Source organism: Corynebacterium ulcerans (genome assembly GCF_000767685.1).
In the GTDB taxonomy this organism is placed as follows: Bacteria; Actinomycetota; Actinomycetes; order Mycobacteriales; family Mycobacteriaceae; genus Corynebacterium; species Corynebacterium ulcerans.
On record NZ_CP009622.1, the window covers coordinates 1,208,608 to 1,266,278 of the forward strand.

Genomic DNA, 57,671 nt, shown 5'->3' on the forward strand with positions numbered 1-57,671 from the left:
AAACCAGCTTCTGGATACTTGGTTACAGGCAACTGGTAGCGGCGTTCATTAACGCTGAGCTCGTCCCAGAGCCGGAGTGTGTTGTTCATTGCCGCGGCCATGGGTTCCGTCGCAGCTTCCGGCTCACCACGCGTTTCTTTACGATTCTCAAATGTGCACATGCTGACAACGCCGGCAAGTTCTGCGGGGTCGAGTCCATCCCAGATTCCGCGTTTGAGGCATTGTGCTACCAACAAATCCGATTCATTGTGGATTTTGGCAAGGTTTTCTCCTTCTTCCGTTACCTGTGGAATGCCATCGATAAACTCCACGTAGTCGAGTTCTCCGAGTAACCCCAGGATTCGGTCAAACGTCTTCCCCAGGGTGTCAGTGGCGGTTTCTACCGTGGTACGTAGCCGAGATGTCTCTTTCTGCGCGCGCGCGAGTTTTTCTCCGATCCGTGCAAGGTCTTCCCTGTTATCCCACTGATGAGCTGGGTGGGAACGTATGCGCGCGCGAAGCTCAGTGATCTTTTCCGTTGGCCGATTACGCTGCTGAGCCTTAAGACGCTTAGGCCGAGAGTATGTGAGTTTTTCAAACTGTTTGACCACATACTTAGAGTTTTTCCGAGGCTGGGCGATCGTGGCGCGAGAGAGCTTCATATGGCCTACCACCACAGGTGGCATCGGGAAAGCAGCGGTATCCACTCTCCCCGACCAACCAGATTCCATAGTCACCCAAGGCTTAGGGTCGGAGGAATTATTGGAAGGCTGCACAACCACGGCTAATAGCGGGCGTTTTTTGCCCGGCATAGCAATCACATCTCCGAGATTAAGGCTGGCTAGGACCCTGCTAACCTCTATCTCTCGTTGTTCCAATGAGTGCCGTTTTGCCCGGCGTTCCTCATCAGTAAGCTCACGTCTGAGGTCAATGTATTCTACAAACTTCTCAATATCTTCTTCGGGGATATGAGCGCTGAGCTGTGTTTCAAGTTTTTTAACCCGGGCTTCGGAGCGCTCTATGTTCCGTACAACGTCCACCACGCTGCCATCTGCTTGGAACTGCGCAAACGACTTTTCTAAGAGCCGGTGCGCCGGGGTAAACCCGATGGTTTTTAGCAGGTTAACCGACATGTTGTAGCCGGGTGAGAAGGTCGATATGAGCGGATAGGTTCGCGTTGATGCAAGTCCTGCCACGGAACGCGGATCCATTGCTGGCGCCCACTGGACCACAGCGTTTCCGATGATATCGATGCCGCGGCGGCCTGCGCGGCCAGTGAGCTGCGTGTATTGACCAGGAGTGAGATCTACGTGAGCTTCACCATTGTATTTGACGAGTTTTTCTAGGACGACTGTCCGGGCTGGCATATTAATGCCAAGCGCGAGAGTCTCCGTAGCAAAAACAGCGCGCACCAGGCCTTTAGTAAAAAGCTCTTCAACTATGTGCCTAAAAGCAGGCAACATTCCAGCGTGATGGGCAGCAAAACCACGCATCAATGCAGATCGCCACTTGCGGAAATCAAGAACTTTCAGGTCCTCTTCTGGGATACCGGCGACTCCGGCGTCGACGATTCGGGCGATTTCTTCTGCCTCTTGTTGATCCGTAAGTACGATGCTGGAACGCATACACTGATATAACGCGCCTTCGCATCCAGCACGGGAAAAGATAAAGGTGATTGCTGGAAGCATCTCTTGGCTTTGTAGAACATCAAGAACCTCCGGACGCCCAAGAGGGCGGTACCGGTCTTGTCTCGGACGGCCTGAACGTGAACTATGAGAGTCTCCTACGGACGAACGCGCACGGAAGCCTCCAGCTTTGAACTGAGCACGCCCTCGGTCGATTGTTTCCTTTCCTTCCAACCGATCAATGTGATCTTCAAGTCGGGCGTTGACCTCACCGCCTGAATCTGGCTCAAATAACGGATGGATACGGCGTCCCACCATCATCCACTGGTTAAGGGGAACCGGTCTGTGTTCAGAAACAATAACTTCAGTGTCTCCTCGGACTGTTTCAAGCCAGCGGCCAAATTCCTCCGAGTTGCTGACAGTGGCAGATAAGCCAACCACGCTGACAGATTCGTCAAGACCGAGAATCGCTTCCTCCCATACCGCGCCGCGAGATTTATCGGACAGAAAATGGATCTCATCCATGACCACGTGGGTAAGCCTGCTTAAAGCCTCTGATCGCGCGTAGATCATATTTCGGAGAACTTCAGTGGTCATCACCAGGACGTCGGCATCGTGGTTGATGGACACATCTCCGGTGAGTAAGCCAATAGCTTCTTCTCCATGGGCCTCAACCAAATCATGGAACTTCTGGTTGCTGAGCGCCTTGATCGGCGTGGTGTAAAAGCATTTGGTGCCACGGGAAAGCGCCAAAGAGACTGCAAACTCTCCGACTATAGTTTTGCCGGCCCCTGTCGGCGCACATACCAAAACTCCGCGGTCATCTTCAATGGCTTGGCATCCCTGAAGCTGGAAATCATCAAGGGGAAACTTTTGCCGAGAGATGAACTCGCGGAGATGAGAGTCAGAGGCTGGCGTAATCGTCATGCCTTAAGGCTACTGTGCCTAGAGAACGTCGTCGAAGTTGGTACCAGAATCTAAGGGTTTTGTTTGTTTAAGCGGAGCAGGCCGCGTAATAGGCCGAGCATTAATGTCGCTGCTTGACTCGAAAGTAGAGGACGCAGATACAGGACCTGAAGCCGTAACAGGGTTGGGCGAATCGACTCCTCCTGCGTGAAGATCGAGTGGTGACGCTGACTCATCATCAAGATCCATCCAGCTGGGCCGCGAAACATTTCTGCGTTTGTCGTTTATCCGTGCAAATTGCATGGCGACCTCGACCAGTAAGGTGAGCGACACTCCGAGGGCAAGCATTGAGAAGGGGTCTTGGCCGGGAGTCATAAAAGCCGCAAAAATGAACAAAACAACGGTAATGATTCGCCGTTTATCTTTAATGACCTCGTACGGTAGAACCCCCACGATATTGAGCATCGCGATAATCAGTGGAACTTCAAAGCTCACTCCAAACATGGCAAGAAGCGCCAGTATGAAGCTGAAATAACGGTCACCAGATAGCGCAGCGGTTTGAACATCGTCGCCTATGCCTAGGAGGAATTCAAGACCATAGTCAAGAACAAAGTAGGCAAGAACCGCGCCAAAGATAAACAGCAGCACAGCAATGCTGACAAAAGAAAATGTCCAGCGTCGTTCGTTCTTCATCAGCCCAGGGGTGATAAACGCCCAAATCTGATACAGCCAGATCGGCGACGCAAAGACCAGACCAGCCAATGCGCCTACTTTAAGGCGCAGCATGAACATCTCAAACGGCGCAGTTGCTATCAGCCTGCAGGTGCCATCATGCGTAAGATCTGCGCGCTTTTGTGGGGGAAGGTCGCAATAGGGACCACGGAGAATATCGCCCAGAGACGGGATAGAAAACCAGTAGAGGTTAACGGCATGCTGGTACCAGATAAAACCGATGATCGTTGTGACTATCACGGCAAAAACAGAAATGATCACTCTGCGTCGTAGCTCTTGAAGGTGCTCGACCAGGGACATTTCGCTATGGTTTTGTTTCTTTGCCCGCGTAAACACTTTCTTAAGCCCACGGCGTGGGACAACGCCACCTTGCGGGGAAGCTTCAACCGAGCTCATTAAGATTCCTGCCTACTGCCTTAACGTAAAAATAGTGACCTTGTGGTTTCCGCAGATTACTAGGAACCACAAGGTTTTATTCAGAACACGGTAGCTAAATAAAACGCTTATCCGTGCTGGGGATTCTGCTGTTGCTGCTGGGTTGGGTATTCAACCGGAGCCTGAGTCTGCGGAGGAACGATGCCATTTTGCGGCTGAACATAAGGCTGCTGCATCAGCTGCGCCTGCTGCTGCTCGGCACGCTGGTCATCATTGCTCATTTCCTTGACTTCAGACTTGAAAATACGCATAGAACGGCCAAGCGAACGGGCGGCGTCTGGAAGCTTCTTGGCACCAAAAAGCAGAATAACAATGAATAGAATGATGATGATTTCGGTAGGACCAAGGTTCATGGCGTACCCCTCACTGTGTCATAGGACCAAAACAGCGTTTATTTGCTGCTTGTTACTCGTTTTGGATCATACACGCTCAATGCAAGCTTGGCGCGATCTTGCACTGCTTGAGCAAGGTCACGTGGAGCTATCACGCGTACTCGATCAAGATTGCTTAAGGCAAATTGTATAACCCATTCTTTAGAGACCAGCGGAAGCACCACCTCGTACCAGCCTTTCTCATTGACCTGTTCGACTTCTAACGGGATGGTATCTGCGAGCCAGAGTGCTTCTGCGGAGAGCTCGAGCTTGGCAAATTCCGAGGTGGCAGAGAAGTTGAAGGGGTCTGACTCGTCAAAGGTAGCCCGTTCCAATCGCGGGGTAGCTCGGAGCTCGGTGAGCGCGATAGAGCTCATGGCTGAGACCCGAAATGTCCGGTGGGACTCACTGGCGTCTTCCCAAGCTGTGAGGTATGTCTCTCCTTCGTTGGTGAAGATGCGACTTGCGCTCACCACACGGTGGGATAATTCGTCGCGATTACGGTTGTAATAATCGAATTCAATTTGAGTGCGAGTGTTCATCGATTCCCGGATCCTTTCTAGATCCGGCTCGGGTGCAAGGTCATTCCCCAAAGCTGTGGAGTCAAAGATTCCATGGGTCTCTTTCCCCATGGTTTTCCGTAATTTCTCGGCTGCTGATAGTACAGCTGAACGTTTTACGAGTCCTGGGACCTGCTCTAGCGTTTCCAACGCAAGCAAAAGAGCGCCCGCTTCGGTGTGAGTGAGCCGTAGAGGAGCATCCATCCCCTGATTATTGATCACGGTGACTGAACGCAGCTCCGCGTCTAGATCGACAAGCTCGTCAGGAAAAGTTCCTGGACCACAGCAGAATAGCCGACTGAGGTCTTCTTGAACCTGACTAGGAGAAAGTCCAAGATCTGTAGCCGCCTCCATCATTGAGCGACCTGGGTGCGCTTCAAAATATGGCAGGAGGTTAAGCAAGCGGACAAGATCTGTCAAACGCCTATTTTTGCTTTTCGACGTAGCCATTAGGGCTCCTCTGCTGCAGAAGAAAGTAAAGAAACTATGTCTGAAATGACGTCCTGGGGTTCAACGACTATTGCTGAAGGCGCGAGGGCTACTGCAGTTCGCACCAGCCAATCCCGGTCAACGTCGATAAGCGAATAGCTCCCGTCGTGATTACGGGTACCGCGTGAGCTGAACTCAAACCCGTGACCTTCTTTAACTTTTACCGTCGCATTGACCAGCACTTGGCCTTGCCTTAACTGTTCTTCTACTAGCTCTTGCAAGTTTGTCCCTGGTTCCGGCGAATGGAACATATCCTCGGACGCAATGGGCTCTGGCTTTGTCACAGAAACGATCCGGGTAATGCGGAAAACTCGTTTTTCTTGGCGCTCGATGTCAAAGCCGACTAAATACAGGCGATCTCGGTGGGAAACAATCCCCCAGGGATCCATGGTTCGCCATTGTGGCGCAGATGCTTTATTGCGGAGGTATTCAAAACGAAGCCGCTTGTTGCTCCGACAGGCTTCTAATATTGAGTCAAAGTGAGAAGTTGAAAGTGAATTCCAGTCGTTTACGGGATGGAAACGAGGTGTTGCGGTTAACTCACGATCAATGCCTGAGGCCGCGATCTTAGTCCAACCGGAACGAGAAAAAGTTGCTAGTTCATCGCCTAGACCCATCTGCCCGGCAAGTGCGAGAACCGTTGCTTCTTCGGCAGTAAAATTCACTTTTTTCAGTGGGTATTCTTCCGCCTGGAGTCGGTACGCAGTCTGTGCATTAGTGGCTACTGTCTCAATGGGAACACCAGCGCGTAGTAATGCCGTGCGGTCCCGTTTGAACAATTGATGCGCTGCCTCATAGGAGCGGATCTCCCCTGTCTCTGGGTTTTTCTTATATCCCTCAACATGTTCGATAATCCATTCCGCTGTGAGATAGCGGTGTCCGCGGCTTTCAGCGTTAAGGAATGCAAAAGTAACGTTGACGATCCGCTCCATGACCGTGTCTTTTTTCACTCCTGAACACCTTCCTGGGCATAAGACTCTGCATGCTGTTCCATGTAAGCGATAAGTTCTTCCACGCGCTCGTCAACCGCAGAGAAGGGGTCTGAGAGCTCTACGATCTGAGGCTCCGGACGGTTGATTTTGAGCCTTAACCAATCCGTGGAGATAGGGGCTCCTAGAAGCGAGGCTGCGTGTAGGAATCGCCCGCGTAGTGCCGCCCGCGTGGTATCAGGGGCGTTGTCTACTGCATAATGGATGTCCTGGTCAGTGATCCACCGATTAACTAATCCTTTAGCTTCTAAGACGCGAAAAAGGCCACGACCTGGACGAATATCGTGATAGGCCAGATCTACTTGAGCCAGTTTGGGGTGCTGGAAATCATGTGGGGCCAATCCCAGTCGTGCTTGGTATTTTTGCAGCATACTGAGCTTTATTACCCAATCGATATCGCGTTCCAGTGCGCTTACATCACCCGATTCGATTGCTGTTGTCACCTTGAGCCAGAGATTTACTATGTCTGCCATCGCAGCGTTGCTAGTCCCGCCGGTTTCTTCCCTGACGTCGAGCCACCGTTGTGCAGCTTCTGCATAACTGCGCTGGATGGATATGGCTTGTTGCTGCGACCCATTCTTGAGCTGGATAAGAGTCTTGCCCGTTGTATCCCGAGAGACATCCCTAATAGCTGCAATCTCATTATCGAGTTCTAGATCTGCAAGATCGAAGCCTGCCTCGATCATTTCTAAAACTAATTGGGTGGAGCCGATTTTAAGGGCGCAGGTTACCTCAGACATGGAGGAATCCCCAACGATAACGTGTAGCCGCCGGAATCGGTGGGAATCCGCGTGCGGCTCATCCCGCGTATTGATGATTGGCCGAGAGCGCGTGGTCGCGCTCGACACGCCTTCCCACACGTGATCAGCACGTTGGGAAATCTGAAACTCTCCATTTTGAATGGATCCAGATCCACAGATGAGCTGGCGAGTAATCAAAAAAGGCAAGAGTTGTTTGCCCAAGGTTTTCAGGACTACGTCTCTGCCTACCAGGTAGTTTTCATGGCAACCATAAGAGTTGCCAAAAGAATCAAGATTGTTTTTAAAAAGATAAACGCTGCCGCCGATGCCCTCAGCTTCTAAGCTCTTTTCCGCAGTAACAGCAAGTTCATTAACGATGACGTCTCCGGCGCGATCGTAGGCAACGAGTTGCGCTAGAGAATCGCATTCTGCGGAAGCGTACTCCGGGTGCGAACCTACGTCGAGGTAAAGGCGAGAACCATTAGGCACAAAGACGTTCGAGCTAGACCAGCGCTCTACTACTGGTCGGAACATATACCGAGCAATCTCGTCGGCGTTTAAGCGACGACTGCCTCCCTCGGACACACACGTTATCCCGTACTCGGTTTCAACTCCAGTGATTCGCCTGGTAAAAGCCGCGTGGGGTGCTACTGCGTGGGAATGCGGCGATAACACGGTATTACTGCCCGCCCTTCTGCACGTAAGAACGAACAAACTCCTCGGCGTTATTTTCTAAAAGGCCGTCTATTTCATCCAAGAGATCATCGACGCCGGTTGTTGAAATCTGTGCTTGAGCTGCGCCGAGTGTAGGGTCCGGGAAGTCGTCGTTAGAGTTGGAACCGCCAGCATTCATATTTTTTTGTTGGGAGCTCATGAGTTAAAGAAATCTCCTTGATCCTGGGTCTTGGTGGACTGCGTTCATTACAACTTAGGCTAACGTAACGTGATCTTACGCGTGTGTAAAAGAGGTGCGGTTTATTCTGATTGAGGCAGCAATCTTTCTACTGGCGCAAGGTGCTCGATCCGTTGGATGAGGCTGTCAACATTGCCGTTGAGGTCTGCAAAAGCTTCTTTGGAAGAAGAACAGCAGAGGGTATCAAGTTGTGGGAGAGCGATTTTCACATGGGAGGGGCCATCGGCGATGATGATGCTTTCCCAGTTAGCGGCCACTATTTTGCCTGGCAATGATTCGATCACATGCCCTCGGAAATAGGCGCGAGAGTCTAAAGGACTCTTCCATGCGGCATGAGTGATCTCTTCGGGCGTGGCTAGGGTGCGCATTCTTCCTTTGCGTACCAAGGCATGAAAGAGGCTCTTGGCGGGGTCGATATCAGAATATTGCAGATCGATGAGCTTTATCTTGGCGTCTGCGATGGAGACTCCCCGGGCTTCGTATGATCGGATGAGCGCAAGTTTGGCGCACCAATCGAGTAGATGCGCAGCATGCTGTGGACCTTTGCTCAGTGCCTCTACGGCTTCATCCCACGTAGTGATTACGCGTTTTTCCACGTCAGTAGTGGCGTTGAGCCTTTCGCGATATTGTGCGAGTAACTCAAGGGCAGTGAGTTTTCGGCCATCAGATAGCGTCAAACGATGCGATAGCTCTAGGTCGCGGGACACTGCGCTTACCTCGGCCACAGCGTTACTGAGTTTCAAGTCACTGAAGTCAACCCCTTTTTCTATCGCATCAATGACCAGCGCTGTCATCCCTAGTTTGAGGAAAATCGAGGTGTGGGACATATTGGCATCCCCGATGATCACATGGAGCCTGCCGTAGCGTTCTGCAGCGGCGTGGGGTTCATCACGAGTATTAATGATCCCTCGGTTGAGTGTTGTCTCAAGGGAAATCTCTTGCTCGATATAATCTGCACGTTGCGAGATCTGGAAGCCAGCTTTTTCTCCCAGTTGACCGAGGCCCACGCGTCCTGCCCCTACAACGACTTGCCGGGCTACGAAAAACGGAATAAGCGATTGCGCTAGTCGATCAAAATTAGTGTCGCGATGGTACAAGTAGTTTTCATGGCTGCCGTAGCTTGCGCCTTTTCCATCAACATTATTTTTATAAATTTTAAGGGGTGGGCAGGGATCATGATGCTCAAGTATGGATTCCCCCGCCGCGGTTTGTTCTGCGACGAGTTCAGCTGCACGGTTGAGTATCACGTCGCCGGCGACGTCGTAAAGCATGGCGTCGTATGCGTTTGTAGTCTCGGGAGATGAGTACTCGGGGTGTGCATGATCCACATAGAATCGTCCGCCGTTGGTTAGCACGGCATTGGCTACGCCGATAGCGTTGGGATCTATGATCGGGACGCTATGGTACCTTTTCAGGTCAAAACCGCGGGAGTCTCTTAAAGGATGCTCGGCTGCAAAATTCCAGCGTGCGCCGCTAGCGCAGCGTTCTTTCATGCTGAAGGAGACAACCGCATGGGTGGACGTCACTATGGGGCTTAACGTGATATCCGAGGGAGTTGCGATGCCATATTCGGTTTCCGTTCCGATGAATCTCACCGGTGTCCTCCTAAAACTCTAGCGTGGGCTACCCGGATGCCTTGTCTACCGGTGATCCGGCTCCATTCATCTGGATTGGCGGTGTTAGGCAGATCCTCGCTTTCTCGGTTCTCTGCGTCTACTGCGGCGAGTAGATGCGCGGCAGCGATTCCTCGTCCATGCCCGGCAATGTGTTCTTTGATCGCGTATTTTTTCGCACGGTCGACGATATTGGCAATCATGGCGCCGGAGACGAAATCACGGTAATGCAGGATCTCCGTGGTGCCGTCGATAAGCGTTAGTTCCACATAAGGCTTATCCGCAAAAAGATAGTTCACTGTGGTGTGGATAAGGTCGGCGACTGGTTCTGTGACCGGAATATCTTTTGTGAGATGCCTAAAGAATATATCCTGAGCTGCTTTTTTACCGGGCCTTTGGACTCGGATCTTCACGTCTAATCGACCGGGACGCAAGATAGCGGGATCAATGAGCTCTTCGCGGTTAGTGGCACCGATAACGATGACATTGCTTAGGCTTTCCACGCCGTCGAGCTCTGTGAGCAGCTGAGGAACAACGGTTGTCTCCATGTCTGAGCTCACCCCTGAGCCACGAGTCCTAAAGATAGACTCCATCTCATCAAAGAAAATGATGACGGGGCGCCCTTCTTCTGCTAATTCGCGGGCGCGCTCGAAAATGAGCCGAATCCGGCGTTCGGTTTCACCCACGTATTTATTTAAGAGCTCTGGGCCTTTGACGTTAATAAAATAGCTTTGATTTCCCTCCCCTATGCGCTGCGCTAATGAGTGCGCGACGGCCTTGGCAATTAACGTTTTTCCGCAGCCGGGAGGACCATAAAGCAACACGCCTTTGGGGGGATGAAGATCGTAAGCTCGGTAGAGCTCTGGGTGCGCGAAAGGCAACTCTACGGCATCGTGAATCTGCTCGATTTGATCATCAAGGCCGCCGATATCGGCGTACGTGACATCTGGGACTTCTTCGAGCGCTAGTTTGCTGACCTCCGTCTTGGGGATCACCTCATAGGCATAACCAGCTCGGGAATCGACCAGAAGCGTGTCCCCTGCACGCGGTTGCCTGCAAAAGGTTTCTAGCAAAGGGGCCGCTAGCCGCACTATGTGCTCTTCGCCGTTATAGTCCGCGACCAGCGCACGGTTTGTCCCTATCATCTCCACGAGGGTCGCCAGGGAACCGGTGGAATCGAAGTCACAAACTTCTACAACGTGGCTGGCCTCTCCCAGACGAACCTGCACGCCTGGCACCAGCAAGGACTTATTAACAAGCGGAGAAATCTGCAGGCGCATCTTACGCGACGCTGTAAAAACCTCTGCCGTCTTCTTGTCTGAAGAAAACTCCAAGAACGTGCCATACGTGGACGGCGGCGTAGCTAAGTCCTCAATCTGCTCATTCAACACCATGAGCTTATTACGGGAGACTTTGAGCAACTCGGCTAATTTGGCGTTCCGAGCACTTAAATCATCCGCTGTCTTTTGCTGTCGACGGAGCGCTGCCTTGAGTTCCTCAGTGTTGTGCAGCTGATCGTTTAATTCCTCTGCGCGAGCGTTCCCTTGAGCTGAATGCATGATGCTTACCTTACTAACCAACACGCACGGTGAGGAGGCGGGGTTGATTTTAGTGGTTGCTGCAAAGCAAGCCTGGCTCCCCTACCAGCTAAAACGATCACGCATAAAGAAACTGCACCTCCCTGAATACCATCACTTATGATGGTCACTCCATGAGATGCAGCTTAATTAATTTAGCCTGACCCAAAATTATTTTCGGGCACGTCGCTGTGGACGTGGCGGGGTTACGCCGTCGGCAAGCCTGCGTGTCCAGACAAGGAAAGCAGTGTGTGCGTTCATGCGGTGTTCAGGGCGGGTAGCTAGTCCCTCAACGCGCCAGTCACGAACAAGAGATTCCCAGGCGCGGGGCTCTGTAAAGCATTTTTGTTCCCTGATGCCCTCCATGACCTTCATTAATTGTGGCACCGTTGCCACATAGGTCATGAATACACCGCCGGGGATAAGAAGCTTTGAGGCTGTTTCTAGGCACTCCCAGGGCGCAAGCATATCCAGAATAATGCGATCGACGGGCCCGCCGAGTTCATCTGTGGTGATATCGCTAAAGTCTCCTAGGCGCGGTTGCCATGTTGCGGGACGACCACCAAAGAACTCATCGACATTGTTTTCTGCATACTCCAGGTGATCTTCGCGGATTTCGTAGGAGAAAACCGTGCCCTTTTCCCCTACCGCGCGGAGAAGTGCCATAGATAACGCTCCGGACCCTGCGCCTGCCTCCAGAACTCTCGCCCCTGGGAAGATATCGCCTTCGACCAAGATTTGCGCTGAATCTTTGGGATAGATGACAGCGGCGCCGCGAGGCATAGACAACACATGATCCACCATGAGGTGTCGGAAGCAAAGATACTCATATCCCTGCTCCGACTTGACGATACTCCCCTCTTGCGCCCCGATGATGTCATCGTGGTTGATAGCGCCTTTATGCGTGAAGTACTTGTCGCCTGCATTCAGAACGATGGTTGCATGCCTGCGCTTTGGATCGGTGAGCTGGACGCGATCACCAGGTTGGAAGGGTCCGGAGTTTGCCATGAGCGATTAACCTACCAGATAGCTATGCAATGCCCGCATTAGCATATGGATATCGGAGATACTAGCTAGTTCACGAGCAGAATGCATGGAGAGCAATGGAACCCCTACGTCTACGGTGGGGATACCGAGACGAGTCGCTGTAATCGGTCCTATGGTGGAGCCACAGGGAACAGCGTTATTGCCCACAAACACTTGCGACGGAACACCAGCGCGCTGGCAAGCCTGAATCCATAAGGCTTCCGTTTCTGTATTAGAGGCATACCTTTGGTTCGCGTTAATTTTTAAAGCTGGTCCCGAACCTAGAACCGGGAAATTAGTAGGGTCGTGACGCTCCGGATAATTGGGATGGATAGAGTGTGCAGCGTCCGCAGAAACACACGTTGATGCAGCAATCATTCGGCGGATGCCCTCGTTATTCGACCCCAGAGCCGTTGCGGTGCGATAAATCACGTCTTCCAATATTGGGCCTGCAGCTCCAGTAACAGTCGCGCTGCCAACCTCTTCATGGTCAAAGGCTGCAAGCACGAGGATGTCTGGGCTCCCCTTTTTGCCGACCACTACGTCTTGCGAGGCCTCAACCAAAGCGCAGAGTCCAGGGTAAAGGCTGGAAAGATTGTCGAGCCTTCCACTAGCCAAAAAATCGTTTGTTGCCCCAAAGATTTCGCCCGGCTGGGCATCTGCGGTGATGAGGTCGTGGGAAATAATGTCCTCTGCTTGTACATCGGCAGCGTGCGCCAGTACATCCAGGATGCTGAGATCCGGATGCCCACACGAAAAGACTGGTTGCATATGGCGCTGCTTATCAAGTGTGAGGGCTTTATTGGCGTCCCGGTCCAGGTGAATCGCCAAGCTGGGGATTCTTAAAACTGGTGGGGTGCTTACGAGCCTTGTAGTGCCGTCGCTAAGCCCTAGCTTTCCCGCGAGAACCAACTCGCGGTCAAGCCATGAAGCTAGAATCGGGCCGCCGTAGACTTCCACAGCTGCCTGTTGCCAGCCTGCTGACTGAAGATTAGGAGATAATTTGAGCTTAAAACCAGGCGAGTCAGTATGTGCACCGATAATCCGGAAACCAGATTTTTCAGAAGCACCTTCCGGCACAAACCATGCCATGAGTGCCCCACCGCGAATAAGATAGTGCCCGCCAGGTGAGGCGTTCCACTCTTGAGTTTCTTCTACCTCCTCAAAGCCTGCTTCTTTGAGGATTAATGCGCCTTGTTGCGCGGCATGGAAAGAACTCGGAGAATTGGCGATGTAGCTGACACAATCCCAGGCGAAAGTCTCAACCGCCTGGTGGTCAGTGGTGCTGCTATTACTGCCGGAATCCATCTTTATCTCCTGATTGGTCATGGCTTTTACCTTAGCGATACTGATTGTCTTGCGGCGTGACAGGTGAAGCCTCGCCACTTTTGGTTCAATGTGGTTTTCCGCTTATCGTGGTGGAGCAAGTAGTACTTTCCACGTTCAAAAGATTGCTGGTTCTGTGACTAATCCTAACAACGCGGTTTCTGAGACATCCTTTCTAGGCACCACTCCGGAAGTAAGCGGTACGAGTGTCGGTGAGACACAGCCTCAACGCCCAAAAGGCCTAGCGTTATCCCCGTCGCGTGCCAATGACTATCAACAATGTCCGTTGCTCTATCGTTTTCGAGCTATTGATAAGTTGCCCGAACCAAAGACTGTTGCGCAGGTTAAAGGGACCTTGGTCCACGCGGTGTTGGAAGAGATGCATGCATGGCCGCGTGAGCAGCGGCTCTACCCTGCTGCCGTAAAACGTCTGAAGCCACAGTGGGCAAGAATGTGCGATGAAGATGATGAGCTTAAAGAACTTGTTCCAGAGCATAAGACTCACGATTTCCTGGTGGAATGTCGCACGCTTCTTCGAGGCTACTTTGAAATGGAAAACCCTCAGGGCTTTGATGCCCACGAATGTGAGATGTATATATCTGCTGAGTTGCCTAACGGTGTTCCTGTACGTGGCTTTATAGACCGTGTGGACATAGCCCCTACTGGCGAAGTCCGAGTGGTTGATTATAAGACCGGCAAAAAACCGATACCGCGTTTTAGCCAACAGGCTATCTTTCAAATGCGGTTCTACGCTTTGGTGTATTGGCGGCTTTACGGAAAAATCCCAGATCAGCTCCGTTTGATGTATCTCAAAGTCACCGATTCAATGTTTCTTACGCCTTCCAAAGAGGAGCTGGAGTACTTTGAGCGAGATCTTGGCGACCTGTGGCAAAAAATACTTGGCGACGCAGCGACAGGGGTGTTCCGCCCCAAGACGTCAAAGTTGTGCGGCTGGTGTTCCCATCAGTCACTCTGCCCCGCTTTTGGTGGTACGCCACCTGAATACCCAGGATGCCCTTCTACTTAAGCGTAAGTCTGTATATATCAGCCAAAAGGTTGATATGTCAGCCTAACCAAGCTAGTGGACATGCCAAAGTTCGACCTAAGCTAAACAAGACTGCTGTTTTCGCATTTTCTTGGGCTCTAAGCTCTTTGATCAATAGTGGGCAAAAGGTATCCACCTTCCGCATTATTGATGAGCCTAGGAACAGGAAAGCAGCCCTTATTTACCAGAAATAGTCTGAAAGGTCAGCTGATAGTGTTGAGCAAACGAGATACAACGCCTCGGCACCCAGGTGAGATCCTTGATGCGGATTACCTTAAACCCCGGAAGCTCTCACACTATGACCTGGCAAAGTCACTGCACATTACAGAGACTATGGCGGATCGTTTTATTGCTGGACACATTCCAGTAAACGATGTGATCGCCTTTGGTCTTGGACACCTTTTCCATGAATCGCCAGAGTTGTGGGTGCGTAGGCAAGAAGACTGGGACTTAGCCCAAACTGCTGAAAGTGATTCCGATTAGCCACGGCGTTTGATTGCTTTCTGTGGCGCGTACAACGCCGTGGCTTCTTACCGTAGCTAGAACAAACCGTGGATGTTTCCGTTTTCTACGGTGATCTTCTCGGCTGCTGGGCGCTTGGGCAAGCCTGGCATCGTCATGACGTCACCAGTGAGCGCCAGGATGAACCCAGCACCAATCCGAGGCAGCAAGCTTCTCACGTGCAGTATGTGCCCTTCGGGACGACCTAACTCCGTGGGATCATCGCTAAAGGAATACTGGGTTTTTGAGATGCACACGGGAAGCGTATCCCAGCCGTTGTCCTTGAGATAGTCAAGGTCTCGCTGTGCTTCTTTGCTCAACATGACCTCTTTAGCGCCATAGACTTTTGTAGCGATAGTCTCTAAAGAAGCCTCCAGTCCTTGGCTTGGGTCATAGAGCGGTTCAGAAGATTGTCCCAGCATGTCGGCCACCGCATCGGCGAGCTCAAGAGCCCCTTCCCCTCCCTTAGCCCAGACCTGCACTGGAATCAATCGCACCCCAAAGCCAGCCGCCCAATCTTCCATATACTTCTGCTCTGCGGTGGTATCAGAGGTAAACATGTTGAGCGCTACAACAGGCTCCACACCAAAGTTTCTAATGTTTTCTACGTGCCGCTCAAGGTTGACTATTCCCTGCTTGAGAGCGTCAAGGTTCTCTGAGGTGAGCTGGTCTTTGGCAACACCACCGTTATATTTCAAAGATCGGATAGTAGCAACGATGACTACAGCTGAAGCCGAGAGCTCTCCTGCTCGCATCTTGATATCAAAGAACTTTTCTGCACCAAGATCGGACCCAAAACCGGCCTCCGTAAGAACGACATCACCATAATGCAAAGCAGTCTTGGTTGCAATAAGAGAGTTACAACCGTGAGCAATATTGGCAAAAGGCCCGCCATGGCAAAAAGCGGGGGTTCCGCCAAGGGTTTGAACGAGGTTGGGGTTAATCGCATCGCGCAGCAAAGCCGTCATTGCACCCTGTGCGTTCAGCTCTTTTACAGTGATCGGTTTACCGTCAAAGCTCTGTCCGATCACGATACGAGAGATCCGCTTTTCCAAATCCGATAAGTCGGTGGACAAGCATAGAATCGCCATGATTTCGCTTGCAGCCGTAATTGTAAAACCGGTCTGGGTAGGCGTGCCATGAGGCTTCCCACCAAGACCGGTGACAACGTTGCGCAGCGAGCGATCGTTAACGTCCAAGCAGCGCTGCCACGTAATACGTCGTGCGTCGATACCTAGCTCGTTACCCTGCTGAATATGATTATCGATCATTGCTGCAAGGGTGTTATTCGCGGATGTAATCGCGTGGAAATCACCCGTAAAATGAAGGTTAATGTCCTCCATGGGCACGATCTGAGAATATCCACCTCCAGCAGCACCACCTTTGATCCCCATGACTGGGCCGAGGGAAGGCTCCCGGATAGCAACAATGGCGTTGTGTCCGCGCAACCGCATCGCATCGGAGAGGCCGATCAAGACAGTGGATTTACCTTCTCCTGCAGGGGTTGGGGACATACCAGTTACTAGCACGAGCTTGCCATCTGGTTGGAGTTCTTCTGCAGTGATATCAACTTTGGCTTTTGTTTTGCCGTAAGGAATGAGAGCTTCTGTGCTGATTCCAGCACGCGTTGCAATGTCAACGATGGGCTCCAGAGTGTGAGCCTGGGCGATCTGGACGTCTGAGGGCATGGTCGGGTAAACACTCCTGTTTCAGGGTCGGTGACGTAGCTCAAGAGTAACCGAAAGACCCCGCTCCACGGTACGCGGGGCGGGGTCTGGGCTAAGCGATTGTTAAACGCTTAGTCGGGGGCTACTAATCATCGTAAAGTTTACCAGTAAACTTTGGATTCATGAGGTTTTCTGGGGAAAGAACTTTGTCCAGTTCCTCAGCACTCATCAGATTGTGCTCAAGAACGAGCTCACGAACTGAACGACCAGAGGTTGCGGCTTCTTTACCGATAATGTCGCCATTATGGTGTCCAATGATCGTATTCAGGTAGGTGATGATGCCAATAGAGTTATCTACGTAACCCTGGCAAACCTCGGGGTTAGCGGTAATTCCGTCGATGCACTTCTCACGAAGGGTGTCCGCTGCATTTCCTAGGAGTTGGATCGACTCGAACATGGCCGAAGCAATGACTGGCTCCATGACGTTAAGCTGCAGCTGCCCAGCTTCCGCACCCATGAGGACCGTGACGTCGTTGCCAAACACCTTGAAGCAGACCTGGTTAACAACCTCGGGAATAACTGGGTTGACCTTGGCCGGCATGATGGATGATCCGGCTGCGCGCTCAGGAAGGTTAATCTCGTGGATGCCTGCGCGCGGGCCCGAAGATAGCAGGCGAAGATCGTTACAGATCTTAGAAATCTTCATAGCAGCGCGTTTGACTGCAGAGTGAACCAGGACGTAATCGCCGGTGTCGCTCGTTGCCTCGATGAGGTCGAGTGCAGAGACAATTTCCAGACCAGTTACCTCTGCTAGCGCCTTGGCCGCAGCCTCGGTGAAGCCCTCAGGGGTATTGAGGGCGGTACCGATAGCGGTAGCGCCTAGGTTAACGCCAAGCATGGACTCGGATGCGGTCTTGAGTGCTGCTTGCTCCTCTGCGAGGTTATTAGCAAAAGCATGGAACTCAGCACCCAGGGTCATCGGAACGGCGTCCTGCAGCTGGGTACGGCCCATCTTGAGGATGCCGGAGAACTCCTCGCCTTTGGCGTCGAAAGCTGCACGGAGCTCGTCCAGCTTATGGATGAGCGTTTGCATGCAGTAGTAAACGCCGAGGCGGAAGCCCGTTGGATAGGCATCGTTTGTGGACTGAGACATGTTGACGTCATCGTTAGGATTGATAACGCTGTACTCGCCTTTTTCGTGTCCCAAGTGTTCTAGCGCAAGGTTAGCTACAACCTCGTTGGTGTTCATATTGACCGATGTACCAGCGCCGCCTTGGAAGACGTCGATTGGGAACTGGTCCATGCAGCGGCCTTCATCAATGATCTGATCGCAGGCCCATACAATGGCATCTTTCTTCACGCCTTGAAGCGCGCGCACGCGGTGATTAGCCAGCGCTGTGGCTTTCTTCACCTGGACCATTCCTCGGATGAACTCAGGAATCTCATTGATAGTTTTTCCGGAGATCTGATAATTGTTGATCGCGCGTAGGGTATGCACGCCGTAGTAGAGGTCGTTGGGGACCTCCATTTCACCGAGTAGGTCAACCTCAATGCGGCTGTTCTTGCTCTCTGCCATTGATACCTCTCTTAGGTTCAGGGCTTATTTCTGACTCCCCAAGGGTACGTCACAGAACCATTATTTTTCTGCTTGAAGCAGGCTAAAAACATGCCCCCTACCTGCTATTAGGTAGATATTAAAGGCGTTTATCCATGTCAGAACGATATTGTTCAAACAGACAACCTAATGGAAATCAATGTGGTATTGCTCACCACTTATCAACCCCCTAAAACTACCCCCTATTATGTACCCCCGTTTAAGGAGCTTTGCCCCTCTATGGGGCGATTAGATTGCGCCCACATGGTTTTAATTTTATAAAAATTCCCTAAGGCCAGTGCTCTGTTACACACTGGCCTTAGGGAATTTTCCTTTATAGCTTTTCGACGTCCACCGTTAAGTGACTAAGCCGAAATGGCAGGGGTTAAAGAATAACGCTGCCAAAGAGGAAGCCCAAGGCGACTGCAATAGCGATGCCCACGGTTCCCGGGATCAGGAATGGGTGGTTGAACACGGCCTTGCCAATCCGCGTTGATCCGGTGTCGTCCATCTCCACAGCTGCAAGGAGCGTGGGGTACGTGGGAAGAACGAACAATGCAGAGACGGCTGCAAAGGATGCCACGGCTGTCAGCGGCGATACTCCGATGGCCAGCGCTGCTGGAATAAGGGCCTTTGCCGTAGCTGCCTGAGAATAAAGGAGAGCTGCAGCAGCAAAAAGGACCACTGCGAGCATCCATGGAGAGCTTTCCAGGATATCGCCGGAGAATCCCTTGATGTCATCGATGTAGTGGTTGATAAGAGTGGTACCTAGCCAGGCCACACCTAGTACGCACACGCATGCGGACATGCCAGAACGGAATACCTGCGTGTTGAGGATATCCCCTGCTGGAATTTTACACAGGATGACAGTGATGGTCGCCGCAGTGAGCATCATGGCCATGATTGCTTCATTGCGAGGAAGCGAAGGATCGGAGATGAGACCGACCTGATCGGAAATGAGGGTCGCGTACACCATCACGGCAAGAATGGCGATAAGGAAAATCCATACAGAAAGCTTTGCAGCCTTAGTCGGGATGTACTTCTCTTTCTGACCTGGTGCAGCAACAAGACCTTCGGCTAGACGCTGCTGATATACCGGATCATCTTCTAGGTTCTTGCCCAGACGATTACAAAGCCAAGCGGTTGGGAAGATGGCTAAGAACGTTGAAGGAATAACCACAGCAAGCAGGGAGAGATAACCCACGCCAAGCGGTTCAAGCGCAGTGGCCAAGAAGACTACAGCGGCGGAAATTGGGGAGGCAGTAATGGCCATCTGGGAAGCTGGCACTGCTATCGACAGTGGACGCGAGGGACGTACACCGGATTCCTTGGAGACCTCGACGATGACGGGGAGCGTCGAAAAGGCGGTATGGCCGGTGCCTGCAAAGAGGGTCATTAAGTAGGTGACTACCGGAGCCACATATGTGATGTGCTTGGGATTTTTCCGAAGCATTCTCTCTGCAAGATGCACGAGGTAATCCATGCCGCCGGCGCGCTGCATTGCAGAAATAGCTGCGATAACAGCCATGATGATGCCGATGACGTCGAAGGGGATGTCTTCACGAGTAACAGGTACGCCTGTTGCTCCTAGGAGAAGAACGCCAAGGCCGCCTGCGAATCCAATCGCAATAGAACCGAGCGCGCGCGCGAGAACAATCGCGGCGAGAACGATGATGATGTGGACAAAAACCACTTTTACTCCTGGCCTTTAATAAGGACGTCTGCTTGACGCAGATGCGGGCGGTTTAAACCGTAGAACAAAACCGGGTTGTCAATGATCGCGATCACTGTCATCTGACGCCATCATTTCCAATCACTTTTATTATCGTGCCCTACCCCCTCAGTAAGGAGCAACCTGTAGGTTGTTAGGTAGCCGCCTTCCACATGCATAAGCGATATAAATGGAGGGAAACCTCTCCACCTTAAAGCCAAGGTCAAACTTAATCCAGTAAGAAATATTTTCTGTGTATGAAAGATTGATCACAATGTCAGACGTCTGAATTTTATGCAGGACGCAGGCCAAATTCTTACGGCAGGACACTTTTAGGTTCAGTCTTTGGGAAGAAAAAGATAAGGGCTTTCTTTTCAATCTTCAGATAAGAAAGCCCAAGAAAACCAGTGTGTGTCAAATACGCGCGATCCGGATTTCTGATGCCAGGATAGCCTGAGCCCCCAGGTAGGCTAGTTGATCCATGATGTGGTTGGCTTGGACACGTGGCACCATCGCGCGTACGGCTACCCAATTATCACGAGCAAGAGGTGAAACGGTGGGGCCTGAGATTCCTGGCGTGGTTTTCTTCGCCTCTTCCAACCGGTCACGATCGATGTTGTAATCGAGCATGAGATAATTCTGCGCGTGGAGAATTCCTTCTATTCTTCGCAGGAATATCCGCTGTTCTTCATCCATTGCGTTGCCTTTTCGGCCCACAACCACAGCCTCGGATTCGCACAACGGCTGGCCAAAAGTGGCAAGACCCTGCTTACGCAGCGTACGACCTGTAGAAACCACGTCAGCGATCACATCGGCTACACCAAGTTTGATGGAAATCTCAACGGCGCCGTCAAGCCGTATGACGGAAGCATCGATGCCTCGGCTCGCAAGATCATCACGAACGAGGTTGGGATAGGACGTTGCGATCCTCTTCCCTGCTAAGTCGTGTGGTTCCCATGCTTCTCCTGCAGGAGCAGCATATCTAAATGTGGAATAACCAAAGCCAAGTTGCATGACTTCTGAGACCTCTGCGCGAGAATCTAATGCAAGGTCACGGCCAGTAATTCCTAAATCGAGTTGTCCTCCGGCTACGTAGATTGCAATGTCCTTTGGCCGGAGAAAAAAGAATTCAACGTCATTATTTTTGTCATAAACATTGAGAGTTTTTGACTCCCCGCGCCCCGCATAACCGGCCTCTTTAAGTATCTCCACGGCGGCTTCGGAAAGTGATCCCTTGTTGGGAATGGCTATTTTAAGCATGTCTGGCTCCCAGTCTCACAGAAACTTATAAACGTCTTCGGGAGTCAAACCCCGTTTAACCATGATTACTTGGGCCCAATACAGCAGCTGCGAGATTTCTTCTGCTAATTCGTCATCGGATTGATACTCTGCAGCGAGCCATACTTCTCCGGCTTCCTCAATGACTTTTTTGCCAAGGGTATGCACTCCCGAATCGAGGGCGTGGACAGTTCCAGAATTCTCTGGACGGGTGCGGGCGCGATCAAGGAGTTCTGCATACAAAGAGTCGAAGTTTTTCACGCAGCAATTGTGACATATTTTCCGTTAACTACGTGGAAAGTTTGTTGAACCATCCCTCAATAGTGTTTAGCGTGACGCCAGAAAAATCAGTAGAACCGTGAATGTCGGTCATAAGTGTTACCCCTTGGGGGATGCGCATGCCGTCTTGCTCAGGTACACCGATCACTATGCATCCTGCTGCAAGCGCGGAAAGCATACCGTTGTAGGAATCCTCAAAAGCAATGCAGTTATGTGGCTGAGCTTTTAACCGGCGCGCCGCCTCACAGTAGATATCAGGTGCCGGTTTGGGGTTAGCCACTTCATCCCCGCATACTGTGGTGTCAAAATAAGATTCGCCGATGGCGCGAATAGAGTGCTGTGCTACTCGACGCACAGTATTGGTAGCAATAGCCATAGGAAGCCCAGCGTGACCTGCAGAGCTGAGCAAATTGGAAAGACCAGGCTTGAGCGTTAGTTCCGTTGCAAATAAATCCGATACCTGGGAGAAAAGACGATTTTCCCAGAACTCTCGACTATCTGCATCAAGTGCGAGACCGGCATTATTCGCGCACAACTGTAGCGTGAAATCAAAACTTGCGCCTACGGTTTGCCGTTGTTGATCGGCGGTAAGTCGTTTCCCCATCTCTTCGCTCATAGCAAACGTGGCTTCCGCCCAGATGCCTTCGGAATCGACTAAGGTTCCATCCATATCCCACAAAATTGCTTCGAGCATGCGCACTAGTCTAGCTGGCAGGGCGCTGGTTACGTCGATAAGCTGTGCGCTCTTACTACGCGCGCCCTCCTCGTAGACGTTTTATTAGCTAGACGTTAAAGTACTTCGCCTCCGGATGATAAAGCACGAATGCGTCTGTTGATTGCTCTGGATGGAGCTGGAGTTCCTCGGATAATTCAACGCCGATGCGTTGTGCATCCAGCAGCTCAACCAGAGTTTTTCGATCCTCCAGGTTGGGACAAGAGCCGTAGCCAAAAGAATACCGAGCCCCCAGATAATCTAGGTCAAAAAAGCGCTGAAGATTTTTTGCATCTTTGTCTCCTGCGGAAGAGCCGTCGCTCAACGTTAGCTCGCTCCGCACACGCGCATGCCAATACTCTGCCATGGCTTCAGTGAGCTGCACGCCGACTCCATGTACTTCTAGGTAGTCGCGATAGTTATCTGCCGCGAAAAGTTCATTGGCAAAGTCGGCGATGGGCTGCCCCATAGTTACGAGCTGAAGTGGGAACACATCTACAGTTCCTTGTTCAAGAGAACGTGTCCGTGACTGGATGAAGTCGGCGATGCATAGAAATTTACTGCGTTGCTGTCGTGGAAACGTAAAACGAGCGATTTCGGCAGCGCTGGGGTCGGGTGACTCCAACAATATGACGTCATCTCCCTCAGACACCGCAGGAAAATAACCGTAGATTACAGCTGCATGGTCCAAGATTTTTTCGGCCTTAAGCCGGTCAATCCAGTAGCGCAACCGCGGTCGCCCCTCAGTCTCCACGAGCTCTTCATAGGATGGGCCTGCTGCGCCACGAGTAGCTTTAAGCCCCCATCGTCCCATGAACAAGGCGCGTTCATCGAGTAACGGCAGGTACTCGGACAAATTCAGGCCTTTGACAATCCGTGTGCCCCAGAAAGGCGGAGTGGCAAGAGGTGAGCTTTCCGATACCTGGGACCTGGTGGGAACCACTACCGGTTCAGCCTTAGCCTTGCGCTCAGCGGCTATGTTCTTGGAACGTTCTTTACGCGCCTTACGCTCTGCTTTCTTCAGGGCAGCTTTAATCGCGTCAGGTGAATTGGGATCGAGTCCTTCTCCCCTGATGCGTGCCATAAATTCCTGCATCAGGCGAAGTGATTCAAACGCATCTTTGGCGTAATAAACGTTGCCGTTGTACACCTCAGTGAGATCATCTTCCACGTATGCACGGGTCAGAGCAGCACCACCTAAGATAACGGGAAAATGGGAAGCCTCTGCAGCGTTCATTTCCTGCAGGTTTTCTTTCATGATCACGGTAGATTTGACCAGCAAGCCCGACATACCAATAGCGTCGGCATTATGCTCCTTAGCAGCATCTAGAATATTGGAAATAGGCTGCTTGATGCCGATATTGATTACGTTAAAGCCGTTGTTAGAAAGAATGATGTCGACGAGGTTTTTGCCTATGTCATGAACATCTCCTTTCACCGTAGCGATGACAATCGTTCCATTCCCACCCGTGTCGTCTTCGGCCTCCATAAACTGCTCAAGATAGGCAACGGCGTGCTTCATCGTCTCAGCAGATTGGAGCACAAAAGGAAGCTGCATCTGCCCAGAGCCGAAAAGCTCTCCCACAGTTTTCATTCCCTCAAGCAGGTCTTCATTGATAATCCCCAGCGGCTCTTTTTCTGTCATAGCCTGATCGAGGTCGGCCTCAATACCTGTTTTCTCGCCATCGATGACCCGCTGTGCGATACGTTCAAAGAGGGGCATTGCGGCTAAAGCCTCAGCGCGAGCATTCTTTGCACTGCTGGCGGATACGCCCTCGAAGAGCTGCATAAAAGTTTGCAGAGGATCGTAATCCGCGGTACGCCTGTCATAAACCATGTCCAAAGCTACACGACGCTGCTCCTCATCTATCTTGTTCATCGGCAGAATCTTGGAGCTGTGCGCAATAGCCGAATCGAGACCAACACCGATGCATTCGTTGAGGAAAACTGAATTAAGGACTTGACGAGCCGCAGGGTTCAAGCCAAATGAGATATTAGAAAGCCCCAGCGTCGTGTGGATACGCGGATAACGCTTCTTGAGCTCTCGAATCGCCTCAATGGTCTCAATACCGTCCCGACGAGTTTCTTCTTGCCCGGTAGAAATAGGAAAAGTGAGGCAATCGACGATGATGTCATCTTCTTTGAGCCCCCAGGTCTGAGTTATATCCGTAATGAGGCGTTCTGCGATAGCAACCTTTTGAGCAGCTGTACGCGCCTGACCTTCCTCGTCAATCGTAAGCGCTACTACCGCAGCCCCGTGTTGCTTAACCAAGCGCATAATCCGCTGATACCTGGAGTCGGGGCCATCGCCGTCTTCAAAGTTAACCGAGTTCACAGCACAGCGACCACCCAAGTGCTCAAGACCGACTTGGATGACACCAGGCTCTGTTGAATCAATCATGATCGGTAGCGTCGAACTTGTAGAGAGTAACGACGCTAGCTGGGCCATATCTTGCCGCCCATCGCGACCTACGTAGTCCACGCATAGATCGAGCATGTGCGCACCATCGCGTGTCTGCTGCTTGGCAATATCAACGCAGGTCTCCCAATCCGCTGCCAACATCGCTTCACGGAATGCTTTAGAACCATTCGCGTTGGTGCGTTCTCCGATCATCGTGATGCCAGTATCTTGAGTAAGGTTCACGCTGGTGTAGAGAGAAGATACGGCATCCCCCACCACTGGGTTTCGCTGCGCTTGCTGAGCTGCAGGGACGTTAGCCGTTCCAACAATAGCGTCCCGAACCGCTGAGATATGGGACGGAGTGGTACCGCAACACCCTCCAACCATGCTGAGCCCATAATCGTTAACAAAACCTTTGAGCGCTGCTGCCAACTCCCGAGCAGAAAGTGGATATTCGGCACCATTTTTGCCGAGCACTGGCAAACCTGCATTAGGCATCACTGAGACCGGGATGCCTGCATTATGAGAAAGGAAGCGAAGATGCTCACTCATCTCGTCAGGCCCAGTCGCACAGTTGAGACCGATCATGTCTATCCCCAGTGGTTCAAGAGCAGTGAGTGCAGCCCCAATTTCGGAACCTAAAAGCATGGTCCCTGTGGTCTCTACTGTTACATGACACACAATAGGGATCTTGATCCCTATTTTTTCAAATGCCTGCTGGCAGCCATGGATAGCAGCTTTAACCTGAAGCAGATCCTGGGCAGTTTCAACCAGAATGGCGTCGGCGCCACCTTCAATCATCCCGGTAGCGGCTTCGGTATAGTACTCACGCAACTCGCCAAAAGGTGCGTGTCCAAGGGAAGGAAGTTTTGTTCCGGGCCCCATAGAGCCGAGGACAAAACGAGTAAGGCCATCTCGGCCGGGGCCGAGCTCGTCGGCAACGTTGCGAGCTATTCGAACGCCCTCATAAGCAAGCTCACGACACCTCTCTGCAATCCCGTAATCAGCAAGATTGGGAAGGTTGCATCCAAAGGTGTTTGTTTCAACGAGATCAGCGCCAGCTTCAAAATATGAACGATGGATCTGAGCCACGACATCTGGACGCGTAACATTAAGAATCTCGTTGCAGCCTTCCAGGCCAAGGAAGTCTTTATCCACATCGAGGTCAAATGCTTGCAGCTGTGTTCCCATGGCTCCATCGCCAATGAGAACGCGGTCTTTCATTGCGTCAAGAAAATCTGTCCGGAAAGGTATAGTTGCTCTAGTCATTGACTAGACAGCTTAGTACGTATTGTGTGAACTGAGTCAATATTTTATGACGAGACGATGCTTTATATTCACAAAGAGGCTCCGGAGTTCATACCGAATCAGCTAATCTTCGTCCTCCAATGCGATAGCTTCTTCATAGGTGGGTAAATCTGCTATTTCTTCGGCGGTTAACCCGATTTCCTCTGCGGCTTTTTCAATGATCCGCTGGAGGTCGGCGTATTCTTCTGCCTCTATGACGGCATATCCGTATGAATGATTGACTGCATCAATATCACTAAACAACACGCCGACGCGCGCTACAAAGTCTAAGTGAGTAAGAGACGCAGCCTGATCCTCAGAACGGCTACTACTGTGCTGAGACAACGGGATAAGTGATTGGGCGAAATCTTGAAGAAGCCCCTCAATCTCAGATACTGCACTTACCTCAAATGGCGGATCCCACCACTCCAATTCGTCTTTTTGAAGATAGCTGCCGGTGGCAAAAGCACGGAGATCTGAAATAAATTCAGCAATACTATCCTCGCACTGAAATCGAGATGTCATTCTTCCTCATCGTCTTAGCCGATATATGTTTGTTTTTGCTGTTTAAAGCAGTTCGAGCAAGGACTAGATTTTCACGCCTAAAAGAGCATCCAAGGCGCATGCCACCAGATCGCCGGCTGAGGTTCGTTTATGAGAAGCCCCATTCTCCTCTACCGTCCCTACTGTTTTTGCCCATGTATCTACAGCCTCAAGCACCTTCGGGGTATCAAGGTCTTGGGACAAGCGAATCCTGATGTTGTGCACGAGGCCTTGAGCGGCTTCCAGATCTGTTGCTGCATTTGCGGCATTAATCCATAGTTCTCTGCGCTTTTCTGCGTCAGAAAGAATCTCATCAGACCATTCACGCGGAGCCCGATAGTGGCCGGAATACAGACCAAGGCGGATAGCAGAAGGATCATGTCCGTCGGCTGTGAGCTGAGAGACAAAAACAAGATTGCCTAAAGATTTGCTCATCTTCATGCCGTCCAAGGCGATCATTCCGGTATGCACGTAGTGGTTGGCCATCCTGTGCACGTGATGGGTTGCTTCCGCGTGTGCGGCAGAAAATTCATGATGCGGAAAGATCAGGTCGGAACCTCCGCCCTGGATAGCAAAATGATGCCCAAGCCTATTGGTAGCGATCGCAGAGCACTCGATATGCCATCCAGGACGTCCTGCACCAAAAGGAGCCTCCCAGGAAGGCTCACCTTCACGTGCAGATCGCCAGATTAATGCATCGAGGGGATCTTTCTTCCCCGGACGGTCAGGATCGCCGCCCCTTTCTGCAAAGAATTCCTCCATGAGGGCACGCGAATAATTAGATTCATACCCAAAATGGTTCGTTGCAGAGATCGAGGCATAGATATCGCGGTATTGATCGACTTCAACGATGTAAGCGGAACCGTTGTTCAACAGAGTCTGGACCATCTCGATGACTTCATCGATTGATTCCATCGCTCCCACGTAGTCGCGGGGTGGAACCACGGATAAGGCTTCCATGTCTGAGCGGAAAAGGTTTATCTGATCAGTGCCCAGTTCTTGCCAGCTCACGCCATCGCGTTCCGCACGCTCGAAAAGCGGGTCGTCCACATCCGTAATATTTTGCACAAAATGGACGGTGTGGCCGGCGTCGATAAGCTGCCGGTTAATGAGATCAAACGCGAGGTATGTCGCTGCATGCCCTAGGTGCGTGGAGTCATAAGGAGTAATGCCACACACATACACACCGACTTCCCCATTGCTACAGTCCACCGGCTTAATCACGCGGTCAGCTGTGTCGTACAGGGAAAGCGCTACTTTTTCTCCCGGTACAGCTGGGATTTTTGGTGCGGGCCATGATTTCATGGCAACCAGAATAACCGCTATCACTGCTCTTGACCGAACTCAATGCGGCCCAGAGCACTCCTTAACGTAGAAAACGTGCCTGTTGCGAGCAGGCACGTGATCTTTCAATGCTGTTTAAGCAGCAAGGACTCCAGTAGCAAGCAGCCCCATGACCAATAAACCAACGGGGATGCGGTACACCGCGAACCAGCTAAACGAGTGGTTGCCCACGAACTTAAGCAGCCATGCGATGGACGCATATCCCAACACAAAAGCAATGCCCGTTCCTACCAATAGTTGCATTCCCGATGCGGCTTGGCCGGCATCCGGGGCAAAGGCGTCGGGGAGCGAAAACAGCCCGGAACCCAATACCGCAGGAATCGCCAGCAAGAAGCTAAAGCGCGTAGCAACTTCGCGGTCGAGCCCTACAAAGAGGCCAGCAGAGACTGTTCCGCCGGAACGGGAAACTCCTGGAATCAGTGCAAGACACTGTGCAAGGCCCATGATTATGGCGTCTTTCATCGTCAATTCTTCAAAGTTACGTTTCTTCGATCCGAATTTTTCGGCAGCGATGAAGACGAATGAAAAGAGAATGAGCACCGTTGCTGTGATCCACAGATTACGGAATGCGTCACGGATGAGATCTTTAGCCAAAACACCAATGATGACCACGGGAAGAGTTCCTACGATCACCATCCACCCCATGCGGTAGTCAAAACCGCGTGCATCCTTATTGAATAAGCCTCGGAACCAACCAGCGACAATCTTTGCAATGTCCTTAGCAAAGTACACCAGCACTGCAAGTTCTGTTCCGAGTTGGACTACTGCTGTAAAGCTTGCCCCAGCATCCTCCCCCCAAAAAAGTTGGGAGATAATTCGCAGATGGCCAGAAGAGCTGATCGGCAAGAACTCAGTAAGCCCCTGCACAATCGATAAAACAATGGTTTGCGCCCAAGATATTTGATCTGCAGAAGCTGCAGAAACCGTCGACACGCTGTCGGCAAGGATGATCGATTCAGTCACAAAGAATCACCGTACTCTACTGTGGAGATGGTGAGAGAAGCAACAGTCGGTTCAAGCGGGTTAAGAGTGTCTACTTTAGGGCTCGGTACAACAACATGGGGACGCAGCACTCCCGAATCGGAGGCTACGGAGATACTCAAGGTTTTCCGCAACGCAGGTGGGACGCTTATCGACGTCTCCCCCAGCGCTGTTGACATCATTGCGCGTCAGCTCGTCACCGACCGCCATGAGTTTGTTGTCTCTGTAAGCAGCGGCGTAAATCCTGCGGCGCCTTTTGGACAACGAGTAGATTGCTCACGACGTAATCTCCTGCACCAATTGGACACCACCTTGCAGCGCCTAAACACGGATTACATAGATCTATGGAACGTGGGCTATTGGGATCCGCATACCCCACCAGATGAAGTCGCCGACACCCTTGCGCATATGATCCAAGTGGGTAAAGTGCGCTATGCGGGCGTGCGTGGCTACAACGGTTGGCAGCTTGCTGTAACACGTCACCGCGATATCATTTCTGCGCAGGCTCCTTATAACTTATTGCAGCGTTCTATTGAAACTGATCTGCTGCCTGCTGCCCAATACTTGGGTGTCGGAGTTATAGCCGGCGCGCCTTTAGCTCAGGGAGTGCTCAGTGGTCAGTACCGCAGGAATATTCCTGGTACCTCACGTGCAGCCTCTCCCGAGGTCTATGCAGATGTGCATGGCTTAATCCCAGAAAGCCACGCCGTAGTCGAAGCTCTGAAGACTGCTGCTGAGGGGCTGGGTATCTCCACAGCTATCACGGCGGCCTCGTGGGTCATTAGCCAACCAGGTATTAGCGCTATGATTGCGACTCCTCGTACAACGCATCATTGCCGAGAACTCATTACGAGCGCGGACGTAACCATTCCTCGTACAATCTCCAAGGCTTTTGACGACGTAACCCTCTAATCGAGTCATCGTACCTGGTTGAATATGCGCTTTTCTTGCTCAACCACAAAACAGGGGCAAAGATGCGGGGTCATATGGCGTTATCAGGAGCTACATGCTGGTAGGGTCATTCTGTGTGAGAAACGCACAGAGCACGTCGGGAGTCCAAAGAACTGCGATCGCGGGGATGCTCGCACTATCTTTAAGCCTTGTTGCTTGTACGAAAGAAAATGGTCCTAATCCACAAGATTCCGGGGTACAAGGAAATGCGACGGCACAAAAGTCACCGGCTTCTTCCTCGCCGTCAGGACAGGTTATTCCTTTTGCATCCATCCTAGGGCTGCAAAAGGCTGGGGATATCCTTGCTGTGAGAGAAAAAACTGTGCTTCACGTGGGGCCTACCAAAGCTTTTTATGAGGGAACCCAAACAAAGATTGATGTACAAGAAGCCTGCGGTGCGCTCACTGCAACTGCCCAGGAATTTATCCTCCCATGCCCCGATGGAGTGCATGTTGTCCATGCTCGGACTCCTGATACTCATGATGTGGCCACTCAAGAGCCCGCAACAGTCGCGGCTAAAACGACAAGCGGAGAGATCATCGCGGGCGACTCAGATACAGCGAGTTTGAAAGTGTATCGCAGCGATAAAGCCCCCCAGAGCATCAAGACAGAATTCATCACCAACCAGATTGTTGCTATACCTGTGGATGGTCAGCCTGATGCCGTGGCTCGCGTTAACAATGAGCATACCGTCATTCAGGATATTCGCTGGTCAGAAGGTGAAAGTGGTGCTCTGTTGCGTGTTGGGCGTGGAGTCGGACAGATTGCTCCTGCTGAACAATCAATTCTCTTAGCATCCGACACTATTGGCGGCCAGCTGATGGTGTATGGCGCAGAAGAAGTGATCAGACTTCATCAGTCCTCTCCCGTAGGAGTAAGCCCATGGGCGGTAGCTTGGGATAAAAAGAATCAACAGGCGTGGGTGAGCACGACCTCTGATAACAAGCTAACTGCGTATAGCATTTCAAGCGGAACTGCAGAGCGGAAGCGCCATTACTCCTCCGTTGCGGATGTGCATTCGATGGTGGTGCTTGACGACGCCACCGTGATTGCAGGCTCTGCTACCGGCGACGGTCTCCAAATTATTAAACCCTAAGTTTTCATCCCCTCTTGACCAAAAGAAAGCTCATTTGATCCATGTCGATCCCTCAGCATCCACTCCGTACGAAGATGTACAACCTCGCGCTCAAAGGAATGTTTACGATGCCCCCTGAGCGTATCCATGGCATCATCAGCAAGGGAATGAACGTTCTGCAGGTTGCCGGCCCTATCAACACGGCTCTGGGAAAAATTGTGGCCGTTGACGATCCAATATTGTCGCAGGAAGTCTTTGGCACCGTGTTTCCCCGCCCATTAGGTCTTGCTGCGGGCTTTGACAAAGACGGAGATGCCCCCGATGCATGGGCTGCTGTGGGATTTGGATACGCAGAGTTGGGAACTGTGACTGCATCGCCTCAGCCTGGAAACCCTACGCCGCGTCTTTTCCGTCTACCCGCAGACAAAGCCATCCTCAACCGCATGGGTTTTAACAACGCGGGTGCGGCTCAGGTAGCTGGAAATCTACGCCGCCGTACTTCTGAAGACGTTATCGGCATTAATATTGGCAAAACTAAAGTGGTGCCGGCGGAAAAAGCGATAGACGATTACCGCAGATCAGCCGCCTTACTTGGCGATCTCGCAGACTACCTTGTGGTCAATGTGTCATCTCCCAACACACCAGGACTAAGAGACCTACAGGCGGTTGATTCACTGCGCCCTATTTTAAAAGCCGTGCAGGAAACAACGTCTACCCCTGTGCTAGTTAAAATTGCCCCGGATCTAGGTGCCGATGATATCGATGCCGTTGCAGACCTTGCTGTTGAACTAGGGCTAGACGGAATCGTAGCAACGAACACCACCATCTCTAGAGAGGGGCTGGTCACCCCAACGCGCACTGTTGAAGATATGGGCGCAGGTGGTATTTCTGGCGCACCTCTGGCAGAACGTTCATTGTATGTGCTTCGACAGCTCTACGCCCGAGTTGGAAAAGACCTAGTCCTTATCGGTGTTGGTGGAATATCGACTCCCCAGCAAGCTTGGGAAAGAATTGCCGCAGGCGCAACCTTATTGCAAGGTTATACGGGACTTATTTACGGTGGCCCTGATTGGATCCGGGATATACATCTTGGGATAGCTGCGCAATTGCGTGCTCATGGACTAAGCAATATTGCTGAAGCCGTAGGTTCAGAGCTTCCATGGACTCTTGACTGAAGAACACTTACCAACCGGCGAGTTATTCATAATCAACAGTAGTAATCATTCCTAGACGGCGGCGTTTTCTTAAACGCCCCGCGATCAAGAGCACAGCACCGGATACTGCAAAAAATAACGCCCCTATGCACAACACCATAGGGCCGTTATTCTCAGTGAAGTCGTGAGCAGTAGCTTTCTTGAACCACCACGCACCAACAAACATAATTCCACTCACAATTTCGCAGAGGATTCCTGCGATTGTCCGCCCTCGCATCAGTCTGACCCTTCGCGTTGTCCGTGGCAATGGTACATGACAGTAAAACACGACGTTATCCTGCCTATTAATTGAATGATAACTAAGCATTAATACTGACGCAGTGTTTTGCCATGGAGGAAGAGAAAAAGAAACTAATCTTTCACTTTTCCTCCCCCAGATTGATGGAGTTTGTATCTATAACAGGGCTAAGAGACGAAAGCTTACTGCTTTATGGCAGATTGCCTAACTATAAGTCCACACACAAGTGCTAAGGACCCATAAATAGGTAACCAATACTGCTCCCACACGACTATCGGTTCGGGGCTTAAAAAACGACCGACTACCACAAGCACCAACGCCACGATAAGCGCCCCTACTTGTAGCCGCGATGCAGCCTGGTCCTTCCGGATCGTGGCAAATCCGCCAAATACTCCTGCAGCGATAACGATTAAAAGAAAACGGGCGGTTACTGCCACAGGTTCCATCCACCCTACGGTCGCTACTTGAACGAACGTGAAGATAAATAAGACAAACGCAATGGCTACGAAAGCACCTCCAACCCGTAGTCCTATCGGAATACTAGGATTTGTGGGCTGATGTGCTGAGGCCTTAGACATTTTCGTACCAGCCCCAGTACACCGCTCGAGCAATTGAATGGAAATACAGGTTAAAGCCCAGAACAGTCGGCGTTGCATCGGCTGAAACATCAAGGGTCTCTACGTCTACTGCATGCACCGCAAAAAGATAACGATGTGGGCCGTGACCTGCGGGAGGGTTTGGCCCATAATAGCCACGAATACCTGAGTCACCCTTGAGCGTTATTACGTTTTCAATACTCCCAAGGACTTCGTCTCCTGCACCCTGAGCAAGCTCGCTAACAGTAACTGGAATATTAAAGACAGCCCAGTGCCAAAAACCTGAAGCGGTTGGGGCATCAGGATCAAAACACGTAATAGCCAGAGATTTTGTACCTTCAGGCAAATCTGACCATGAGAACTGTGGCGACAGCCCTTCTTCCGCCAAATGAATCTCCGGGATCTTTTCCCCTTCTCCAAAGGACGTGGAACTCAGAGGAAAAGACGGAAGATCTTTCAAAGGAGCATAGGGGTCAGGGCCAGGGAAACGGGAATCTACATAGGTACTCATGTGGTCATTTTTACCTGAACATTTGTCTCACGGCCATGAAAGCTGTCTCTATTTATAGTTTAGAGAACCCTCGCACACCTGAGCTGACCCCAGCGGCGTCGATAAGCGTGAATGTTTTAATCCAATCCCCGCTCTATAGCTTCTGCAATAGCATCGATAAACGCGCGATCCGCGGGCGCACCCGAAACCGTAACAGTTTCACCCTGGCGGATACCAAGAGACATAAGCAGCAAAGATGATGCAGCATCTGCCCCGTTCACGTGTATATTCCCTTCAGCTTCTGACGCGATCTCAGAGATGATAGAAGCAGGACGAGCATGCAAACCGGCTGCATCAACGACGGTAACCTGACGTCCATATTCTCCCGATGGTATCGGCTCTTTAACAGAAGCAACGGGCTCTGATGCAAACAAGGAAACCGCAGAGGAGGCAGCCTTGATGACTTCATCCAAAGAATCACCCTGTTGCGCCGCAGTCGCAGCGGCAACTGTGCCTTCTACAAAGGGGACGTTAACAAAAGCCACGGGCTGATCATCGTAAAAGTCCAGTAGGGTCTCTACCGTCATCGTTGCCGAACCCAAGTCAGTGAGAATAAGGACCTCAAGTCCCTTATGTAAAAGTCCATCGACTGATCTTTCCACCAGGTCATAGGAAGTACCTATTCCACCATCGTCGCGCCCACCTGCCGGAACAATGGCTACGTCAGCAGCCATTTGCTGGGCAAGTTCACACAGCCCTGCAGCTAAGGAGGCCGAATGGGAGACAAGGACAAGCCCCACTTTTTGTGTGCTCATGAAGCTACCGACTCCTTTGCAGCATCTGCCGCGGCCCTGAGGAATAATGCGGAAGATGTCGCGCCGGGGTCTTTGTGCCCTGCAGAGCGTTCTCCCAGGTAGGAAGCCCGGCCCTTGGTAGCGATCATGGGGATAGTCGATTCAGCTCCTTGTTCAGCAGATTCAGCTGCACGAATAAGCACCTCAGTAGCTGTGGCTCCACCATTCACTGCGTCTCTTGCGGCGCTGGCAGCGGGGCTCCATGCGTCAACCATGGTCTTTTCCCCTACGGCGGCTTTACCGCGAGCTGTGACGCCTTCCAAAGCGCCCTCGATAAGGCCTGCTACGGCTTCAGCATCTAGCTTCTCTTTTCCTTTAATCGCTTTCGAGGCTCTCAGAAAAGCGGTTCCCAGCAATGGCCCTGAAGCTCCGCCGACGGTGGAGATCAACGTAGCAGCGGTGATTTTGAGCACCTCAGAAGGCGTAGTCACATCTTGACCATCTAGTTTTTCCAGGACAGCGCTAAACCCGCGATCGACATTTTCTCCATGATCCGCATCGCCAATAGCACGATCAAGCTCTATCAACTCGTCGCGGTGTTCTTTTGCAGAGATGGCGCATCGGTTAATCCAATCGCTAGCCCAATCAACAGTAAGAAAATGCATGGTTATATTCCTTTACGGTAAGCAACAGTATTGACGGGAGCGTCGAAAAGCTTTAATGCTTCCTCATCAACCCTCATCAAGGTGACCGATGCTCCTTGCATGTCAAGGCTTGTCACGTAGTTGCCAACAAGCGCACGCTCCACAACGATCCCAGCCTCATCCAGGCGTTCTTGGACCCGCCTGTAGACAACATAAAGTTCTGATGAAGGAGTCCCTCCCATGCCGTTGACTAGGGCAATGACACGTTCTCCATGACAGAGCTGAAGATCGTGGATGATGGGATCTATAAGCTGATCAGTGATTGCATCAGCATTGCTCATCGGAACTTTTCGTCGCCCCGGTTCCCCATGAATGCCAACCCCGATTTCAATCTCGTTTTCCTCAAGATCAAACGATGGTTTTCCTACGTGAGGTACCGTGCAAGCCGATAGCGCAACCCCCATGGAAGCAACATTTTCTACTGCTTTTTTAGCCACAGCAGCGACTTCTTCCAGCGAATCCCCACGTTCAGCTGCTGCTCCAGCAAGCTTTTCCACCAACATAGTACCGGCCACCCCACGACGGCCTGCAGTATAAAGAGAATCCTCAACGGCTACATCGTCGTCCACGATTACCTGAACAACCTCTATATCGTCGAACTCTGCAAGTTCTGCGGCCGTATCAAAATTCAAAACGTCGCCTGTGTAATTTTTAACGATGTACACCACACCCGCCCCACGGTGAACTGCCTTTGTGGCTTCCACGATGGGATCTGGCGTTGGAGAAGTAAAGACCGGTCCCGGTATCGCAGCATCGAGCATTCCTTCTCCGACAAAACCGGCATGCAGTGGCTCATGGCCGGAGCCGCCACCAGATATAAGAGCTACTTTCCCCTCTTGTTTTAGCTGCGCACGCGTGATGTATAAGGGATCGCTGTGTGCCGAAACTATGTCTTTGTGAGCGGCAGCAAATCCATCGATGGTTTCTTGGACAACCTTTCGAGGATCATTAACAAGCTTTTTCATAGACCCAACCTTTCGCAGATAAAAAGCTGATCGCATCGCTCACAGGCCCTTACGCAAGCGACAGCACCAATGCATATATTGCCAATGCAATGGTTTTATGTGTTCGACTGTACGGATTTTTAATCTCGTTGTGTTGTGATCTAAATCGCGGGAAAGTTACGAGCACTTTTGTCCATGTAAAAATTCAGCTCTGATGCAGTCCCCGAAAAGCAATCAAGGGGCGAAAGATGCATGGCATAACGGACGCACTGAAGTGAAATGCTTCAAGCACATACGCGCACATGCCTTTTACCTATTATGACCTGCCGATTTGCCTATCTGTTGACTCACTCATATAGTTAAGCGAGTCAACAGCCAAGCGGCTGGAAACACTACCCGGCCCGGGTGGCGGAATGGCAGACGCGCTAGCTTGAGGTGCTAGTGTCCTACTAACGGACGTGGGGGTTCAAGTCCCCCCTCGGGCACAAATAGTTAATGTGCTTTAACGGAGGTAACAAACTCGAAAGGGATTGTTACCTCCGTTTTGCTTTACTATTTCACCTTGTTACTCATCTCGCCGGACACGGCCCGGATGGTAGCACCACAGGTATATTGTGGCCTAAGCTAGTGCCATCCACTCTAAGTCGAATAAAACGAATGTGTGAGGTTATCGTTTCGATGTTGATCTGATCTCTACTCAGCTGAGCTGAGACGTTTACACCGTTGCCCTGCTCTTGGAGATCAACTATGGCTTCTGTCGAACTCACCGACGTTACTTTTGCGTATACTTCGCGTCCCCTTCTTAACCATGTTTCTTTGCATATCGGCGCTGGCGAGCGTGCCTGTCTCGTAGGACCTAATGGCTGCGGGAAAACTACCCTCCTGCAACTTATCACTGGAGAAATCACTCCAGATAACGGGAAAATCATTATGCACCCGGCAAACGACGCCAGGCGGTCACATGCATTTAATTTTAAAGTCACTAGGCGGCACACCACCGTCGAAGATTTCTTCAACCATACATTATCTGACCTCTACGCTCTTTCCTCGCGTTTTGACAAGATAACCGCTGCTCTAGCCGACTCCCCCAATGATCCCACGCTAGCAAGCGAATATGACTCTTTGCTCACACAAATGAGCTCTGCAGATGTGTGGTCAATCGATGCACGTATCGATGAAACCCTTGCCGGCCTGGGGCTTCCACAGTTAGCCGGCGCTGGACGGTCACGAGACATTCACTCATTGTCACCAGGACAGCGCGTGCGCCTTGAGCTAACTGCCTTGTTAGTGTCGCGCCCAGATATTTTGGTGCTTGATGAGCCAACAAATCACCTTGATAAGGATGGCAGCAACTTTTTAGTACGGATGCTTATGGAGTGGTCCGGCCCAGTGATATTAGCGAGCCATGACCGTGCCTTTATCAATAAAGTGGCCACGGTCATCTACGACTTAGATATAGCTTCCTGGCAAGCTCTGGCAACAGCCTCAGGGCTAGGCACAATTCCTGGTGCATACAGGTGTCAGGGCAATTACTCTGATTATCTTGTTGCCAAAACCCAGGCACGTGAGGCACATAAACAGTTACACAGCAGTCAACAGGGAGAAAAGCGCTCAATTCAAGCGCACCGAGCCTCCAGCCAGAACATCGCTCAGGGTGGTTCTCATATGAGAACTGCGACAGGCATAGCTCAGAAATTCTACTCGGATCGCGCAGCTTCCACCGCAGCGCGTCGGGTTCGCAATGATGATAGGCGTCTCGACGATCTAAAGAACCGGGAAGTTCGCAAGCTACGCACCTATGACTTGCGTCTAGACTTTGCCGACGCACCGGCACAGACTGGAGTGGCTGTATCTGCGAGAAATGCAATGCTGCTTCACCGCCTGCAAGAAGTCACCTTTGATCTCATGTACGGAGAACATCTGCTTATCACGGGTCCCAATGGAGCAGGAAAATCCACGTTGGTGAATTGGCTTGCTGCTGGTGCCCCACCGGCTACGACTCATAGCGATGCAAACGGCACGATTACACGAGATGATCGGCTAGTACTGATCCCGCAGCGTCTCCCCCAGCAGGGCGATCCTGGTTTCACAGAAACCGTGTGGAACGAAGGTATCGGCCAGATGGGAACCGGAATTATTCATCCCTCTATGTGGAACATCCCCGTGCCAGCGCTGTCTGCGGGCAATCAACGGCGCGCTCAGATAGCTGTTGCAGTCGCTAAACAGCCGGCTATACTCCTCATCGACGAGCCGACTAACTACCTCGACCTCAACACGATCGAAGCCTTTGAAGCCGCAATTTCTGAATGGGCCGGAACTTTAGTGATAGTCAGCCACGACCAATGGCTCATCGACAAATGGCATGGGAAAAGGCTTTGCCTAGGCTCATCAGCATAAGCTGCGTACAATATCGGCCCTGGATTTTAGCAGGTAAGCTTTCTCGTTATGCATGATGAGGAAATCCGCGCACGGCGAATGATTGCCCAGTATCTCAGTCCAAGCGACGCACATCCCCAGCCTGCGTCGCTACAGGACGCAGCCCTCCATATGATGGCTACCCAGGGGCAAAACTATGCCGGAGGATTACAGGGCCTTGCTTTACGCACGGGGGTGCATGAACTTTATACCGGCACGATACAAAGCCATTTAGATGATTGCCTGAAAAACTATGAGGTTATCCGTACTTGGTCACAACGCGGCACGCTCCACTTCCTCCACAAAGATAATGCATGGATTGTAGCCGCTATAGGCAAGCGCGGTTTGGGAACTATTGAGGCTTCCGCTCAGCGTTTTGGGATAACAGAACAAGAATATTCAGAGATCCTCGAACGCACCGTACAGCTGTGTGCTACTCCTCATAGCCGCCAGCAGCTACGAGATCACCTCGGGATTGATTCTGCCCTGTTGTCCAACGTCATGCGTCGTTTAGGCCGTACCGGCGACCTCATCCAAGGTGCCAAAACAGGTAACCATGATACTTTTATCCGCGCCGAGGCGGCCGGCTGCAACGTGAACCAGGACGCAAGCATTGGTACGTTAGTAACCAACTATTTTTCCACTCGCGGTCCAGCTCATATAGCCGATTGTGCGTGGTGGTCTACGTTGCCTAAAACCGTTGTGCGTCGTGAAGCTAGGAAAGCAGTCGACTCCGGCGCTCTGCTAGAAGTATCCCCCGACGTGTTTATGGGGAGCTGGCAAAACGATGTCTCAGACAGCGATATCACTGCCGCTCTGCAACTCCATATCCAGCTGCCTCCCTTTGACGAATACCTGATGTCTTATACTCAGCGCGACGTATTATTCTCCCCGCAGTGCGATCCGCTATCTGTGCTGACAAAAAACGGTATTTCTTGGCCTTTTATGGTTTCAGGAGGCGTGATTATAGGCCGTTCTTCCTAGCGACGATAAAGTAGAGCAAATGACCGACATCGATCCAGATGAGTTGGATATTGCACTACGCGTTTTAAAAGAAGCCGGCGAGTTGCCCCAAGACCACCCTCAGGCTGTCACACTGCATCACGCTGTGAGTAAGCTTTTTAAGACGGTAAAAAAGAATCGCAGGAGCGTCGCAAAGCAGCAAAGAAGGCTTGCCGACGCTCAGGTACTTGCTGCGACTGCAACAGCCAACCCTCGCCGGATTGACGATGAAACAGCAGGCCTTCTTATTGCTCCGAAAGGCCAAAAGCCTATTCCGCTTGAAGTCGGTGCGGTCGCCACACCCCATGGATTTGCTGGAAGACTCAACAAATCGCATAACTGCTATATCTGTAAACAGCCTTATACTTTGGTTGATTCATTCCATCATCAGCTCTGCCCGGACTGCGCTAGTGATAATCGGCAGCGCCGCGAACAGCGCGTAGATCTCACAGGTAGACGAGCCCTCCTGACCGGTGGACGCGCAAAGATCGGCATGTATATAGCGCTTAAATTGCTTCGCGACGGCGCCCATCTGACCATCACTACCCGTTTTCCTAAGGACGCTGTCCGCAGGTTTACCGCAATACCAGACTCCTCCGAGTGGCTTGAGCGCTTGCGCGTCGTCGGGATTGATTTGCGTAACCCGGCACGCGTCGAAGAGCTTGCCGCCATGGTAGGAGAATCCCCGCTAGACATCCTTATCAATAACGCTGCCCAAACCGTTCGGAGATCGCCCGGAGCATATTCGGGGTTGGTATCCGCAGAAGCACAACCGCTTAGCGGGCTGCAGAATGATGTGGCACTGCTTGAGCTGGGTGTTCCAACGAATATCCATCCAGAGTCCTTGAAACGCAAGAAAAACCATCGCAGCCTCACGGACAGCCCCGGAATCCTAGACGCTAACGATGCTCAGAACATAGCGGCATTGGCGATGCGTGCAGGCAATGACTCCCGCGGTGTAGACGCAGGAGGTCTTATCCCCGACCTAGTGAACCATAACTCTTGGGTGGCCAAAGTCGGTGATATAGATCCCGTGGAAATGCTGGAAGTTCAGCTATGCAATGCCACCGCGCCTTTCATCCTCTTGAACAGGCTCCGCCCCGCTTTAGAGGCATCGTCTGCGCGTCGAAAATACGTGGTCAACGTTTCTGCCATGGAGGGAGTTTTTGGCCGAGGATACAAAGGTCCAGGTCATCCTCACACAAACATGGCTAAAGCGGCTCTCAACATGTTGACGCGAACCACGGCCACCGAAATGTTCGAGCACGGTGTCCTAGTAACCGCCGTAGATACCGGGTGGATTACTGACGAGCGCCCGCACACAACAAAGACACGTCTAGCTAACGAAGGCTTCCGAGCACCGCTTGACCTAGTCGACGGTGCTGCCAGGGTCTACGACCCCATCGTCCAAGGCGAAAATGGGGTTGATCTTTATGGCTGCTTCCTCAAAGACTATAGGCCTCATCCCTGGTAGAAGGTCGTGTCAGCGCTCATCTCTACGATCAAAAGCCCGAAGAATCTTTTCTGCGCCGAGAGTTGGCGTTATCTGAGCTTGCCGTAATTGCATCTCTACGAGCTTGCGAACAGAACTAACCTCAGGATCTGCGTTCAATCGCTGCAGCAGCGTCTCGTGCACCATCGACCACATCCATTGGACCTGCTGCTCTCTGCGGGTGTGTTCGAAAGTGCCTGAGTCTAGCATCACCTTATGGTGCTTCTGGACGTGATCCCAGAATTCTTCTACCCCTTCGTGTTCCACTGCAGACATCGTCATAGTTGGAGGGTGCCACAAGTCGCTTTCTTGGCGAACCATCCGCATCGCGGCGCCCAGTTCCCTGGCAGCCCGCTTGGCATTTTTCAGATTGGGGCCATCAGCTTTATTGATTGCGACGAGATCGGCCATTTCCAAGACGCCTTTTTTAATTCCCTGGAGCTGATCCCCAGCACCAGCAAGCGCTAAAAAGGTAAAACAATCCACCATCTGAGAAACAGCTACCTCTGACTGCCCCACGCCCACGGTCTCCACGAGAATGACGTCATAGCCAGCGGCCTCAAAGACCACCATAGATTCCCGGGTAGCTTTGGCCACACCTCCTAGTGTTCCCGCTGACGGCGATGGACGGATAAATGCGTTCTCTTCCCGCGCTAGCTTGGCCATGCGAGTTTTATCGCCAAGAATAGAGCCTCGGGTTTTGGTTGAGGAAGGATCAATAGCTAACACCGCGACTTTATGTCCCTCAGTGATCAGCTTCATCCCGAGAGCTTCAATGAACGTCGACTTTCCGACTCCCGGAACACCAGTGATTCCCACCCGCAATGCTTTTCCGCTAAAGGGCAACAGCCTAACCAGCAGTTCCTGCGCCAGTACGCGGTGTGCTGCAGCAGTCGACTCCAGCAGCGTAATTGCGCGTGACATAAGGGTGCGGTCACACCGACGAACGCCCTCAAAGAGCTCATCCACGTCGATACGGCGGCGGGCACGTTTCACGATCTCTGGAGGAACCGCTGTTGCTTCCCCTAGGTCTGTTCCCGAAGTAGTCATAAGGGAACCTAAGTGATGCTCAAGGTATTCATTGTCCATGGTCATGGCTCATCCTTCCCGTCGAAAACAACGTCACCGGTCGCGCACAAGAGCGACCGGTGACGAGGTTGGCATGATTTAACTAAGCTTCATCGACCTGAAGCTCGATGCCAAGATTTGCTGCCAGCTTAGTCAGCATGTCGATCGCGGCTTCTGCGATAACGGTACCTGGTGGATAAATTGCCACAGCACCGTCGTCGTAAAGCTCTTGGAAGTCACCTGGCGGGATCACACCACCAACAACAATCATGATGTCTTCACGACCGAGTTTTGCTAGTTCTTCCTTCAACGCAGGCACCAAGGTGAGGTGTCCTGCAGCTAGAGACGACACTCCCACGACATGCACGTCGGCATCTACGGCAGCTCGTGCCGCTTCTGCAGGAGTCTGGAAGAGCGGTCCGACGTCAACGTCCATGCCGAGGTCAGCATAAGCAGAAGCAACAACTTTCTGCCCACGATCGTGTCCATCCTGACCCATCTTGGCTATGAAGATACGCGGGCGGCGGCCTTCTTCCGCTTCAAAGGCGTCTGCCATAGCGATAGCCTTATCGACGTTACCCACGGCACCTTCCTTTCCGACTTCTTCCTTATACACGCCAGATAGCGTACGGATTTCTGCCTCATGACGGCCAAAAACGTCTTCAAGTGCGTCCGAGATCTCGCCAATTGAGCATTTTGCGCGAGCACAGTCGACCGCGAGCTTAAGGAGGTTATGATCCAGATCTCCTGGCTCCTTGGTCTCCATACGGGCAGCTTCTGTCAAAGCGTCAAGAGTACGTTTAACTTCGGCCTCATCACGCTCTGCCCGTAACTTAGCTAGCTTCTCAATCTGCTCAGCGCGCACTTTCGTGTTGTCAACCTTGAGGACTTCAATCTGCTCGTCTTCCTCAACAACATACTTGTTCACTCCGATGAGCGCTTGACGCCCGGAGTCAATTCGTGCCTGGGTACGAGCGGCTGATTCCTCAATACGAAGCTTCGGAATTCCCTCGATGGTTGCCTGTGCCATACCACCTGCAGCCTCGACTTCCTCGATGTGAGCACGTGCTCGCTCAGCGAGTTGTTCGGTCAACCATTCGATGTAATAGGAACCGGCCCATGGGTCAACTGGAGCTGTGGTACCAGATTCCTGCTGCAAAAGGAGCTGGGTATTACGCGCGATGCGTGCAGAGAAATCGGTCGGAAGTGCAAGGGCCTCGTCAAGGGCGTTGGTGTGCAACGATTGAGTATGCCCCTGCGTAGCACCCATGGCTTCAACCGCCGTACGGGCCACATTGTTGTACACGTCCTGCGCAGTCAGGGACCAGCCTGAGGTCTGCGAGTGGGTACGCAGAGACTGCGACTTAGGGTTCTTCGGGTCGAATTTGGCAACCAGTTCGCTCCACAAAAGGCGTCCCGCGCGTAGTTTTGCGATCTCCATAAACGTATTCATGGAGATACCCCAGAAGAAGGATAGACGGGGAGCAAACTTGTCTACGTCTAGTCCGACCTCTTTACCCGCACGAATGTATTCGATTCCATCTGCAAGCGTGTAAGCAAGCTCGAGATCTGCCGTAGCACCTGCTTCTTGAATGTGATAGCCGGAAATCGAGATCGAGTTAAACCGTGGCATCTTCATCGAGGTGTACTCGAAAATATTTGAGATGATGCGCATGGACGGCTTCGGAGGATAAATATAGGTGTTACGAACCATGAACTCTTTCAGAATATCGTTCTGAATAGTTCCAGCCAGTTGTTCAGGAGCAACCCCTTGTTCCTCTGCAGTCACGATATAGAAAGCCAGGACTGGAAGAACTGCGCCGTTCATGGTCATGGACACCGAAACTCTGCCGAGGTCGATACCGGCAAATAGTTCTCGCATATCCAGAATCGAGTCAATAGCCACGCCTGCCATACCGACATCACCGACAACGCGCTCATTATCTGAGTCGTAGCCACGGTGAGTAGCTAGGTCAAAAGCAACCGACAGGCCTTTCTGGCCAGCGGCAAGGTTACGGCGATAAAAGGCATTGGATTCCGCAGCTGTGGAAAAGCCCGCGTACTGACGGATTGTCCATGGCTGGTTGGTGTACATGGTGGGATAGGGTCCACGCATAAAAGGAACCATGCCGGGGAAAGAATCCAGCTGGTCAGCCGGAACCGAATCATCACGATCATCGCGATTAAATACCCGCGGGACGTCAATGCCCTCTGGGGTTGTCCATACTTGTTCACGCAAGGAATCAGCGTTATCCGCAGCTTTTGTCTCAGCTGCTGCAGAGTACTCAGCGAAATTTGGGATGGTGGTCATTGTGCTTATGCTCCCAACTTGTCGAGCAGGCTAGTCAACGTAGCGCCTGCGTCGATCTTGAGGTTCAAGTAATCATCCGGCTCAAAATCATGCCCTGGTGAGCCAGCCAGCAAAATGGTCTCAACGCCTGCTTCACGCAATGCAGCAAAAGCTTCTGCACCAGAGGCATCGTATTCTGCGTCTGTTCCGCAGATCACGGCAATAGAAGCCGCGTGTGCTGCCTGCTCAAACTTGGGGGTTCCCGGAGTGACCTGACCGGGGTTGAGCGCCTCAATGCCGCCAGTACCCAATAGGTTGGTGATAAACCCTGTGCGGATGTTGTGCTTAGCCAGCGGGCCTAGTGGAATAAGTGCCGCTGCTGGACGCTTCCCATGGACTTCCATGAACGCATCTGAGCGGTTGCGCAACGCCTCAAACTGTGCGCCCCAGCGACGAACGTGGGTCGGTTCCACACGCAGCTCTGCGGGAAGAGGCGCTTCTGCAAGATTGGGGAACTCGTTAATCGCAGTGATCTTCTTAACACGATGAGCGATATCGTTTCGGATTGCCTCGTGGGACTCATCCAACATGGACGTGAGCACGCCAGATTCGAAAGCTGCGGTGAAACCACCTTGAGCTTCAATCTCAGTGAAAACTTTCCATGCTTTCTCGGCGATTTCCGAGGTGAGTTTTTCCACGTAGTAGCTACCGCCAGCAGGATCGATAACATGGCCTAGGTGGGACTCTTCTAGAAGAAGCAGGTTGGTGTTACGCGCGATACGGTGCGCAAACGAGCGAGAAATCTTGGGAAGCCCGCCGGGGATTGCCCAGTCAAAACACAGCACCTCAACATCATGAGCACCGCCAACGCCGCCGGCAAAAGCAGCGACCGTTGAACGCAGCATATTGACCCATGGATCACGCTGAGAAAACATAACTGGAGCAGTCAAGGCGTGGAGCGGTGCGCTACCGTGTTCTGCCGCGCCGACGATTTCCGCAACTCGTGCCCACAGGGTACGTGCAGCGCGCAGCTTAGAGATCTGCGCAAACTGGTCATCGGTGACCGCATATCGGAAGGACAACTGATCAAGTGCGTCAGCAACATTCAGGCCTGCTGCGGTAAGCTCCCTGAGATACTGAGCGCCAGCGGCAAGGGCCAAACCGATTTCTTGTGCATCCGTAGCACTCTGGTTAGCGAAAGAAACGGCATCAATCAGGATGGCACGAGTATTCTTGCGTTCTGTTGCGCCGACGGCCAAAGACACCGCAGTGGGTAGGTCAACCGAGGCAGATCCATCGACCCAAGAAGAAAGCGGAGAAGCTCCCAGCTCGATCAGCTTGGGATCAGCATCTTGGGCGTCGATAAGCTTATAAAGTTCCTCTGCCGCACTGGCAGTGGCCTCGCCTGAGTTAAGTCGAACCGGAGCGTACTGAAAGAGCACTCCCTTCAACAGCTTTTCGACGCCCTCAGCGCCGTAAATAACGATGTCAGTCGTACCGTTATCGAGCGCAGATAAAAGTTGCTCATTCGAAGCGGAGGGACCGAAAGACTCGGTCACTCCCCAGCCAACGCCTTCCTCAGCGCCTGCGCCGCGTGCGCCGCGAGTGAACGGGAAGACTCCAGGAAGAGTGACTTCAGCGAGCTCATCAACGCGGTTATACAGCGGGTTAACGTTAATTCCGTCATAGGTTGTACGAATCAGCTTTTTCCAGATATCAAGCGGAATATCGGCAACGTCTTGCTTACGTACTCGGGCAAAAACCTTGGCAACAGCCTTGTACCAAGCCTGCTGTTGGGCTTCAAATTCTTCGGTTTGGGCGAATCGTGTGTCAGTCACGAGTGGGACCCACTCCCCTCACATTTGTGGAACTCGAGTCTTACCCTTGTGCAAGGATAAGATTCCACGCTCCGTTTGTGTCTTGAGTTGATATGTCGTGGCGCTGGGCACCAGATCATTTAAAGCACCTAATGCCTCACAACAAGCTCTAAGTGTAGTCTGCATCAATTCTTTTCTGTGGGCTTTTTCCCGAATGGGTGGAATCGGGCATTAAGGTAAACCCTCGTGAACAGTTTTTTTAACTTTGCTTGGGGCATTTTTCGTGATGGATTAAACACTATTAGGTCATGGAGCATGGCTAAAAAAATAGGTGTTTTTGCACTAGGTGTGGCTTTTATTCTTATTACGATTCTCATGGATGTTCCCAGTGTGGAAACACTAAGGGCCTGGGCCAATGATGCAGGTAGCGCCTTTGTGATTTTGTTCGCTTTTCTCTATATCGGAATCACTCAGTTTCCGATTCCACGTACTCTCCTTACTTTGTCCGCGGGGGTTCTCTTTGGCGCCATCAAAGGGATCATCATTGCACTTACATGTACAACAATCTCTGCAGTCATCTCTCTGCTTATCATCCGCAAACTATTAGGCGAATGGATGGCACCAAGGCTCACTCATCCAGCAGTCTCTGGAATTAACCAACGTCTGCGTCAGCGGGGATGGCTCGCTGTCGCTTCATTGCGTATGATCGCCGGCGTTCCCTTTTCCATCATGAATTATGTGGCTGCTCTAACCGCCGTTCCCCCTCTTGGTTTCGCTCTAGCGACACTCGTAGGTTCTGCACCAGGCACTATCGTTGTCGTTATTCTCGGAGACTCCATCCTGCGTGGTGCAGATGCAAAAATTCTTCTATTCTCAGCTTCTCTTGCATTGTTAGGCATTCTGGGGTTACTTATCGATGCCCGCATGCCAGTTAAAACGCGCCGGTAGATAGACTATGCTCGTATCCATATAGTTTTACAGGGGAAGGTCATCTTCCTCTTAACCTTCATTTATTTTTAGTGTATAAGGAAGTATCTTGTTCGCTATCCATGCGCGATACCGTGGACGAGAGCGTCGACGCGCTCAGTTCGTTCAACAGTCCGCACGAGCGTTAAGCACGCTAAAAGGAGTGGATGAGTTTACGGTTGTTGGCGTAGAAGACATAGCGTCAGTTATCACAACAGCCGAGGCCGCCTGTGACACAGTCATGGCACTCATCGCCGGGGGCGACTGGGCAATAGGAATAGGCGTGCTTGATTCGCCTACCGCGACCCGAGACGATGCTCTTGTTCTCGCTGCTACGGCGTTAGGTAATAGCGCCCGCGGTGGCACCATCAAAGCAAAGGTCAAGCACGATAAAAACTGGGCAGATTCTATTCAATCAGCCTTTTCTTTGCTCAACTATGTTCTCTCACGCCGGACCCCCGAAGGCAGAGAAGCGACAAGTCTCATGCGTTCGGGATTTAACCAAAACGAAGCCGCAGCAGAACTTGGTATATCCAAGCAGGCAATGAGCCAGCGATTGCAGGCTGCTGGCTGGCAAGCAGAACTCTCCGGATACCGACTAGCCATCCAGATCCTTAAACGAGCAAATCGCGAAAACGCATAAAGAAACCTCGGAATCAAAGAAAAGCCGTTACCTTCTGATGTTGAAGATAACGGCTTAATTTCATTGCGCCTATGCGAAAGCTTCTGGGTTTCCTAACATTAAATCATCAGTCTGATTTAGCGTTTTCTGCTCAATCGCAGGCTGTGCGCTAGCTTTTTCTTTTGAGGAAGAACCCGTAACGCTCGTAGGTTCATCCACAGGTTTGTTTGCCACCGCTTTTGCAGCTGCTACTGCGGCCTCGATTTCCGGATTGGATGAGGCCTTAAACCAATCCTCATGATCATCTTCCTCTGCCACGTCAAGGCTGCGTTGATCTACCTCGCTACTTTCATAACGGAAAACTCCGTCATCATCTTTCTTGGCTAAAGCTTTAGCAAACTGTTCAAGGGAATCACCGAACTGACTCGGGATCATCCACATAGTCGATGCTTTGCCCTCAGCAAGCTTAGGGAGCTTTTCCAGGTACTGGTAGGCCAAGACCTCAGGAGTCACCTGAGCTGATTTAATTGCAGCGTTAACTTTTTGGATTGCTCGTGCTTCACCTTGAGCTTCCAAATACCTTGCTGCCCTGTCTCCTTCAGCTCGCAAAATAGTAGCTTCGCGCTCGGCTTCAGCCGCCAAAATCGCCGCGTGCTTTTCACCCTCTGCAGCAAGAATTTTAGCTTGCTTCTCGCCTTCCGCAGTACGAATATCTGACTCACGGCGCCCCTCTGCAGTCAAAATCATGGCGCGCTTTTCTCGGTCAGCTTTCATCTGCATTTCCATCGACTGCTGGATCGATGGTGGCGGATCAATCGCTTTGAGCTCGACTCGGCTAATACGCAGACCCCATTTGGTCGTAGCAGCGTCTAATTCACCGCGCAGCCTACGGTTAATAACCTCGCGTGACGTTAAAGTCTCTTCCAGGGTCATACCGCCTACTACGTCGCGAAGCGTAGCTACTGAGATTTGCTCAACACCGACAATGTAATTGTCCACTCCATAGATAGCACGAGCAGCATCATTGATTTGGAATGTCACTACCGTATCAATGGCAACTGTCAGGTTATCTTGCGTGATCACTGCCTGAGGTGGAAAAGAAACAACTCTCTCCCTTGTATCCACTTTTGCCCGAACGCGATCAATGAAGGGAACAAGAAGGCTCACGCCACCAGAAACCGTCTTTGTATAACGCCCAAGCCGCTCGATAACAGCTGCCTCACCTTGAGGAATAATGACGATTGATTTTGCGATGACTAGAGCCACAAAGACCACCACCACCGCTAAAAAAATAAAAGACACCTATGATTCCTTCCAGACGACTGCTGTCGCACCGTCAATTTCTATTACTGTGACCGATTGCCCCGGCTCAAAATGATGCCCCGGGTCAAGACTCCGCGCAGACCATATAGATCCGTCGAATCGAATCTGTCCGCCCTCTCCCGTTATCGGTTCGAGAACCTCAGCTGCGGATCCGATGAGGGCGCGCGCGGATGTATCCAACGCAGCAGGCTTGTAAAGCCTCTTTTTAAGAGCTGGTTTAAGGATAAAAAGAAAGGCGATAGATGTAGTGGCAAAGGTAGTCGCTTCCACCCAAAGGGGTGCGTCTGCAAGGCCAACTGCGGCTGCAGCTAAAGCCCCAAGCCCGAGCATGAGAAAGGTCAACTCACCGGCAAGCAACTCTAAGCCAATGAGTGAGATACCTGCGATTAACCAAATCAAAGCTGCCACGCCACCATCATACTGAAAAACACTGTGCAATCGGTTGAAAATTTTAAGGACTACACAAGATCTTCTTTGCTTAACTCTGGGGTGGTCACAAAGTCAACAAGCCTTTCAACTGCACCGATGAGTGAAGAATCCACATCCCGAAAAGAACTCACTGCGTTATAAACGCGATTCCACCCCTCTTTAGGATCACTCCACCCCACGCGCCGACAAACTCCAGTTTTCCAGTCTTCCCCGTAAGGTACTTCTGGCCAGGCACGTAGCCCGAGCCGTTCAGGCTTCACTGCAGCCCAAATATCTATAAAAGGGTGCCCCGTAACCAGTACATGAGGACCAACAGACGAGGTCAGGCGCATTTCTTTAGAACCTGTGACCAAGTGATCCGCTAAAACGCCAACTCGGCGTCCGTGTTGCGGCTGAAATTCATCCAAACGCTCGGGAAGATTATCTAGCCCTTCAAGGTATTCAACAACTACTCCTTCCACGCGGAGATCATGCCCCCAGATTTTCTCCACAATTGCTGCGTCGTGAATACCTTCCACCCAGATCCTTGAAGGTGCAGCTACCTTGGCTTCTACATTGTGTACGCGTCTCGACCCCGAATTAGACCTTTGTTGTGACGCTTTAGGTACATAACGAGTCAATGAAACTCTTTGTCCATCGATCATGAATGCACCTTCGCGCATTTTGAAAATGCGTTCTCTCCCGTGCCTGTCTTCAAGCCGGATGAAGTCGCCGTCATAAGTGCGCTCAAAATTAACGACAGCACCTACAAAACCATCAGCCATTACTTCTACGACGAGACCCGGCTCCGCCGGTATCTGAGGAAAAGACGGTCGTTTCTGGCGAGAATGCCCGTTAAGAATATTCCCGGAATAAGGGTCAGCAAAGCTCATAGACCTAGAGTATTCGCTAAACTCGCTTCAGTTATGAACATCCGCACACATGTCTATTCACCGCTGCAAAATACAGCGTTATGGATCGCTGCATGGCTCTATGGTCATGAGTCCTATGATGACACCGAACAGGCCCTTAACGACCTTGAAGGACCACATCGCCTAGGAGACGGAGACATTGGGTTCTTTGAATTAGCCCAAACTCTGAGAACAATCACCAGACCACTACTACATGCATCCTCTGGAGACCCCATACTCAGAATCGCTCTCGACGGCCCTGGGACGCCTGTTGGTCTGCCTGCGCATCATGAAGCGACAGCTTGGGCCCAACGTGCTGGAGGCGCAATCGTTGTCCCAGGGAATTTATCAACTCACACTCATATCTTGGTTCCACGTTGGAAAGAAACCAATGGGTTTACTACGTGGGAATCTTTTACGACCTCCGATCCCCTTCCTGCGTCTTCATATTTAACTCCAGGAGATGCTGATCGTTTGTTGACCCAGGCAACCAGGACTGCCGCCGAACTGATTCAATCGAGCGGTATGCGTAATTCTGAGTTAGCCGACCCACGACTCACCGTTGGACTACTCAACGATTTTTATGAAACCCCCGGGCTTCCCAATGCTATCGCGCCGAGAGCTGCAAAACTCATTGCGCGGGCAGACCGAGTAACGGCGATTGTAGAGACCGTGACCAGTGTTTTAGGTGATCATTCTTTTGATCAACAACTATTAAGCTTGGGCAAGCACATACGAGAAGCTCGGATGACAGCTGTTAGTTATGCGATTCATGAATGGGGTCGTTGAGCAGGTTGACAGCACTGGGGTGCGCAGGCCGCTCCATTAAAAGAACAGCCTCTCGACGGAACCGTCCCAAGATGTTGAGCAGAAGCCGGGTTGAGAGTCTCCTGAACAAGCTGGACAACCATCGATGCAAATGCGCTGGTGTGTCCAACGGTTTGCGCCCTGACGATCTTGACCCCGAGCTTCTCCGCCTCGACTTGTAGCTCGTTATCTAAATCCCAGACCACTTCCATATGATCTGAGATGAAACCGATAGCAGAGACAACTACTTTGCGTATGCCTTGGGAATGAAGGTCGATAATGTGATCTACAATATCCGGGTCAAGCCAAGGAATTTTTCCGTTTCCCGAAGCCGACTGCCACACCACATCATATTCTTGAACTCCGAGTCGATCAGCAACAAGGCGCGAGGCTTCAGCAACCTGACGAGAATAAAGATTTCCATCAGTAATCGTGCCTGAAGTTTCATCAGCTATCAGCGGGATGGAATGGGCAGTAAAAACAAGCCTTATCCCCTGTTTTTCTCCTTCTTCAGCGTTTACTCCAAAGTGCTCAAAGGCCTGCTGTACAACTTCGACTTCTTCATTAATAAAATCGGGGTGATCAAAAAACTGGCGGACCTTTAAAAACTCCAACTGAGGAAGTCCCCTGGCGTCGAGATGCTGGTTTAACTTAATCAGGTCTTCCCCATACTGGCGGCAGCCTGAATAGCCGCCCCACGCGGAAGTCGCAAACACTACAATCTTGCGATGACCTGCCCTCGATATTTCCTCAGCAACATCATTGGCATAGGGATGCCAATTTCTATTACCAAAGTAAACCGGGATAGCTAAATTCTGCTCCTTCAACTCAGATTCAATGTTGGCCACAATCTCACGATTAAGCCGATTAAGAGGGCTTACTCCATCAAAAGGATGATAGTGAACAGCAACTTCCTCCAGCCTTTCACGTGGTATACCGCGGCCACGTGTGACATTTTCCAAGAAAGGTAGCACCTGTTCAGGCCCTTCTGGTCCCCCAAAAGATAGGACCAGCACAGCATCAACATCCCTTAAATTCCATGCAGGTAATGAATGAAGAGCTTTTGATCGGTACACGCTATCAAAGTCGGCCATGCGCAAAGCCTAACACCGTTCTAGATCACAGGAGAAATTAAGAAAGAGGAACTGTCGCGTTCCTGGAACATAAACCAACCCCAGAGGTAGAGATTGATTCCTCAATTCCACTTCTGGGGCGTTTAAAACTGCTGTACACCTACTTAGATCAGGCGCACTGCATATGGGCTCATACCAGACCATCGCACGGGTGAGATCCGTACTGTAGAACCCGACTGTGGGGCTTCCAACATTGTTCCATCACCCAGGTAAATGGCAACGTGGTTTTCCGCATTAGGACCATAGAAGATCAGGTCACCTCGCTCCATCTCTGAAGGACTGATCTTTGTCCCCTTCTGATATTGGTAACCAGAATAGTGAGGGAGCGCGATGCCGACACCTGCGAAAGCGTAAAGCGTGAGACCTGAGCAGTCAAAACCGACTTTATTGTAGTCACCATAGGAGTCAGCTACTCCACCATCGCGAATACCCAATGTGGGGCCACTTGCATTGCCACCACCCCAGGCATACTCAGTTCCGATATAAGCTTGAGCTCGAGAGATGACAGTCTCAATTTTTGCAGAACGACTAGCATTCCCAGCCGCTGCCGTTGCTTTTTTAGTGAGCGTGTCTAAAGTCTCTGGCTGCACAACATCCAGGTCCTGCAGTACGGAATCGCCGTTAGCGGCATCCACTGCCTGCGGAGACTGTACCGTATTGAGCCCGTTGCCGGTCTGAGAGTTATTAAGCGAAGCATGGTCCGGCATGGCAGCTTGGATAAGCGCCTCAGCTGCCGTCGCGGATGCCGTGTTTGCATCCCGACGAGTCTGCTGTGCACGCTCCTGAGCCACAGCCCGCTGTTCTGCTTCTCTTCTCGCCGCTGCAGCTTCCTCGGCAGCCTGCGCAGCTCGAGCCTCAGCTTCCTTACGAGATTTCTCTTCAGCAGCTTCCCTAGCAGCCTTCGCCGCAGCCTCAGCAGCGATACGAGCAGCCTCTTCTTTAGCCCTCTGTGCAGCTTCGGCCTCTTGACGCGCCTTCTCTGCCGCAGCGGCTTCTTCTTCCGCCTTCTTACGAGCGGCTTCAGCTTCCCTATACTCTTTGTACTCGTTGCGCTGATTGTTCAGATGAGAGACATTACCCCGCGCAGCATCAAGTTCGCGTTGAGCCTCATCTCGGTGAGCAACAAGCTCGGCACGCTTACGTAGGTTGTCTTCGAGTTTGGCACTGGAATCGTCGATAGCCTGTTGCGCTGTCGCTTTAGCGCTTTCAGCAGCCTTTTCACGCTGCTCCGCGAGATTCCTAGCCTCGCGCAACCGTGATTCCTCATTCGCCTGTTCAGTACGGAGACGATCAAGCTTATCGACAGCCTCCCGCTGCTTCTCCGCATTGGTACGTAGATATGTTTGCCGGTCTAGTGCGTCCTCAGATGCAGCTTTTCCAGCAACGCCTGCAACACCGCTGGGGGCTGCCCCTTTACGATACGCACTCCGAGAGATCTCATCTAATACCTTTTGAGCATTAACGATCTCCGATTGAGTCTCATCAAGGCGAGAACGTGCAACTGAAACACCATCGCGCGCCTGCTGAGCAGAGCTCTGGGCATCGTGATAGTCCACAAGCGCTTTATTTACGGCTTCTCGCAAACCGCCCATTTCCATTTCCAGGCTGGCGATCTGGCTATCAGAAGTAGATAAGGAAGCTGCCAGGCCAGAGACTTTGCCTTCTGCTTGCCCGACCGCCCCATTAGCTTCGGCGATCTCCGAGTCAGAAGGATTTACCGGCTCGGCATATACAGGCGTGATGCTTCCAATACATGCGGCGATAACACCTGACGCAACAATAATGCGAGCTTTCCCTAACGCACTAACTCTGGCGGTATAGCCGCGGCGTGAAGCGAAATTGGTCACGAGTTCTCCTGTCAGTCTCCAAAACGCGACGGAAAAACCGCACACATCTATATCCCAGCACAAAACCAGGAGGAAACAGCTTTCTATTTAAACGACTCGCGAACCAACGTTGAGATCGTGACCAACCTCTTCCTCCGCGTGCTTCCCCACATGCGTGATTTCAGCTAGGTCAAGTGTCTTGAGTCGACTCGCGAGTCAACAATTGAACCATAAAGCACTTTTTCCACTTTGTCTTCATCTTTTCCTTTAGCCCAACCCGTACCCTAAAACCACTTCAGTCACAGTCACGCGCTTGACCTGCAAACTCTACAACCACACATTCATTTTGTTATTTACGTCACAAATTGATCCATTGTTGCGTGTCGAACGAAAAATGTGGGATTTGGGTGCATTCAATCCATTTTCAATCATCTATAAAGTCAAGCCATTAGCCCTGACAAAATATGAAACCACCCAGACCGGATCGAAAAAATGAACACATCACAAAGTCCCCCGCGAGGCATAAATAAACACCCTTATAAATCAAGGGGAATGACTTGATTTATAAGGGTGTTTGCAGAGATCTACCTCACGGAATTAACCACAACGACGCTGCGAGATGAATGTTCCAGCAATCGCCAGAAAAACAACCAGCATAGACACAAGACCAATGGGAAGTAGCGGAATAGTTTCGTGCTCCAAATTCGCAGCCAGCTGAGTGACCCCTACTACATAATCCGGCTCGGAAAAAAACTGATGCTGCACCGTCTCCAGCTCCGCCCTACTATGCCCTTTACTTACTATGGCCCCAGTGTGAGGGGAACGTACGGCCACCGTTGAGACTTCACCATCGACGGAAAGTCGATTAAGAAGCTCCTGCGCCAGGTCCCTCAAATCGGCTGGATGTTCGGGGGTCTGGTCAACCACGGCAATAGCAAGTCCCCGCCCCTGGGTGGCGTCGATAAGCTTCTCACGCACTTCAGCGTTGGGAGTCTGTAAAGCTACACCACTTGCCTTTAGTTCAGCTTCATAGACATTGACATCAATCCCCTGCGGCAGCATTGTCCCTCCAGTATTTCCGTGATTATTAGCTAGAGCCCTAGGTGTCAAATATAACAAGGTCCCCCGCACAACCTAGGAACGAAGGGCATCTATCAGATAACAGGGATACGGGACCCAGCTCTAAAGAAAAATTAAACCTTCATCTTCAGTTCATCTTCACCCCTGCTTGTGAATTCACTTTGGGACTCATGAAGCTTAATAACCGCCACGAGGGGGTGAAAATAACAACACACAGTCTGAAACATTGGCCAACAGAACGCCCGTACTGTTAGAATGTGCGTTAGGCGACGTCATATCCATACACCGTTTCGAAGGCACAGGAGACGGGTGACGACGACAATATGATCCGCTGCTGATACCGGCCCAAAGCACTACGCAGCAGCTGTGAACAGAAGAAACTGATCACTATTTGGAAGTGGAGCTCACCGTGACTGAAAGCAAGAACTCCTTCAACGCCAAGCAGACGCTTGAGGTTGGCAACAAGTCTTATGATTACTTCGCGCTCAATGCAGTTGAAGGAATGGAGAATCTGCCTTACTCCCTGAAGGTTCTCGGGGAGAATCTTCTGCGCACAGAAGACGGCGCAAACATCACCGCCGACCACATCAACGCCATCGCCAACTGGGATCCCAGCGCTGAGCCAAGCATCGAGATTCAGTTCACCCCCGCGCGTGTTTTGATGCAGGACTTCACCGGTGTTCCCTGTGTTGTTGACCTAGCAACCATGCGGGAAGCAGTTAAGACCCTGGGCGGCGACCCTGATGATGTCAACCCTCTCAACCCTGCCGAGATGGTTATCGACCACTCAGTTATCGTTGAGGCTTTCGGTTCTCACGACGCACTGGCTAAAAACGTAGAAATTGAGTACGAGCGCAACGCAGAGCGCTACCAGTTCCTACGTTGGGGCTCCAAGTCCTTCTCCAACTTCCGCGTGGTTCCTCCCGGAACCGGCATTGTCCACCAGGTAAATATTGAAAACCTCGCACGCGTTGTTTTTGACAATGAAGGCGTGGCCTACCCTGATACCTGTATCGGCACCGATTCGCACACCACGATGGAAAACGGCCTCGGCATTCTCGGCTGGGGTGTCGGTGGCATCGAAGCTGAAGCAGCTATGCTTGGCCAGCCAGTCTCAATGCTCATCCCTCGCGTTGTCGGTTTTAAGCTTACTGGTGAAATCCCAACGGGCGTGACCGCAACCGACGTTGTGCTTACCATCACCGAAATGCTCCGTGAGCACGGTGTGGTTCAAAAGTTCGTTGAATTCTACGGCAACGGTGTTAAGTCCGTTCCGCTTGCTAACCGCGCAACCATCGGCAACATGTCACCAGAATTCGGCTCTACCTGTGCGATCTTCCCGATCGACGAAGAAACCGTCAAGTACCTTCGTCTTACCGGACGCCCTGAAGAGCAGATCGCTCTCGTGGAGGCATACGCCAAGGCTCAAGGCATGTGGCTTGATCAGGACGCACCAGAGGCTCAGTATTCCGAGTACCTAGAGCTAGACCTTGGTACGGTTGTCCCTTCGATCGCCGGCCCCAAGCGTCCACAGGACCGCATCCTGCTCACCGAGGCTAAAGAGCAATTCCGTAAAGATCTTCCTGATTACTGTTCGGCAGAGCCTGCTGATGAGTCTCTACCCGCAAAGCGCATGGACGCCGAGGGCGCAGTACAAGAAGACGGTGACTCCAACGTTAACTACAACGCTTCCCGTTCAGGCAACGGCGAGTCTGCTGCTGCAGGCGCGGCCGGCCGTCAGTCCAACCCTGTAGTGGTGACATCTCCAAACGGCGGCGAGTACACACTCGATCATGGCATGGTTGCTATCGCTTCCATTACCTCCTGCACTAACACCTCTAACCCATCCGTCATGATTGGTGCGGGTCTGATCGCGCGTAAGGCCGCAGAAAAGGGACTCAAAGCTAAGCCATGGGTCAAGACCATTTGTGCGCCTGGTTCCCAGGTAGTCGACGGCTACTACCGCCGCGCTGATCTCTGGAAAGATCTTGAAGCTCTGGGCTTCTACCTCTCCGGCTTTGGTTGCACCACGTGTATCGGCAACTCTGGCCCACTTCCAGAAGAGATTTCCACTGCAATCAACGAGCACGACTTGACCGCAACCGCTGTCCTGTCCGGTAACCGCAACTTCGAAGGCCGTATTTCCCCCGATGTCAAGATGAATTACCTGGCATCCCCGATCATGGTCATCGCTTATGCTATCGCGGGAACAATGGACTTTGACTTTGAGACTCAAGCGCTCGGCAAAGACCAGGACGGAAATGATGTCTTCCTCAAGGACATCTGGCCCTCTACTGAAGAGATCGAGTCCACCATCGAGTCTGCTATCTCTCGTGAGCTCTATGAAGCTGACTACGCCGATGTGTTCAAGGGTGACGAACAGTGGCAAAACCTCCCCACTCCAGAAGGCAAGACTTTTGAGTGGGACGAGTCCTCTACCTACATCCGCAAGGCGCCTTACTTTGACGGCATGACTCTGGAGACCTCCCCGGTCACCGATATCAAGGGTGCCCGCGTTCTAGCCAAGCTAGGCGACTCCGTAACCACCGACCACATCTCCCCTGCGTCGTCCATCAAGCCAGGAACTCCTGCTGCACAATATCTGGACGCCAATGGCGTATCGCGCAATGATTACAACTCTTTGGGATCTCGCCGCGGTAACCACGAGGTCATGATGCGAGGCACTTTTGCCAACATCCGCCTACAGAACCAGCTAGTAGACGTCGCAGGCGGTTATACGCGAGACTTCACACAAGATGGCGCACCTCAGGCCTTTATTTTCGACGCATGCGAAAACTACAAGGCCGCTGGCGTTCCGCTGGTTGTCCTAGGCGGAAAAGAGTACGGTACCGGTTCATCGCGTGACTGGGCCGCAAAGGGT

The 57,671-nt window shown here is 51.7% G+C and carries 48 protein-coding genes and 1 tRNA gene (2 of these 49 only partly in view); 13 read left to right on the forward strand and 36 right to left on the reverse strand.

All coding sequences use genetic code 11. The features are described 5' to 3' along the window. The 11 genes from CULFRC11_RS05510 to CULFRC11_RS05560 all read right to left on the reverse strand — a co-directional run. Positions 1-2,531 carry the 5' portion of a DEAD/DEAH box helicase gene (locus CULFRC11_RS05510; protein ID WP_023635685.1) on the reverse strand. The gene continues 229 nt to the left of window position 1, outside the view, so 2,531 of the gene's 2,760 nt are visible here — the first part of the coding sequence; it begins with the start codon at positions 2,529-2,531; the stop codon falls past the left edge of the window. Between the two features lie 18 nt (positions 2,532-2,549). Next, positions 2,550-3,638 carry a twin-arginine translocase subunit TatC gene (gene tatC, locus CULFRC11_RS05515; RefSeq protein ID WP_023635686.1) on the reverse strand — a complete coding sequence of 363 codons (1,089 nt, stop codon included), beginning with the start codon at positions 3,636-3,638 and terminating at the stop codon, positions 2,550-2,552. A 107-nt stretch (positions 3,639-3,745) separates the two neighbouring features. Further along, a complete protein-coding gene (gene tatA / locus CULFRC11_RS05520) occupies positions 3,746-4,030 on the reverse strand; it encodes a Sec-independent protein translocase subunit TatA (protein ID WP_013911467.1) in 285 nt (94 codons plus the stop codon). Positions 4,031-4,068: 38 nt separating this feature from the next. Beyond that, complete coding sequence (locus tag CULFRC11_RS05525; protein WP_023635687.1) at positions 4,069-5,058, reverse strand: helix-turn-helix transcriptional regulator; 990 nt, start codon at positions 5,056-5,058, stop codon at positions 4,069-4,071. After that, entirely contained in the window at positions 5,058-6,047 is a 990-nt protein-coding gene (locus tag CULFRC11_RS05530; protein ID WP_023635688.1) for a helix-turn-helix transcriptional regulator, read from the reverse strand. Before CULFRC11_RS05530 ends, CULFRC11_RS05525 begins: the two co-directional genes overlap by 1 nt. Continuing rightward, positions 6,044-7,501 carry a Pup--protein ligase gene (gene pafA, locus CULFRC11_RS05535; RefSeq protein ID WP_023635689.1) on the reverse strand — a complete coding sequence of 486 codons (1,458 nt, stop codon included), beginning with the start codon at positions 7,499-7,501 and terminating at the stop codon, positions 6,044-6,046. Before pafA ends, CULFRC11_RS05530 begins: the two co-directional genes overlap by 4 nt. Positions 7,502-7,505: 4 nt before the next feature. Then, a complete protein-coding gene (locus CULFRC11_RS05540) occupies positions 7,506-7,700 on the reverse strand; it encodes a ubiquitin-like protein Pup (protein ID WP_023635690.1) in 195 nt (64 codons plus the stop codon). A 101-nt stretch (positions 7,701-7,801) separates the two neighbouring features. Beyond that, the gene (gene dop, locus CULFRC11_RS05545) at positions 7,802-9,334 is read right to left on the reverse strand and encodes a depupylase/deamidase Dop (RefSeq protein WP_023635691.1); all 1,533 of its coding nucleotides are present in this window, start codon (positions 9,332-9,334) and stop codon (positions 7,802-7,804) included. Continuing rightward, positions 9,331-10,911 (reverse strand): proteasome ATPase, encoded by a 1,581-nt coding sequence (gene arc, locus CULFRC11_RS05550; protein ID WP_023635692.1) that lies wholly within the window; start codon positions 10,909-10,911, stop codon positions 9,331-9,333. The genes dop and arc overlap by 4 nt, the downstream gene beginning before the upstream one ends. 189 nt (positions 10,912-11,100) lie before the next feature. Next, complete coding sequence (locus CULFRC11_RS05555) at positions 11,101-11,937, reverse strand: tRNA (adenine-N1)-methyltransferase (RefSeq protein ID WP_038620548.1); 837 nt, start codon at positions 11,935-11,937, stop codon at positions 11,101-11,103. Positions 11,938-11,943: 6 nt separating this feature from the next. Continuing rightward, a complete protein-coding gene (locus tag CULFRC11_RS05560) occupies positions 11,944-13,263 on the reverse strand; it encodes a M18 family aminopeptidase (RefSeq protein WP_051373202.1) in 1,320 nt (439 codons plus the stop codon). Between the two features lie 154 nt (positions 13,264-13,417). Here CULFRC11_RS05560 and CULFRC11_RS05565 point away from each other — a divergent pair, with 154 nt between their 5' ends. Further along, on the forward strand, positions 13,418-14,308 hold the full coding sequence (locus tag CULFRC11_RS05565; RefSeq protein WP_031270282.1) for a RecB family exonuclease: 891 nt from the start codon (positions 13,418-13,420) through the stop codon (positions 14,306-14,308). Between the two features lie 231 nt (positions 14,309-14,539). Further along, complete coding sequence (locus tag CULFRC11_RS05570) at positions 14,540-14,809, forward strand: HigA family addiction module antitoxin (RefSeq protein WP_014836370.1); 270 nt, start codon at positions 14,540-14,542, stop codon at positions 14,807-14,809. 56 nt (positions 14,810-14,865) lie between these two features. Here CULFRC11_RS05570 and CULFRC11_RS05575 read toward each other — a convergent pair whose 3' ends face one another. From CULFRC11_RS05575 to CULFRC11_RS05620, 10 genes are all read right to left on the reverse strand, one after another. Continuing rightward, positions 14,866-16,515 (reverse strand): formate--tetrahydrofolate ligase, encoded by a 1,650-nt coding sequence (locus tag CULFRC11_RS05575; RefSeq protein WP_023635696.1) that lies wholly within the window; start codon positions 16,513-16,515, stop codon positions 14,866-14,868. Between the two features lie 124 nt (positions 16,516-16,639). Continuing rightward, positions 16,640-18,070, reverse strand: a complete 1,431-nt coding sequence (gene aspA, locus CULFRC11_RS05580) for an aspartate ammonia-lyase (protein WP_014525758.1) — start codon at positions 18,068-18,070, stop codon at positions 16,640-16,642. A gap of 403 nt (positions 18,071-18,473) precedes the next feature. Continuing rightward, positions 18,474-19,781 carry an anaerobic C4-dicarboxylate transporter gene (locus CULFRC11_RS05585; protein WP_038620551.1) on the reverse strand — a complete coding sequence of 436 codons (1,308 nt, stop codon included), beginning with the start codon at positions 19,779-19,781 and terminating at the stop codon, positions 18,474-18,476. 432 nt (positions 19,782-20,213) lie between these two features. After that, the gene (gene hisG / locus CULFRC11_RS05590; RefSeq protein ID WP_023635697.1) at positions 20,214-21,059 is read right to left on the reverse strand and encodes an ATP phosphoribosyltransferase; all 846 of its coding nucleotides are present in this window, start codon (positions 21,057-21,059) and stop codon (positions 20,214-20,216) included. A 15-nt stretch (positions 21,060-21,074) separates the two neighbouring features. Further along, positions 21,075-21,338, reverse strand: a complete 264-nt coding sequence (locus tag CULFRC11_RS05595) for a phosphoribosyl-ATP diphosphatase (protein ID WP_013911482.1) — start codon at positions 21,336-21,338, stop codon at positions 21,075-21,077. Positions 21,339-21,366: 28 nt separating this feature from the next. Further along, positions 21,367-22,050 carry an HAD family hydrolase gene (locus CULFRC11_RS05600; RefSeq protein ID WP_023635698.1) on the reverse strand — a complete coding sequence of 228 codons (684 nt, stop codon included), beginning with the start codon at positions 22,048-22,050 and terminating at the stop codon, positions 21,367-21,369. 88 nt (positions 22,051-22,138) lie between these two features. Further along, complete coding sequence (metH, locus tag CULFRC11_RS05605) at positions 22,139-25,738, reverse strand: methionine synthase (protein WP_023635699.1); 3,600 nt, start codon at positions 25,736-25,738, stop codon at positions 22,139-22,141. 102 nt (positions 25,739-25,840) lie between these two features. After that, positions 25,841-26,281, reverse strand: coding sequence for a hypothetical protein (locus CULFRC11_RS05610; RefSeq protein WP_023635700.1), 441 nt, complete (start codon positions 26,279-26,281; stop codon positions 25,841-25,843). A gap of 63 nt (positions 26,282-26,344) precedes the next feature. Next, positions 26,345-27,604, reverse strand: a complete 1,260-nt coding sequence (gene mshC, locus CULFRC11_RS05615) for a cysteine--1-D-myo-inosityl 2-amino-2-deoxy-alpha-D-glucopyranoside ligase (RefSeq protein ID WP_031270283.1) — start codon at positions 27,602-27,604, stop codon at positions 26,345-26,347. A 114-nt stretch (positions 27,605-27,718) separates the two neighbouring features. Beyond that, positions 27,719-28,606: an undecaprenyl-diphosphate phosphatase gene (locus CULFRC11_RS05620; protein ID WP_014525764.1), complete on the reverse strand. Its 888-nt coding sequence runs from the start codon at positions 28,604-28,606 to the stop codon at positions 27,719-27,721. Positions 28,607-28,633: 27 nt separating this feature from the next. Between CULFRC11_RS05620 and CULFRC11_RS05625 the strand changes: the two genes are divergently transcribed. The 3 genes from CULFRC11_RS05625 (at position 28,634) to CULFRC11_RS05635 (ending at position 31,825) form a co-directional block, all read left to right on the forward strand. Then, on the forward strand, positions 28,634-29,536 hold the full coding sequence (locus CULFRC11_RS05625) for an aldo/keto reductase (protein ID WP_031270285.1): 903 nt from the start codon (positions 28,634-28,636) through the stop codon (positions 29,534-29,536). A 94-nt stretch (positions 29,537-29,630) separates the two neighbouring features. After that, on the forward strand, positions 29,631-30,671 hold the full coding sequence (locus tag CULFRC11_RS05630) for a hypothetical protein (protein ID WP_023635703.1): 1,041 nt from the start codon (positions 29,631-29,633) through the stop codon (positions 30,669-30,671). 41 nt (positions 30,672-30,712) lie between these two features. Further along, entirely contained in the window at positions 30,713-31,825 is a 1,113-nt protein-coding gene (locus CULFRC11_RS05635; protein ID WP_038620555.1) for a quinone-dependent dihydroorotate dehydrogenase, read from the forward strand. A 22-nt stretch (positions 31,826-31,847) separates the two neighbouring features. On the opposite strand, the gene CULFRC11_RS05640 is transcribed toward CULFRC11_RS05635, so the two are convergent. The 6 genes from CULFRC11_RS05640 to dhaK form a co-directional block, all read right to left on the reverse strand. After that, positions 31,848-32,081 carry a hypothetical protein gene (locus tag CULFRC11_RS05640; protein ID WP_013911491.1) on the reverse strand — a complete coding sequence of 78 codons (234 nt, stop codon included), beginning with the start codon at positions 32,079-32,081 and terminating at the stop codon, positions 31,848-31,850. A 203-nt stretch (positions 32,082-32,284) separates the two neighbouring features. Then, positions 32,285-32,680 (reverse strand): hypothetical protein, encoded by a 396-nt coding sequence (locus tag CULFRC11_RS05645; protein ID WP_013911492.1) that lies wholly within the window; start codon positions 32,678-32,680, stop codon positions 32,285-32,287. Further along, positions 32,673-33,209, reverse strand: a complete 537-nt coding sequence (locus tag CULFRC11_RS05650) for a YbhB/YbcL family Raf kinase inhibitor-like protein (RefSeq protein WP_013911493.1) — start codon at positions 33,207-33,209, stop codon at positions 32,673-32,675. The genes CULFRC11_RS05645 and CULFRC11_RS05650 overlap by 8 nt, the downstream gene beginning before the upstream one ends. A gap of 116 nt (positions 33,210-33,325) precedes the next feature. Continuing rightward, positions 33,326-34,003: a dihydroxyacetone kinase phosphoryl donor subunit DhaM gene (gene dhaM, locus CULFRC11_RS05655; RefSeq protein ID WP_023635705.1), complete on the reverse strand. Its 678-nt coding sequence runs from the start codon at positions 34,001-34,003 to the stop codon at positions 33,326-33,328. After that, a complete protein-coding gene (gene dhaL / locus CULFRC11_RS05660) occupies positions 34,000-34,647 on the reverse strand; it encodes a dihydroxyacetone kinase subunit DhaL (protein ID WP_013911495.1) in 648 nt (215 codons plus the stop codon). Before dhaL ends, dhaM begins: the two co-directional genes overlap by 4 nt. 2 nt (positions 34,648-34,649) lie before the next feature. After that, complete coding sequence (gene dhaK / locus CULFRC11_RS05665; protein WP_038620558.1) at positions 34,650-35,651, reverse strand: dihydroxyacetone kinase subunit DhaK; 1,002 nt, start codon at positions 35,649-35,651, stop codon at positions 34,650-34,652. 378 nt (positions 35,652-36,029) lie between these two features. Here dhaK and CULFRC11_RS05670 point away from each other — a divergent pair. From CULFRC11_RS05670 to CULFRC11_RS05685, 4 genes are all read left to right on the forward strand, one after another. Continuing rightward, positions 36,030-36,115, forward strand: a tRNA-Leu gene (locus tag CULFRC11_RS05670). Between the two features lie 262 nt (positions 36,116-36,377). Next, a complete protein-coding gene (locus tag CULFRC11_RS05675; RefSeq protein ID WP_038620561.1) occupies positions 36,378-38,027 on the forward strand; it encodes an ABC-F family ATP-binding cassette domain-containing protein in 1,650 nt (549 codons plus the stop codon). 48 nt (positions 38,028-38,075) lie between these two features. Then, the gene (locus tag CULFRC11_RS05680) at positions 38,076-39,029 is read left to right on the forward strand and encodes a DNA glycosylase AlkZ-like family protein (RefSeq protein WP_023635708.1); all 954 of its coding nucleotides are present in this window, start codon (positions 38,076-38,078) and stop codon (positions 39,027-39,029) included. A gap of 19 nt (positions 39,030-39,048) precedes the next feature. Continuing rightward, positions 39,049-40,521: an SDR family NAD(P)-dependent oxidoreductase gene (locus CULFRC11_RS05685; protein WP_023635709.1), complete on the forward strand. Its 1,473-nt coding sequence runs from the start codon at positions 39,049-39,051 to the stop codon at positions 40,519-40,521. Between the two features lie 9 nt (positions 40,522-40,530). Here the strand turns inward: CULFRC11_RS05685 and meaB are convergent, their stop codons facing one another. From meaB to CULFRC11_RS05700, 3 genes are all read right to left on the reverse strand, one after another. Next, entirely contained in the window at positions 40,531-41,634 is a 1,104-nt protein-coding gene (gene meaB / locus CULFRC11_RS05690) for a methylmalonyl Co-A mutase-associated GTPase MeaB (protein WP_023635710.1), read from the reverse strand. A 76-nt stretch (positions 41,635-41,710) separates the two neighbouring features. Beyond that, positions 41,711-43,918, reverse strand: a complete 2,208-nt coding sequence (gene scpA / locus CULFRC11_RS05695; RefSeq protein WP_023635711.1) for a methylmalonyl-CoA mutase — start codon at positions 43,916-43,918, stop codon at positions 41,711-41,713. Positions 43,919-43,923: 5 nt separating this feature from the next. Further along, positions 43,924-45,735: a methylmalonyl-CoA mutase family protein gene (locus tag CULFRC11_RS05700; RefSeq protein ID WP_038620564.1), complete on the reverse strand. Its 1,812-nt coding sequence runs from the start codon at positions 45,733-45,735 to the stop codon at positions 43,924-43,926. A gap of 225 nt (positions 45,736-45,960) precedes the next feature. Between CULFRC11_RS05700 and CULFRC11_RS05705 the strand changes: the two genes are divergently transcribed. Together CULFRC11_RS05705 and CULFRC11_RS05710 are read left to right on the forward strand one after the other, a co-directional pair. Continuing rightward, entirely contained in the window at positions 45,961-46,662 is a 702-nt protein-coding gene (locus CULFRC11_RS05705; protein WP_023635713.1) for a TVP38/TMEM64 family protein, read from the forward strand. 88 nt (positions 46,663-46,750) lie between these two features. Beyond that, a complete protein-coding gene (locus tag CULFRC11_RS05710) occupies positions 46,751-47,323 on the forward strand; it encodes a hypothetical protein (RefSeq protein WP_013911504.1) in 573 nt (190 codons plus the stop codon). Between the two features lie 69 nt (positions 47,324-47,392). Here CULFRC11_RS05710 and CULFRC11_RS05715 read toward each other — a convergent pair whose 3' ends face one another. Genes CULFRC11_RS05715 through CULFRC11_RS05725 form a run of 3 tightly spaced genes read right to left on the reverse strand, consistent with a single transcriptional unit; the run spans position 47,393 to position 49,926 of the window. Then, positions 47,393-48,604 (reverse strand): SPFH domain-containing protein, encoded by a 1,212-nt coding sequence (locus tag CULFRC11_RS05715; protein ID WP_013911505.1) that lies wholly within the window; start codon positions 48,602-48,604, stop codon positions 47,393-47,395. Continuing rightward, on the reverse strand, positions 48,605-49,033 hold the full coding sequence (locus tag CULFRC11_RS05720; protein ID WP_031270292.1) for an NfeD family protein: 429 nt from the start codon (positions 49,031-49,033) through the stop codon (positions 48,605-48,607). It abuts the gene before it with no gap. 50 nt (positions 49,034-49,083) lie between these two features. Then, entirely contained in the window at positions 49,084-49,926 is an 843-nt protein-coding gene (locus CULFRC11_RS05725; protein ID WP_023635715.1) for a DUF3097 domain-containing protein, read from the reverse strand. A gap of 33 nt (positions 49,927-49,959) precedes the next feature. On the opposite strand from CULFRC11_RS05725, the gene CULFRC11_RS05730 reads away from it, so the two are divergent. Beyond that, positions 49,960-50,733 carry an Rv1486c family protein gene (locus tag CULFRC11_RS05730; RefSeq protein ID WP_023635716.1) on the forward strand — a complete coding sequence of 258 codons (774 nt, stop codon included), beginning with the start codon at positions 49,960-49,962 and terminating at the stop codon, positions 50,731-50,733. Here CULFRC11_RS05730 and CULFRC11_RS05735 read toward each other — a convergent pair. From CULFRC11_RS05735 to CULFRC11_RS05745, 3 genes are all read right to left on the reverse strand, one after another. After that, entirely contained in the window at positions 50,715-51,845 is a 1,131-nt protein-coding gene (locus CULFRC11_RS05735; protein ID WP_038620568.1) for a ferrochelatase, read from the reverse strand. The genes CULFRC11_RS05730 and CULFRC11_RS05735 overlap by 19 nt on opposite strands. A gap of 143 nt (positions 51,846-51,988) precedes the next feature. After that, positions 51,989-53,731 (reverse strand): DIP1281 family NlpC/P60 protein, encoded by a 1,743-nt coding sequence (locus tag CULFRC11_RS05740; RefSeq protein WP_023635718.1) that lies wholly within the window; start codon positions 53,729-53,731, stop codon positions 51,989-51,991. Between the two features lie 576 nt (positions 53,732-54,307). Beyond that, positions 54,308-54,820 (reverse strand): Rv1476 family membrane protein, encoded by a 513-nt coding sequence (locus CULFRC11_RS05745; RefSeq protein WP_230478273.1) that lies wholly within the window; start codon positions 54,818-54,820, stop codon positions 54,308-54,310. A 379-nt stretch (positions 54,821-55,199) separates the two neighbouring features. Here CULFRC11_RS05745 and can point away from each other — a divergent pair, with 379 nt between their 5' ends. Beyond that, positions 55,200-57,671, forward strand: the 5' portion of a protein-coding gene (can, locus tag CULFRC11_RS05750) for an aconitate hydratase (RefSeq protein ID WP_031270296.1). 336 nt of this gene lie beyond the right edge of the window; only the first 2,472 of its 2,808 coding nucleotides appear in the window; the start codon lies at positions 55,200-55,202; the stop codon falls past the right edge of the window.

Coding starts and splice junctions, on each gene's coding strand:
- tatC (WP_023635686.1), bottom strand. CDS start 3,638: ATGAGCTCGGTTGAAGCTTCCCCGCAAGGTGGCGTTGTCCCACGCCGT.
- tatA (WP_013911467.1), bottom strand. CDS start 4,030: ATGAACCTTGGTCCTACCGAAATCATCATCATTCTATTCATTGTTATT.
- CULFRC11_RS05525 (WP_023635687.1), bottom strand. CDS start 5,058: ATGGCTACGTCGAAAAGCAAAAATAGGCGTTTGACAGATCTTGTCCGC.
- CULFRC11_RS05540 (WP_023635690.1), bottom strand. CDS start 7,700: ATGAGCTCCCAACAAAAAAATATGAATGCTGGCGGTTCCAACTCTAAC.
- arc (WP_023635692.1), bottom strand. CDS start 10,911: ATGCATTCAGCTCAAGGGAACGCTCGCGCAGAGGAATTAAACGATCAG.
- CULFRC11_RS05555 (WP_038620548.1), bottom strand. CDS start 11,937: ATGGCAAACTCCGGACCCTTCCAACCTGGTGATCGCGTCCAGCTCACC.
- CULFRC11_RS05560 (WP_051373202.1), bottom strand. CDS start 13,263: ATGGATTCCGGCAGTAATAGCAGCACCACTGACCACCAGGCGGTTGAG.
- CULFRC11_RS05575 (WP_023635696.1), bottom strand. CDS start 16,515: ATGCCCTCAGACGTCCAGATCGCCCAGGCTCACACTCTGGAGCCCATC.
- aspA (WP_014525758.1), bottom strand. CDS start 18,070: ATGGCAGAGAGCAAGAACAGCCGCATTGAGGTTGACCTACTCGGTGAA.
- hisG (WP_023635697.1), bottom strand. CDS start 21,059: ATGCTTAAAATAGCCATTCCCAACAAGGGATCACTTTCCGAAGCCGCC.
- CULFRC11_RS05600 (WP_023635698.1), bottom strand. CDS start 22,050: ATGCTCGAAGCAATTTTGTGGGATATGGATGGAACCTTAGTCGATTCC.
- metH (WP_023635699.1), bottom strand. CDS start 25,738: ATGACTAGAGCAACTATACCTTTCCGGACAGATTTTCTTGACGCAATG.
- CULFRC11_RS05610 (WP_023635700.1), bottom strand. CDS start 26,281: ATGACATCTCGATTTCAGTGCGAGGATAGTATTGCTGAATTTATTTCA.
- mshC (WP_031270283.1), bottom strand. CDS start 27,604: ATGAAATCATGGCCCGCACCAAAAATCCCAGCTGTACCGGGAGAAAAA.
- CULFRC11_RS05625 (WP_031270285.1), top strand. CDS start 28,634: ATGGTGAGAGAAGCAACAGTCGGTTCAAGCGGGTTAAGAGTGTCTACT.
- CULFRC11_RS05630 (WP_023635703.1), top strand. CDS start 29,631: ATGCTGGTAGGGTCATTCTGTGTGAGAAACGCACAGAGCACGTCGGGA.
- CULFRC11_RS05635 (WP_038620555.1), top strand. CDS start 30,713: ATGTCGATCCCTCAGCATCCACTCCGTACGAAGATGTACAACCTCGCG.
- CULFRC11_RS05640 (WP_013911491.1), bottom strand. CDS start 32,081: ATGCGAGGGCGGACAATCGCAGGAATCCTCTGCGAAATTGTGAGTGGA.
- CULFRC11_RS05645 (WP_013911492.1), bottom strand. CDS start 32,680: ATGTCTAAGGCCTCAGCACATCAGCCCACAAATCCTAGTATTCCGATA.
- CULFRC11_RS05650 (WP_013911493.1), bottom strand. CDS start 33,209: ATGAGTACCTATGTAGATTCCCGTTTCCCTGGCCCTGACCCCTATGCT.
- dhaM (WP_023635705.1), bottom strand. CDS start 34,003: ATGAGCACACAAAAAGTGGGGCTTGTCCTTGTCTCCCATTCGGCCTCC.
- dhaL (WP_013911495.1), bottom strand. CDS start 34,647: ATGCATTTTCTTACTGTTGATTGGGCTAGCGATTGGATTAACCGATGC.
- dhaK (WP_038620558.1), bottom strand. CDS start 35,651: ATGAAAAAGCTTGTTAATGATCCTCGAAAGGTTGTCCAAGAAACCATC.
- CULFRC11_RS05675 (WP_038620561.1), top strand. CDS start 36,378: ATGGCTTCTGTCGAACTCACCGACGTTACTTTTGCGTATACTTCGCGT.
- CULFRC11_RS05680 (WP_023635708.1), top strand. CDS start 38,076: ATGCATGATGAGGAAATCCGCGCACGGCGAATGATTGCCCAGTATCTC.
- CULFRC11_RS05685 (WP_023635709.1), top strand. CDS start 39,049: ATGACCGACATCGATCCAGATGAGTTGGATATTGCACTACGCGTTTTA.
- meaB (WP_023635710.1), bottom strand. CDS start 41,634: ATGACCATGGACAATGAATACCTTGAGCATCACTTAGGTTCCCTTATG.
- scpA (WP_023635711.1), bottom strand. CDS start 43,918: ATGACCACCATCCCAAATTTCGCTGAGTACTCTGCAGCAGCTGAGACA.
- CULFRC11_RS05725 (WP_023635715.1), bottom strand. CDS start 49,926: ATGAGCTTTGCTGACCCTTATTCCGGGAATATTCTTAACGGGCATTCT.
- CULFRC11_RS05730 (WP_023635716.1), top strand. CDS start 49,960: ATGAACATCCGCACACATGTCTATTCACCGCTGCAAAATACAGCGTTA.
- CULFRC11_RS05735 (WP_038620568.1), bottom strand. CDS start 51,845: ATGGCCGACTTTGATAGCGTGTACCGATCAAAAGCTCTTCATTCATTA.